The following is a 57,344-nucleotide window of genomic DNA, read 5'->3' on the forward strand; positions in this document are numbered from 1 at the left end:
CAAGGTCATCGACCCGATGACGTACATCGCCAAGGGCGCGGGTGCGGGCCTGTCGAAGATCGGCGACATCACGAAGGCGCTGAAGGGCGTCGGGAACATCGAGATCCCGAAGCTGCCGGACAACGCCATCACGCTCCCCGAGGGCACGGTCAAGCTTCCGGACGGGACGGTCCGGCTGCCGGAGGGCGCGGCGATCCCGGAGGGGGCGGCGAAGCTCCCGGACGGCAGTGTGAAGCTGCCCGACGACGCGCCGGTGCTGCCGGAGGGCAGCACGAAGCTGCCCACCGAGCCGGGCACTCCGGACCGCTACTGGGACCCGGAGGGCAACCTCCTCGACGAGCGGGGCAACGTCCTGCAGCAGGCCGCGGACGGTCCCGGCGACATCGTCGACCAGCCCGACCTCGGCAGCCCGCCGGCGGGCGCGGACCTGCCCCGGGTGGACTCCCCGGTGAAGGAACCGGCCCTGGTCGGCGCGGCCCCGAACACCGCCGACAACGCCGCCCAGCACATCAACCTCGGCAACAGCCTCGACGACCTCGGGGACGTCGGCCGGGTCGGGGAGGACGTGGGCACGACACCGGTGGTCCACGCGGGCGGCGACCTCCCGGCCGTCCACGCGGGCGGCGACCTGCCCGGCAGCGGCGCGGGCAGCCACCTCCCCGGCGGCACCGCCGAGCACCTCCCCGGCGGTTCGGCGCCCGACCACCTGCCCGCCGGTTCGGCCGGGGACAACCTGCCGACCAACAGCGTGGACACCCACACCGGCAGCACGGTCCCCGGCCCCCGGGCGGGAGACGGCCTGCCCGGCGGCGGTCACGCGGACGACGTCACCACTCCCGGCCGGGACCTGCCGGGAAGCGGCGGAACCGACCCGCTTCCCAGCCGTGTCCCCGAAACACCCATCAACGGTCTGGACGACCTCGGCGGTCTCGGCGACGACGCCCTCGACCACCCGGGCCTCGGCGACGAAGCCGCCGAAGCCGGGGACGGCGCCGCGCACACGCCGGCGGGCGATGCGCCGGCTCGGGACGCGGAAGCCGCCCGTCCCAGCTTCATGCGGGACGGTGACAACCCGTACGGGCCCGAGGGCTCCCTCACACCGGAGCAGATCCAGGAGATCCAGGTCTACCGCGCCAACCATGAGCCCGGTTACTTCGACGACTTCTACAAGTCCAATGGAAATCGCAAGAATCTCGAGTTTCTCGACGAGAGCGGGACGACTCCTCCCCAACTGACCCGGGAGTCGCCCCAGCACCCATGGGTCTCGGCCAAGGACGCGCCGGAGCCGCTGCCGCCGAACTACGTCGACGACACGCTCAAGCGCGGGCGGAATCACGCGAGCGACGAGGCGCTCAAGACGTTGGACGAGGCGGCGGCCAAGCGGCATCAGGCCATCGGATACGACCAGGCCGCCGGCCGCCACAAGGCCGAAGCCGTGGAGGCGCACAAGCAGGCCCCCACACCCGAGACGGAACTGACCCAGCTCGAACGCACCAATGAGTACAAGGCCGCGCACCGCGACATGCGGGACGAGTCGGAGGCCTACGGCGAGCTCATCGCCGAGCACCACGTCATCCCGGAGCACTACGCGGGGGCTACCCGAGAGACGCTGCACGGCCCCAAGAACGGCAACGACCAGTTCGACCAGGTGTGGAAACGCAAAGACGGCGGCTACGTCGTCATCGAAGCCAAGAGCAGCGTCAAAACGGAGCTGGGCGCCCGCAATCTGCCCAACGGAAAGCGCGTTTCCCAGGGGACCAGGGAGTATTTCGAGGACATCATCCGAGAAATGCAGAAGCGCGGAAAGAAAATCCCTTCCGAGCGTAAACTCGCAGCAAACCTGATGAAGGCCCTGGACGAAGGGAAGCTGGACTACATAGTCGTCAAGGGAGAGAAGAACGCCGGCACGTACGCTGGCTACCACATGAGGGAGTTCGACATCTCTGAGAGGACCACTCCGTGACGATCACCATCCCCCGGCACGGTGCGCCAGGCCCCGACGACGAAGCCTATGCGGAGGGGCTCGGCGAGGACCTGGCGGAGAGTCTGGAGAGGCTCGAACGGTCGCCCGGATCGATCGACTTCACCTTCGGCACCGCGCTCCTGCACCTTCAGGCCCGCTGCGCTCCGGACCCCGGCGCCGCGAAACTGGAGACCTGGGAAGCAGTCGTCACCGCGATGCAGCTGGGATCCGCGCTGTTCGCCGTGACGGGTGCCACCGAAGGTACGGTGCAGTGCCGTATCGCTCGCGAGATGCGTACGCTCCCGGCCATCGGTCCGCGCCCGTACGCCGACGCGGGCAACTGGCTCACCGCCTTCTGGCTGGCCATCGTCTGTCGCGACCAGAAGCGGATGACTCAGCTGTGTGAGACTCCCCTCGATCGGCTGCGCTCGCCCGACGGGTCGTACGACGAGTACGTCTACCACTGGGTGGAAACCCTGCAGGCATACTGGCTGCGGCGTCCGGAACTGGTGGAGAAACTGACGGCCACGCTGCAGACCTCGCACCCCGACATGGTGACGATCGCTCCTCGTGACCTGGTGCAGAACATTCTCTATCCGCCCATCAACCTCTTCTACCGCTTCGTGCGCAAGGACGAGGAGGGATTCAACCAGGCTCTGGCCGAATCCCTCGAACTCCACAAGGCGTACTGGACGGCCGACGAGGACCGCTCGGAGGATCCGTCGGGTGCTGTCGCTCTCGGCCCTCTTGCCATCACCTGCCTCGCCTACGACGGCGGGATCCCGATCGAGGTCGAATCCGACTACCTCCCCAAGCACCTTGTGCAACGAGGATGGTTGGGCGAGTTCGCCACGTGATTCCCGGAACGGCCGGACAGCCGTCGGGCTCCTGGCTCTCCGCCTTCCACCTGGTGGTCGTCTGACGGGAACGGGACCGGATCACAGCCCGGCCCTGTGCCGCGTCCTCATGGACCCGCTCCGCGAGAACGGCGAACGCTGTTCCACCGCTTCGACCGCAAGGATGGAGCGGTGGGAGCGGCGGGGCGCGGCCGTGCCGTCTCCGGCACCCGTGCCGCGCCGCCGCCCATGCCGTCTAGAACAGGCTCAGCAGCGCCTCCGCCGGATCCGTCAGGGTCGTCTCGCCGTCGGGCAGGGGGAGTTCGAACCACACCGTCTTGCCGTGCGGGGTGCGGCGTGAGCCCCAGGCCGCCGAGAGCAGGCCGACGAGTTGCAGGCCGCGGCCGCCCTCGTCCGTGTCGCGGGCCCGGCGGCGGCGCGGCTGGACCAGGCCCGCGTCCCAGACCTCGCAGACCAGGGTGCGGTCCAGCAGCAGGCGCAGCCGGATCTCGCCCTCGCCGTACCGCAGCGCGTTGGTCACCAGCTCGCTGACGAGCAGCTCGGTGGTGTCGACGAGGGGTTCCAGGTCCCAGCTGAGGAGCTGGCCGCGCGCGTACTCGCGGGCCCGGCCGACACTGCGCGGCTCGCGCGGCAGGGTCCAGTCGCCGACCGACTCGGTGGGCAGTCCCTGGACACGTGCCATCAGCAACGCGATGTCGTCCTCGCCGTGGTGCGTGTCGAGGGTGTTGAGGACGTGGTCGCAGACGTCCTCCAGGGGGCGTGACGGGTCCGTCAGCGCCCCTACGAAGGCCTGGAGGCCCTCGTCCAGGGGGTGGTCGCGGGACTCGACCAGGCCGTCCGTGTAGAGCGCCAGCAGCGCGCCCTCGGGGAGCTCGACCTCGACCTCCTCGAAGGGCTCCCCGCCCACGCCGAGCGGCATGCCCGGCGGCACGTCGAGCATCAGGGCCGGCTCGCCCGGCTCGACCAGCACCGGCGGCAGATGGCCGGCGTTGGCGAACGTACATCGCCGGGTGACGGAGTCGTAGACGGCGTAGACGCAGGTCGCGAGGTACACCTCGGACAGGTCGGCCTCGCGGGGGCGGCGGGCGGCGCGGGTGGCCTGCTGGACGCCGCCGGGGGTGCCGAGCCCGCGCGCGATCTCGTCCAGCGCGGAGAGGACCTCGGCGGGTTCGAGGTCGAGCAGGGCCAGGGTGCGGACGGCCGTGCGCAGTTCGCCCATGGCGACCGCGGCGCGCAGGCCCCGGCCCATCACGTCGCCGACCACCAGCGCCGTGCGGTGACCGGGGAGTTCGATGACGTCGAACCAGTCGCCGCCGACCTCGCTGGGGCGGCCGGTGGAGACGTTGCCGGGCAGGTAGCGGCAGGCGATGTCCAGACCGGAGGCGACCGGGTCGCCGGGCGGCAGCAGGGACCGTTGCAGTATCAACGCCCGTTCGTGCTCGCGGCGGTAGAGGCGGGCGTTGTCGATGCAGACGGCGGCCCGGGCGGCCAGCTCCACCGCCAGGTCCCGGTCCCGGTCCCCGAACGGCTCGCTGCCCTTGGTCCGGGAGAACTGCGCGAGGCCTACGACGGTGTCGTGGGCGACCATCGGAATGGCGAGCGTGGACTGCACGAGGCCGCCGTCCTCGCCGGGGATGCTCTGCGGGCGGGCGGTGCGCAGCGCGTCCGCGCAGGGCGAGTTGAACGGGTAGTGGTGCACCGCGCCGACCGCGACGGGTGCGCCGGTGCCGGCGAAGGGCGCGTCGGAGACGGCGGACGCGAAGGCGACGCGGCGCAGTTCGGCGCTGCCGTCGGCGAGCCCGGGCGGGGTCTCGTCGCCGGTCAGGAGGCCCTGGTAGAGGTCGACGGTGGCCAGGTCGCAGAAGCCGGGGACGACGACGTCGAGGAGTTCGCGGGCGGTCGTCTCCAGGTCGAGGGAGTTCCCTATGCGGGCGCCCGCCTCGTTCAGCAGGGCGAGATTGCGCCGGGCGGCGGCGGCCTCGCGGGCGGCGGCGCGGCGGGCGGTGATGTCGGTGCCGAGCCAGGCGATGCCGATCGGGCGGCCGGAGCCGCTCCTCACGCGGTAGAGGTTGATCGACCAGTGCCGGCGTTCGTCGGAGCCGGGGACGAATCCCGTGACGTGCATGTCCGTGATGGAGTCGCCGGTCTTCAGGACGCGGCGCAGGATGGCGGTGACCCGCTCGGCCTCGGGGCGGGGCAGGTAGTCGTACACGCCCTTGCCGCGGTGGTCGTCGGGGCTGCCGCCGAAGAGGGAGGCGAACCGATGGTTGGCGCGGCGGACCCGCAGCTCGGGGTCGATCAGCAGGAACCCGAAAGGAGATTGACCGAAAATCGCCTGCGAGGCGGCCAGGTCGGTCTCGATGCTGCGCAGGGTGCGGACGTCGACGACGATGCACACGGCGGCCTTCTCGCCTTCCCGGGTGCGCGTCGGCATGACGTACACCTCGGCGAGGCCGTCCTCGCCGGGCTTGCCGTTCGCCATGCCGGGCATCCGGAACGGGACCACGCCGGTCCACTCCCGCCCGTCGAGTATCTCGGCCATCTTGCGCTGGCCGCGTTCGCGCAGGTCCGGGTCGACGAACGCGTCGATCGGGTCCATGCCGACGGCCCGTTCGGCCGGGATGCCGAAGATTCGTTCGGCGCGCAGGCTCCACTGGTCGACCAGCCCGTCGGGGCCGATGGAGAAGGAGGCGACCCTGATGTAGTCGTAGATCGAGCCGGGCGGGCTGCTCTGCCACAGGGCGTCCCCGGCCGGCACCTCGCCGTCGCCGCGGGCGCCACCGCCGACAGCCGGGACGTGTCCCGTATTCGCTGCGAGCGCACCCGCGCCCTCAGCCCTCGCGCCGTCCGACGGGTCCTCCGACTCCGTGGCCTTCGCTGGTATCTCGCTCACGCGAACCGTCCCCTCCAGCTCACCGCGCCCGGCACCGGTCACCGGGGGCGGCTGCCCGCAGTATCCAGCACTACGGCGCCGCACGGCACGGTGTTCACGATCACAGCACGGTCCAGACGTATTCAGAACCGTTCCGTGACAACACTTCCAGTCTTCTAACCAGCGAACACGCCGCCGAACCCCACCTTCCGGGACGGGTCGCCGGGCGGGCGTGCCGGCGTACGCACACCCCGTCCCGTCCGCCCCCGGCTTCCCGGCCGGACTCAGCCGGGCACCACCAGTTCGAACCACACCGTCTTGCCGGTGTCTCCGGGCCGGGTGCCCCAGGAGCGTGCGGAGGATGCCACCAGTTGCAGTCCGCGCCCGCCCTCGTCGTCGGGCCGGGCGACCCGCTCGCGCGGCGGGTCCGGCAGCGGGTCGGAGACCTCCGCCCGCAGCACGCCGTCCAGACCGACGGGGCGGACCAGCCGGACGCCGATGGGGCCGGTGGCGTGCCGCAGCGCGTTCGTCACCAGTTCGCTGACCAGCAGGGCCGCGAGGTCGCCGACGCTGTCCAGCCCCCAGTGGCGCAACTGCCCCCGCACCGCGCCACGGGCGGTGCGCACCGCTCCGGGGTCCGCGGGGAACGTCCACTCGGCGCAGTCGCCTTCGGTGTCGATCACGCCGATCACTTCCCGGGCCAGCAGGGTGCGTCCCATATCCGTTGCAACTGGGTTAATTGGCACATACCCGATATGGGGCGTCCGGTACCGCGGCCGGGGGCACTGGTGGCGCACGGTGGCACCGACGGCGTACGGCGACGGCGACGGCGACGCCGACGGCGTACGAAGCGGGGGGGGGGCGGCTGCCGCGGGCGGCGGGACAGCCGGGGGGCTGCGGGGCGAGGTTCCCTCAGTGACGCGGCGCGCTGGGGCGAGGGCGGGGGCGGGGCGCCGTCGGCCCGAGCCGCCGGATCGCCTCCCGTACGGCGGGCACGTCCTGGTCGAGCCAGTCCACGTCCCAGATCTCGTCCGGGGTGAGCCAGCGCAGGGCGTCGTGGTCCTCCAGGGGGGCGGGGGCCGGGGAGCCGGGGCGCAGACGGGCGGTCCAGACGTGGAGGACGTAGGGGGGCTTCAGCGGCCACTCCCCCGGCACGCGCTCGACGGCTTCGGCGGCCACGCCGAGTTCCTCGCGCAGTTCTCGGACGAGCGCCTCCTGCGACCGCTCGCCGGGCTCGACCTTGCCGCCGGGCAACTCCCAGCGCCCGGCCAGCTCGGGGGGTGCGCTGCGGCGCGCGGCGAGCAGGCGGTCGCCGTCGAGCAGGGCGGCGCCGACCACCACGGTGCGATCCGTCATGCGCCGGAGCCTACGGGACCGCCGGGGCGGTCAGTTGCGGGAGGCGTCCCCGTTCTGGCCGATGCGTTCGACCCAGTAGAGCTGCTTGTGCCCGCGGACGTCGAGGCTGTCCGCGATCTTCTGGGCCTCGGCGCGCGTCGCGTACCGCCCCACACGGTAGCGATTGCCGTTGTCGTCCTGCCGTATGACGAGCCAGGGCAGAGAGATGGTGCTGTCGTTCATCACGCCCCGCGCCCCCTTCCCTCCCCGGCCCATCCCGGTCCCGTCCCGAGCGCGCCTCGCGCCCGGCCTTGCAAGGAAACCGCAATCCGCATATGCCCGAGCGTACGCCTAACCTTTACGCAGCGAATACGGCTTTTCACCAACAGGTACGCAACCAGCCACCGCGGAGGGGGCGCACGAGTCCAGATGCGCCGGGCGCGCGGCATGACGCCTCCGGTCGGCGGCACACCGGGCATCGGGCGGGCCACCTGCGGGAACGACGGGATTCGACCGGATTCCGACGGGCGCACGGGCCGTCTCGCGGAAGGCGGTTTCCGGGGGCATCTGCCAAAGGGGTGTGCGCTGTCTCACCGGACGCGCCGCCTCACCCACGACCGCCCGCGCCCCACCGGCGAGCCGGGACCCCAACCATTGGGCGGCCCGGCGAGGCCGCGGACGGACGGCCCGCCCTCACCCACCGGCGGCCGACGGGCGACCACGTCACCGACGGACGGCCACTTCACCGACGGCCGACTGCCACGTCACCGACGGACGGCTGCCACTTAATCGACGGCCGGCTGCCACTTAATCGACGACCGCTTCTCACCGGCGGCCGGCTGCCACTTCACCGACGACCGCTTCTCACCGGCGGCCGGCTATTTCACCGGCAGGTGGTAGGCGACCCGATAGCGGTCGGCCGGGATCACCACGTCCGCCGTCTCCACCGGGCGGCCCGACGCGTAGTACGTGCGGTGGACGACGAGGACGACATGGCCCGGGACACCGCCCAGGGTGAGCAGTTCCTCGGCGAGGCCGGGACGGGCGCCGACCTCCTCGGTGACGTTGTCGACGACGACGTCGATGGCGCGCATCCGCTCGACGACGCCCATGCCGCCCAGGGGCCCCTCCTCGGGCAGCATGACCGGGGAGCGGCCGGTGACGGCGAGGGGCTCCCAGGAGGTGGAGAGCATCATCGCCTCGCCCCCCTCCCGGAAGACGTACCTGGTGCACATCACGCGGTCACCGGGCTGGATCGCGAGCCGCTCGGCGACGGCCCGGCTCGCCTCGGCCTGCTCGCTGCTGGACTCCCAGGTCCCGCGCGCGCGGGCATCGGCCTGCTCCTGCCGGAACGGCGTCGCGCCGCCGGACGGCCGGTAGCCGGAGCGGGCGATCCGGCGCGGCACCGGCCGCTCCCGCACGTACGTCCCCGACCCGGAGCGGCCCTCGACCAGTCCCTCGGCCATCAGCACCTTGCGCGCCTCCAGGGCGACGGTGTCGGAGACGCCGTACTCCTCGCGGATCCTGGCCTGGGACGGGAGGCGGGTGTGCGGTGGCAGCGAGCCGTCGACGATCTTCTTGCGGAGATCCCCCGCGACCCGCAGATACGCCGGCTGCTCACCGAATGTCACTGGCCGCTCCCATCAGGTTGTACAGACAGCAACAGACTGGCAACCGTGGGTTGGGCCGTGCAAGTAAAGGCCAGAGAATCACTCGATGTGATGACTTATCGCCGGGAGAGGCTTTACGCAGGCACTTTCTCCCCGCTATGGACGTGATCACACATCGAGCCCGCCCTCGTCCCCGGAGCCGCTTCCGTCCTCGTAGTCCTCCCCGTAGCTCGGCGGGGTGGTGGCCAGCCCCAGAGCCTCGCGCGCGGTGACGGTGGTGTCGCCGTCCACGTAGGCGTAGGCGTTGTCGTAGTGCTCGTAGAAGGTGTCCACGTCGGTGGCGTCCGCCGCCTTCGCCCACTCCTCGGCGGCGTCCCGCATGTCCTTCACCAGGTCGGCGACGGGCTGCTGCGCCTCGGCGGACCAGGTGTGCCCGCCCAGCGCCTCGGCCTGCTCGCCGGTCGCGTCGCCGGCCTCGCCCGACCAGGTCCGGTTCACCTCGAGGTCGTCCTCGGCGTAGTCCTCCGGCTCCTCGTAGAGCACCTCGTCGACGGCGGCCATCGCCTCGAGGAAGAACAGCTGGTCGGCGTCGAGGGTCGTCCGGTCGGCGCGCAGCGAGCCGGTGAGGGTGCCCCGCTCGTCGGTGTTGGCGAAGACGCAGGTGATCTCGCGGTCGCCCCAGTCCCAGCTCTCCTGGGTGGGCGTGAGGTAGTACATGTCCACCTCCTCGGTCAGCAGCCAGGGGTCCATGGTGTAGCCGTCCTGGAGCGTCCAGCACTTGTCCTCGGCCGTGTCCGTGACGTAGTCGTCGCCCGGGTATCCGCTCCCGGTGAGGGTGACCGTGCCGAAGACCTCTCCGTCGTGCTCACCGGAGCAGGACACCTTGTCGACGTCGTAGACGTCCTCGCGGAAGGTGTCGCCGGGCACGTCGAAGCACTCGCCCTTGGCGAGCGAGAGGCTGCTGCTGCCGCTCGCGCCCTCCTTGAAGCCCTCCCAGACGGCGGAGGCGCCCCCGGTGGCCAGCATCGTCACCCACAGGGCGAGCCCGAGGGAGGACAGCACCGCACCGCCGATCGCCATCCCCTTGCCGCGCTCGCCGCGCCGGCGGATCTGCACCAGCGCGACGACGCCGAGGACCAGCCCCACGGCGGGCAGGAAGCACAGCACGCCGAGCACGAGCGCGGCGATGGCGACCCCGTTGACCGGCGCGGGCCGGTTGAAGGGCAGGTATCCCTGCCCCCAGACCGGGTACTGCGGCCCCCCGTAGGGGCTCTGCGGCATCCCGTGCGGCATTCCGTGCGGCGGCCCCTGGAACGGCCCGGGGAACGGCCCCTGGGGCGGCGAGGGCGGTGCTCCCTGCGGCGCCCCCGCGGACGGCCCCTGGGGGGCTCCCTGAGCCGGCCCCTGGGGGTGGGGAGCGTACGGGTCCTGCGGCTGCGGAGGCCGGTACGGGTCCTGGGGCGGCTGGGGCCCGGAGGGCGGGGGTATGGACACGAGCGACGGGCTCCTGACTGACGAACTGACGTACGACGACTGGGCGCATGGTAAGCACCGCGCGCGTGGGGGCGGTACGGGGGGCGCGAACGCGACGATCCGGGCGGCGAGCCGACGGACCCCCCGCCCGGGGCGCGCACCCCGGCCGCCTCCCGGGAGGCCGTAGATGGCGCCCCCTCAGGGGCTGCTCGGCGACGGGGAGTCGGCGGGCGGACGCGTCACCGCCGAGGAGCAGTTCTTGGGCCGAACGGCCGCAGTGGTGCGTGCCTTCGCGGGCGATCGGGGACCCATGTCGCGCCGGACACTCCGGACACTCGGGACCGCCTGTCAGATCCGATCGGGAGCCACGCATGGAACCAGTCGCCCCTCCGCGAACCTGTCCGTTCGACTATGCCGAAGCCCTCGAGTTCGATCCCGTGCTCCGGCACCTGATGACCGAAGAGCCCGTCTCCCGTATCCGGCTGCCCCACGGCGAGGGGGAAGCGTGGCTCGTCACCGGCTACGACGACGTGCGCACGGTCACCACGGACCGGCGTTTCAGCCGCCGCGCCGTCATCGGCCGGAACTTCCCGCGCATGACCCCTGAACCCATCGTCCAGGACGAGGCGATCAACGTCATGGACCCGCCGGCCAGCAGCCGCCTGCGCAGCCTGGTCTCCAAAGGATTCGCGCCTCGCCACATGGAACGCATGCGGGTCCGCACCCAGCACGTCGTGAACGAACTGCTCGACCGGATGGCGGAGCACGGTTCTCCCGCGGACCTCACCGAGCACCTGGCCGACCCGCTGCCCCTCGCCACCATCTGCGAGGTCCTCGACATCCCCGAGGCCGATCGGGCCCAACTGCGCGCCCACGCACGGACCATGATGGACACCGGCATCGACAACCGGGACGACGCCGTACGGGCCAAGGCCGATCTCCGCGCCTACTTCCAGACGTTGACGCAGCACCGGCGCGCGAACCCGGGCGACGACCTGATCAGCGCGCTGGCCACGGCTCGCGACGGGGACGAGATCCTCAACGACCAGGAACTGGCCGTCATGGCCATGGTCCTGCTCATCACCGGACAGGACACCACCACCTACCAGATCGGGAACATCGCCTACCTCCTGCTCACCCGCCCCGATGAACTCGCCATGCTGCGCGCCGATCCCGCTCTGCTCCCGCAGGCCATCGAGGAACTGCTCCGCTTCATCCCGTTCCGCAAGGGCGTCGGCATTCCCCGCGTCGCCCTGGAGGACGTGGAACTGAGCGGGGTGAAGATCAAGGCAGGGGACATCGTGCACGTCTCCTATCTGACGGCCAACCGTGACGGACGGAAGTTCGAACGGGCCGACGAGCTGGATCTGCGTCGCTCCGGTCCGTCCCACATGACCTTCGGCTGGGGTGGACATCACTGTCTCGGCGCTCCGCTCGCCACCACGGAACTCCAGGTCGCGCTCGGAACCCTGCTGGAGCGCTTCCCCGACCTGAAACTGGCGAAGCCGGCCGAGGAAGTGCGCTGGAACAAGACGTCGATCTGGCGCTATCCGCTCGCACTGCCCGTCACCTGGTGACGGCGGCGGCCGGCGGCCACGCATGAAGACCGTGCGCGGCCGCCGGCCACTCACACGCCTTCCGGCTTCGGCGTCGCGCGGCACGGCAGCCGGACGCACTGTCCGAGGGCGCTGTTACCTTCCGCCCATGACCGCATCAGACGCTCTGCTCCGACGCCTCGAGCAGGACCCGTCGCCGGCTGCCGCGCTGGCCTGGACGGGTGACTTCGACATAGGTCGCCGGGATCCCATCGAGGCTCTCGTACTGCCCTCCGGCAGGCCACTGCACGCGGTAGCCGGATGCGGCGCCGGCGGCACGTACTTCCTCTGCGGGGAAGCCGGGGCCGAGGAGCGGCCTGTCCTGTACGCCGATTCCGAGGGACAGGCCACGTTGATCGGCGCCGACCTCGTCGAGGCCATCACGCTCATCGCCGTACTGCCCTTCTGGCGCGACCTGGCGAAGGGGTTCACGATCAGCGAGCTCGGCTCGGACCTTCGGGCCGACCACCCGGACTTCGACGCCGAGCGCGACCGCCTCCTGCACGCCCTCGGACTTGCCCCCGTCTCCGAGGAGGAGGCCGCCGCGCGACTCCTGGCCGTGGCCGCACGCACGGCCCCCGACTACGTGCCGCGCGCACCGGACGACGATCACCTGCCGTACGAGCTGCTGTTCCCGCGTGGTCCTGCGTAGCGAAGCGCACCGAGCTCATCCAGCGCGCTGTGGACCCGCCCCCCGTGCGGACAGCGAAGGCCGCCCGACCCGCTCCTTCGCAAGTCGGACGGCCTTTCGCCGGACGTGTCAGACGTTGAAGCGAAACTCGACCACAAGACTTTGACCTGCGGAAATGTCGGCGCATCCCAGCACGGGATTCGCGACAGAGTACGAGAAGGCTCAAGATCGCCCACCTACACAACAGCGCCGGACAGGGACCGAGGCCTGTGGGACTTCTCCGCAGCGTCTGCGGCCCGATCGCCGTCACCGACTCCCGTGCATCGCCCGCCATCCGCCGCTCACAGCGGCCAAGCGGTCAGCAATTCGCCGGGGCCATATGCGGCATCGAGCCCTGGACAGTCGACTCCGCCGCGCGAGACCGCCACGACTGGAACAGGTCCGCCGGTGAGGGCGGCCCGGTGTCGATGGAGAACTGCCAGGTCGTGCCGGTCGAAGGGCGACCGCTCCAGCCATTTGATGGAGCCGACGAAAAACAGCTCCTTGGCAATGGGGGCGCGGTCCGCCCCTACGATGTCGATCTCGACGTCGTTGGTGCGGGTCCAGTAGCCGCCCACTGCGGGGGCTGCGGGGAGCCGGTCGTCGGGCAGTATCCGCGCCAGGGCCTCACGGACGAGGGGCTCGACAGCCCGGCCACGCCAGCTGGTCCAATTCTCCCGGATCCGCGCCAAGGTCAGATCGCCCCGCCCCCGCTCGATCTCCTCCATCGACGGGCCGAGCAGGTGCAGCCAGAACCGCAGGTAGGGGTCCGCCACCCGGTAGCGGCGATCCTTCGACGGACGCAGCGACACGGGCAACTCTGCGGCGACGATCCGCTTGTCTGTGAGCAACTCCAGCGCTCTTTGCAGCGGCGTGGCCCCGATTCCGCCAGCCGCGCGAGCGATGTTGGTGAACGTCCGCTCGCCAGCGCCGATAGCTGCCAGCACGCCACGGGCCTGAGCCTGCGGGGGAAATTCGGCCGCCAGCGAACGCTCGGCCGACACCAGCAGGGCCGAGACCGGATCACTCAGCGCCTCGCCGAGAAAGTCCCACAGCCCTGCACCGCGCGGCCACTCCGCACAGATCAGCGGCAGCCCGCCGGTGACCAGCGCGGCGTCGAAGGCATCCGCCGGATCCAGCCCAAGCATCTGCCCCACCTCGGCGGGGTTGAGCGGTCCCAGCACCATCTCCCGGCCACGCTGATGGAAGGGGCGTCCGTAGCTGTTCAGAGCCTCCATCATCGACAGATCAGAGCCGATGAGGACCAGCAGCACCGGCTTGGTCTCCAGCACCCGGTCCCAGGCCCGCTGCAGCATCCCTTCAAAGGCGCCATCGGCATCCATCAGGTACGGCACCTCGTCGATGACCAGTACACTCGCCCGGTCGGCGGGCAGTGCCGCGGCCAGCACATCGAACGCGGCGTCCCAGCTCTCCGGTCGTGCGGCAGCCACGAGCTGCGCCAGCGGTAGCGTCGATGACTGGGCGTCCCGGGCGAGCCGCGCCAGATCGTACTTAGGAGACGCACCGGTCGCCGCGTAGAACAAAAACGGAGCTCCGGAGCGCTCCGCGAACCGCTCGACCAGTCGCGACTTGCCCACCCGGCGCCGCCCACGCAACATCACGCAACGCCCGGGCCTCTCCCCGCCGGCCCCTGCCGCCACCTTCTGGAGCTCTCGCTCCAACGTCGCCAGCTCCTGCCGACGGCCTACGAAGTCCACCACGCCTGCCGACCTCCACGCATGACACTAACGACAAGGTTACTAACATAGATGTTAGTCGATACTCTCGCCAGATGTCGCCCGCGATCACGAGTCACGGACCTGTGTTTCGAGGACCGTGCGGCACCGTCCGGTCGCGCAAGAAGGGGCTCTACGGTCCGATCGACAGACCCTCATCGCCTGCCGTTCTCGATCACTTTGTCCCGATCCTGGTCGACTCCAGTCAAGGCAGGAACAGACGGAGAACAACGGAGAACCGAAGAGGCAACGGGCAACCCCGCCGAACTGACCGAGTTCTCCGTGGCGCTCAACCACGACAAGGGGCACCTCAGCGCGCGAGCCCGTCAAACTTCCCTCATGCCCCCTCGCGGGGACATGGCCCGCGATCCAGCACGGGGAACCTCACTGGCATCCCAGCACGGCCCTAGCACGGTAACAACGAACAGGGGTGACGACAGGTCAGATTGTTCGGCACCATCCCGGCACGGTAAAAACCAGGGGCCCGACCCCGAAGAGTCAGGCCCCTTTCGACCTGCACGTTTGCCAGGTCAGCGATGTGCCGGTAAGTCACCCGCTACACATTGAAGCGGAACTCCACCACGTCCCCGTCCTGCATCACGTAGTCCTTGCCCTCCATGCGGGCCTTGCCCTTGGCGCGGGCCTCGGCGACCGAGCCGGTTTCCACCAGGTCGCCGAAGGAGATGACCTCCGCCTTGATGAAGCCCTTCTGGAAGTCCGTGTGGATCACGCCGGCGGCCTCGGGGGCGGTGGCGCCCTTCTTGATGGTCCAGGCGCGGGACTCCTTGGGGCCGGCCGTGAGGTAGGTCTGGAGGCCGAGGGTGTCGAAGCCGACCCGGGCGAGGGTGGCGAGGCCGGGCTCCTCCGCGCCGACCGACTCCAGCAGCTCCAGGGCGTCCTCCTCGTCGAGCTCGGCGAGGTCCGCCTCCAGCTTGGCGTTGAGGAAGATCGCCTCGGCGGGGGCGACCAGGGCGCGCTGCTCGTCCTTGAAGGTCTCGTCGGTCAGCTCGTCCTCGTCGACGTTGAAGACGTAGAGGAAGGGCTTGGTGGTGAGCAGGTGCAGGTCGTGGAGGAGCTCCTCGTTCCCGGAGCCCTGGACGATGCCCGCCGAGAAGAGCGTGTCGCCCTTCTCCAGGATCTCCTTCGCCTCCTCGACGGCCTTGACCTTGGGCGCCACGTCCTTCTTGATGCGCGACTCCTTCTGGAGGCGCGGCAGGACCTTCTCGATGGTCTGGAGGTCGGCGAGGATCAGCTCGGTGTTGATCGTCTCGATGTCGTCCTTCGGGGAGACCTTGCCGTCGACGTGGACGACGTTCTCGTCCTTGAAGGCGCGGATGACCTGGCAGATCGCGTCGGACTCGCGGATGTTCGCCAGGAACTTGTTGCCCAGGCCCTCACCCTCGCTCGCACCGCGCACGATGCCCGCGATGTCGACGAAGTCGACGGTCGCCGGGAGGACGCGCTGCGAGGAGAAGATCTCCGCCAGCTTGGTCAGGCGGGCGTCGGGCACGCCGACCACGCCGACGTTGGGCTCGATCGTGGCGAACGGGTAGTTGGCCGCCAGCACGTCGTTCTTGGTCAGGGCGTTGAACAGGGTCGACTTGCCGACATTCGGCAGACCGACGATTCCGATCGTGAGCGACACGTTGCGACTTCCCGTAGTCAGAGGGCCAGGGGGCCAGACGGCCAGGGGCCAGAGGGCTGGCCGATCCCCCAGTTTACGGCGTGCCCGGGCCCGCTCCGGCGGACCTGTCGAACGCACGGTCAAGGTCCTGGCCCCGGCGTGTCCCGCGCCGGATTCGGCACATTAACCGACTTATGTTGGACCGATGGAGCAGCACAGGACTCGTCCACGGCGGAACGGGGCGCGACGCGGGACACCACCCCTGCCTCCGCAGGCGGGCCGCGGCGCACGTCCGGCGGCTCCCGCGCGGGGAGGGGCCGGCTCCGGCTCCCGATCCGGTGCGCCGGCCGAGTCCGGTCGCTCCCCGGGCCGCCTCCCCCGGCCGGCACGTGCCCCAGGAGTGGGCGCCGCGGCTCCGGCGGGCGTCGCGCGCCGTCTGCCCGGCCCCCGGCTCACCGGACTCGGCTGCGGGCTGTTCAGCATGGCGCTGATGCTGCTGGCCGGCTGGCTCGACCACGCGCTGCTCGGCGCCTCGCCGACGGTGTACGGGGTGCTGTTCCTGCCGGTGTGCCTGCTGACCGCGCTGTGGGTGCGCCGGGCCGAGCCGCTGTCCGCGCCCACCGTCGTACCGATCGCGTTCGCGGTGGGGCTCCTGCCCGTCGCCGACGGCGGCGACGGGTTCGGCTCCCGGCTGATGGGGGTGGTCACCGCGCTGGCCACGGAGGTCGGCTGGCTCTACTGCGGGACCTTCGTCGCGGGGCTGGTGGTGCTGATCCGCCGGATCGGCGCGGCGGGCCGAGCCGGCGGCGGCCGCGGTCACACCGGGGGCCGTCTGTAGCCGTGCTGGCCCGTCCGGCGACCTCCGGGGGCTGCCGCGACGCCGTCCGGCCACCACCAGGGTTGCCGCGCCGTCCGGCCACCTCCGGGGGTTGCCGCGCCGTCCGGCGGCCCCCTAGGAGGCCTGGTGGCCGTCCTTGGCCGCCCGCATCGCCGCCCCGACGATGCCCGCGTTGTTCTGCAGCTGCGCCGGGACGATCTCCGCCTTGATGCCCTCGATGAGGGGCAGGAACTTCTGCGCCTTGCGGCTGACGCCACCGCCGATGATGAACAGCTCCGGCGAGAACAGCATCTCCACGTGGGCGAGGTACTTCTGGACGCGGTGGGCCCACTGCTCCCAGCTGAGGTCGCCGTCCTCCTTGGCCTTGCTGGAGGCGCGCTTCTCCGCGTCGTGGCCGTGCAGCTCCAGATGGCCGAGTTCGGTGTTGGGGACGAGGACACCGTCGACGAAGAGGGCGCTGCCGATGCCCGTGCCGAACGTCAGCAGGATCACGGTGCCGCTGCGGTCCCGGCCGGCGCCGAACGCGACCTCGGCGACGCCCGCCGCGTCGGCGTCGTTGACGACCGTCACCGGGAGGCCGCCGAGCCGTTCGCTGAACAACGCGCGCGCGTCGACGTCGATCCAGCCCTTGTCGACGTTGGCCGCCGTGCGGATGGTGGATCCGCCGGTGACCACGCCCGGGAAGGTGAGCCCCACCGGTCCCGTCCACCCGAAGTGGTCGACGACCTGCTTCACGCCGTCGGCCACGCTCTCGGGCGTCGCCGGGTGCGGGGTGAGCACCTTGCACCGCTCCTGGGCCAGGTCGCCCTGGTCCAGGTCCACAGGGGCACCCTTGATCCCGGATCCACCGATGTCCACGCCGAAGATCTGCATGGCACCACGTTACGACGACCGACTGACGGTCACCGCCCGCGGTGCCCCGTCACGCGGACGCCGCCACCCCGCCGCGCGGTCACTGGGCCGACGCGGTCCCCGCGCCGGTCCCGCCGCGCTGGGCGACCAGGGCCGCGGCCTCTTCGCGCAGGTCGCGGCGGAGCTCCTTGGGCAGGGAGAAGGTGATGTGCTCGTCGGCGGCCTTGACGAGTTCGACGTCCCCGTACCCGCGCTCGGCGAGCCACTCCAGGACCTCCTCGACGAGGACCTCGGGCACGGAGGCGCCCGAGGTGACGCCGACCGTGGTCACGCCCTCCAGCCAGGCCTCGTCGATCTCGCTGGCGAAGTCCACCAGGTACGCCTGGCGCGAGCCGGCGAGCTTGGCGACCTCGACGAGCCGCTTGGAGTTGGAGGAGTTGCGCGAGCCGACCACGATGACGAGGTCCGCCTCGGCGCCCATCTGCTTCACCGCCAGCTGACGGTTCTGCGTGGCGTAGCAGATGTCGTCGCTGGGCGGGGAGATCAGCTGCGGGAACTTCTCCTTCAGGGCGTCGACGGTCTCCATGGTCTCGTCGACGGAGAGGGTGGTCTGCGACAGCCAGACGACCTTGGACGGGTCGCGGACCTCGACCTTGGCGACGTCGGCGGGGCCGTCGACGAGCTGGATGTGGTCGGGGGCCTCGCCGGAGGTGCCGATGACCTCCTCGTGGCCCTCGTGGCCGATCAGCAGGATGTCGTAGTCCTCGCCCGCGAAGCGGACGGCCTCCTTGTGGACCTTGGTGACCAGCGGGCAGGTCGCGTCGATGGTGGCGAGCCTGCCGCGCGCGGCCTCCTCGTGCACGACGGGGGCGACGCCGTGCGCCGAGAACATGACGATGTTGCCCGGCGGGACCTCCTCCGTCCGTTCGACGAAGACGGCGCCCTTCTTCTCCAGGGTCTGCACGACGTACTTGTTGTGGACGATCTCGTGGCGGACGTAGACGGGAGCGCCGTACTGCTCCAGGGCTTTCTCGACGGCGATCACGGCGCGGTCCACTCCCGCGCAGTAGCCCCGGGGGGCGGCGAGCAGGACACGGCGGCCAGGCGAAGCGGTCATGCGTCCCATCGTAAGGCCGCGTCCGGCGGGTCGAAGATCGCCTGTGGACGGTGCGGGCGGGGAGACTGGCGGGTGGGCGGGGACGGGCGGGGCAGGGCGCTCCCCGCGGAGGATCGGAGGCACGGATGTCCGGCACCGGTACGTCGGCGCACCCGCCCGCCGGGGCGCACGAGCTGCGGCGCAGTCTCGGCTTCCGGGACCTGGTGGTCTACGGGCTGCTGTTCATCGCGCCCATGGCGCCGGTCGGCGTGTTCGGCACACTGGACGCGAAGTCGCACGGGGCGGTCGCGCTCGTCTACGTCGTCGCGACGGTCGCCATGGCGTTCACCGCGTTCAGCTACGCGCAGATGGTGCGGGTCGTGCCGCAGGCGGGGTCGGTGTTCGCCTACGCGCGCGTGGGGCTCGGGAACGGGGCCGGGTTCGTCGCCGGCTGGATGGCGATGCTCGACTACGTCCTCATCCCGGCCGTGGCCTACCTCTTCTCCGGCATCGCGATGAACGCGCTGGTCCCGGAGGTGTCGCGGTGGGTGTGGACGGCTCTGGCGGTGGTCGTCACCACGCTGCTGAACCTGTGGGGGGTGCGGGCCGCGGCCCGGGTGGGCTTCCTGGTGCTGGCGATGGAGATCGTGGTGCTGGCCGTGTTCGTGGTGTCGGCGGTCGTCGTCCTCGCGCGGGACGGCGCGGAGCGGGGCTGGCTGTCGCCGTTCACCGGGGACGGGACGCAGGGGGCGTTCGCGCTGTCGGCGGTGCTGGGGGCGGTGTCGGTGGCGGTGCTGTCGTATCTGGGATTCGACGCGGTCGCCACGTTCGCGGAGGAGGTGACGGGCGGTTCGGCGAAGGTGGCGCGGGCGCTGCTGTTCTGCCTGGCGCTGGCGGGTGTGCTGTTCGTCGCGCAGACGTATCTGGTGGCGCTGCTGGAGCCGGTGACGTCGGCCGGGCTGGCCGCGGAGCCGGGGCGGCAGGGGTCGGCGTTCTACGACGCCGTCGACGTGTCCGTGGGGGCCTGGCTGCACGACCTGGTGGCCGTGAGCAAGGCGGTCGGGGCCGCGTTCGCCGCGCTGGCCGGGCAGGCGGCGGCCGGGCGGCTGCTGTTCGCGATGGGGCGGGACCGGCGGCTGCCGGGGGTGCTGGCGCGGACGGACTCCGGGGTGCCGCGGGTGGCGGTGGCGTGCTCGGCCGTGGTCACGCTGGTGGCGGCGGTGTGGGCGGCCCGGCGGGACGACGGGATGGATCACCTGGTGTCGGTGGTGGACGTCGGGGCGCTGACGGCGTTCACGCTGCTGCACGCGAGCGTGGTGGGGTGGTTCGCGGTGCGCCGGGCGGGCGGTCCGGTGGTGTGGTGGCGGCACGTGCTGGTGCCGGTGGCCGGGGCGGCCATCACCGTCGCGGTGATCGTGGAGGCGTCCCGCACGGCTCAGGTGGTGGGGGTGGTGTGGCTGGCGGTGGGACTGGTGGTGCTGGGGGTGGAGCGGGTGCGGCGGGGGCGGAGGGCACCGGGTGCCGCCCCCGGCTGACCGTCCACCGCCCGTCGGCCCCGTGGGCCCCGTGGGCCCCGTGAGCCCCGTGAGCCCCGTAGGCCCCGTAAGCCCCGGCTGGCCGTCCACCGCCCATCGGCCCCCTGAGCCCCGTGAGCCCCGCCGGCCCCGTCAGCCCGTGAGCCCCGCCGCCCCCTAAGCCTCGTCCGCCCAGCCCGCCCCCTCCGCCCTCGCCGCCCCGTCGGCCCCATCGGCCCCACCAGCCCCGTCCGCCCCGTCCGCCGTCGGACACCGCGGGCCCGCGGTGCCGGCGGCCGAGGCGGGCGCCCGGTTGTCAGTGGCTGCCACTACTCTCGCGGGCATGGCTGTCAACACGTCCGCCGAGACTCCGCTGCCCGTGGGCGAGGTGTCCCGGCTCATCGGGAGGTGGATCGACCGGCTCGGCGCGGTGTGGGTCGAGGGGCAGATCACCCAGTTGTCGCGGCGTCCGGGCGCGGGCGTCGTCTTCCTGACGCTGCGGGACCCGTCGCACGACGTCTCGGTGAGTGTGACGTGCTACCGGCAGGTGTTCGACGCGGTCGCGGACGTCGTCGGCGAGGGCGCGCGGGTCGTCGTGCACGCCAAGCCGGAGTGGTACGCGCCGCGGGGGCAGCTGTCGCTGCGGGCGGTCGAGATACGGCCGGTGGGGGTCGGGGAGCTGCTGGCCCGGCTGGAGCAGCTGAAGAGGTCGCTGGCCGCGGAGGGGCTGTTCGCGCCCGAGCGGAAGAAGCCGCTGCCCTTCCTCCCCCAGCTCGTCGGGCTGGTGTGCGGGCGGGCCTCCGCCGCCGAGCGGGACGTCCTGGAGAACGCCCGGCACCGCTGGCCCGCCGTCCGCTTCGAGGTGCGCAACGTCGCCGTGCAGGGCGTGCACGCCGTGCCGCAGGTGGTGCAGGCCGTCAAGGAGCTGGACGCGCTGGAGGAGGTGGACGTGATCGTCGTGGCGCGCGGGGGCGGGAGCGTGGAGGACCTGCTGCCGTTCTCCGACGAGGAGCTGGTGCGGACGGTCGCGGCCTGCCGTACGCCGGTGGTGTCGGCGATCGGCCACGAGCCGGACAACCCGCTGCTGGACCATGTGGCCGACCTGCGGGCCTCGACGCCCACCGACGCGGCGAAGAAGGTCGTGCCGGACGTCGGTGAGGAGCTGGAGCGGGTGCGGATGCTGCGCGGCCGGGCGCGCCGGTGCGCGGAGGCGTTCGTGGAGCGGGAGGAGCGGGGGCTGGCCCACGCGCTGGCGCGGCCGGTGATCCAGGATCCGCACCGGATGATCGACGAGCGGGCGGAGCACCTCGCCTCGCTGGTCGACCGCTCCCGCCGTACCCTCGGCCATCTCCTGGACCGCGCGGACTCCGAGCTGACGCACACCCACGCGCGCGTGGTGGCGCTCTCGCCGGCCGCCACGCTGAAGCGGGGGTACGCGGTGCTCCAGCGGGCCGACGGGCACGTGGTGCGGGATCCGGGCGAGGTGACGGCGGACGAGGCGCTGCGCGCGCGGGTCGCCGAGGGCGAGTTCACGGTACGAGTCGACGATCAGGGGCTGGGTGCATGACGGGCAGGACGGACGAGGCGCTCGGGTACGAGCAGGCGCGCGACGAGCTGATCGAGGTCGTACGCCGCCTGGAGGCGGGGGGTACGACGCTGGAGGAGTCCCTCGCCCTGTGGGAGCGCGGGGAGGAGCTGGCCAAGGTGTGCCGGCGCTGGCTGGAGGGCGCGCGGGCACGGCTGGACGCGGCGCTCGCGGAGGAGGGGGAGGCGGAGGAGGAGGGGTGACGCGGCGGACGGATGTGAGGGCGGTCACCCCGCCCCACCGCTAGTTGAAGCTTGAACTTCCATGGCGTACGGTCGATCACGTCAGCCGGTCCGGTGCACCCGGGTCCGGACGCGCACCCCAGGGAAGTCCACGCATGTCTCTCGTTCTTGACCCCGCCGCCCAGGACCTGCTGTTCCGCGAGGCCCGCACCGCGAACACCTTCACCGACGAGCCGGTGACCGACGAGCAGGTGCAGGCGATCTACGACCTGGTCAAGTACGGGCCGACCGCCTTCAACCAGACCCCGCTGCGCATCACCCTGGTCCGCTCCCCCGAGGCCCGCGAGCGCCTGGTCCAGCACCTGGCCGAGGGCAACCAGGCCAAGACCGCCGCCGCGCCGCTGGTCGCGATCCTCTCCGCGGACAACGAGTTCCACGAGGAGCTGCCGCAGCTCCTCCCGCACTTCCCGCAGGCCAAGGACCTCTTCTTCAGCGAGCGTCCGGCCCGTGAGAGCGCCGCCCTGCTGAACGCCGCCCTCCAGGCCGCCTACTTCATCGTCGGCGTCCGCGCCGCCGGCCTGGCCGCCGGCCCGATGACCGGCCTGGACTTCGAGGGCGTCCGCAAGGAGTTCCTGGACGACGACCACACCCCGCTGATGGTCGTCAACATCGGCAAGCCGGGCGAGAACGCCTGGTTCCCGCGCTCCCCGCGTCTGGCGTACGAGCAGGTCGTGACCACGGTCTGACCGCTCGCGCACGGCACGACCGAGGCCCCCGGCGATCCCGCCGGGGGCCTCGGTCGTCGCTCACCTCAGGCGGCGCGGCGCGACCACCGGGAGGGCGGTACGACCGTGAGGCGGCGCGGCGCACTCACGCCGTCTCCGACGCCGTCTGCGACGACGAGGTCTCCGACGTCTCCAGCGACTCCGCGAACCGCGCCAGCTCGGCCCACGACGCCGTGCCGGCCACCACCGTCGTCGATCCGTCGGCGCTCTCCACGACGAGGGCGTCGTAGCGGCCCTCGGTGTAGCGGGTCCAGGTGCGGCCGGCGAGCTGCTCCGTCCGCTCCGCCCGCCGGCCGCCCTGCGTCGCCTCGTCGATGAACGTGGACGGCTTCTGGGTGGACTGCTCGACCTGGACGTACTCCCCGTCGGGCGTGTGGAAGCCCAGGTGCCAGGTGTCGTACTGGGTGCCGTCGAAGCGCACCGAGGTCGCCTTCCAGGCGGACGGCAGGCCCTCCGGCGCGGCGACCGGGTAGGAGGCCGCGCGACGTGCCGTGAGCAGCTCCACGCGGTAGTCGACGCGCTGGACGTCGGGAGCGTGGTCGTCGTGCGGGATGAAGAGGTACATCACCAGGCCTGCGATCATGATCACTCCGAGGGAGAGGACCATGTCCCGGACCGTCTGCATCTTGCCTTTCGAACCTGCCACGCCCCCTATCGTCGCAGGTGCCCGGTGCGCTCATCCGTGGGGTCCCCTGCTCATTTTGTCGGACTGACGATAGAGTCGTGTTCGAACCCTCATCCGGCCGTCGTCGTATCAGAAAGGTGCGCTCCGATGACCGAGCACCATCACTTGCCGTCCGAACTCGATGTCCCCTCCGAGGCTCCGGACCGCAACCTCGCCCTGGAACTCGTCCGGGTGACCGAAGCGGCGGCGATGGCCGCGGGCCGCTGGGTCGGGCGCGGCGACAAGAACGGCGCAGACGGTGCCGCGGTGCGTGCGATGCGGACCCTGGTCTCCACCGTCTCGATGAACGGCGTGGTCGTCATCGGCGAGGGCGAGAAGGACGAGGCGCCGATGCTCTTCAACGGCGAGCGCGTCGGCGACGGCACCGGGCCGGAGGTGGACATCGCCGTCGACCCGATCGACGGCACCACGCTGACGGCCAAGGGCATGCCGAACGCGATCGCCGTCCTCGCCGCCACCGAGCGCGGCGCGATGTTCGACCCGTCCGCGGTGTTCTACATGGACAAGCTGGTCACCGGCCCGGAGGCCGCCGAGTTCGTCGACATCGACGCACCCGTCGAGGTCAACATCCGCCGGGTCGCCAAGGCCAAGCGGGCCACGCCGGAGGACGTCACCGTCGTCATCCTGGACCGGCCCCGGCACGAGGGGATCATCAAGGAGATCCGGGACACCGGCGCGCGCATCAAGCTGATCTCGGACGGTGACGTGGCCGGCTCGATCCTGGCGCTGCGCGAGGGCACCGGCATCGACCTGCTGCTCGGCATCGGCGGCACCCCCGAGGGCATCATCTCGGCGTGCGCCGTGAAGTGCCTGGGCGGCACCATCCAGGGCAAGCTGTGGCCCAAGGACGACGAGGAGCGGCAGCGGGCGATCGACGCGGGGCACGACCTGGACCGCGTGCTGACGACCGAGGACCTGGTGAAGGGCGAGAACGTCTTCTTCGTCGCCACCGGGATCACCGACGGCGAGCTGCTGCGCGGGGTGCGCTACCGCTCGGAGACCGCGACGACCGACTCGATCGTGATGCGGTCGAAGTCGGGAACGGTGCGGCGGATCGACTCCGAGCACCGGCTGAGCAAGCTGCGGGCCTACAGCGCGATCGACTTCGACCGCGCGAAGTAGGTGGCCTGCGGGAGGGCCTGAACGAGCGTGACGGCCCGTCCCGGACGAAAGGGGCGCCCCCGGTGCGGAGGGGGCGCCCCTTGTCGATGTGCGTCAGCCGGCCGCCGCTATGCGGTCGGTGGCCCGGGCCGCCTTCTTCAGCTCCATGTCGCGGCGCCGACGGCGCGCGAGGACCACGCGGCGCTCGGCGGCGGTGAGGCCGCCCCAGACGCCGTACGGCTCGGGCTGGAGCAGGGCGTGCTCGCGGCACTCGACCATCACGGGACAGCGGGCGCAGACCCGCTTGGCGGCCTCCTCGCGGGAGAGCCGGGCGGCGGTGGGCTCCTTGGAGGGGGCGAAGAACAGGCCTGCCTCGTCGCGCCGGCACACGGCCTCGGTGTGCCACGGAGCGTCTTGGTCCCTGTCCCGCGCCGGCACCCGCTGGGCCGGAACTGCGGCGACCTGCAGGGACGAATGCGGCGGTTGCAGCACGGTCTACTCCTGACGACGGCTTCGCGAGCGAGAGACGATGCAGCAAGGCCTACCCGCTGTGCGCGCGCCTATGCACTGAGTTCCGGACCGCCGGACCGGGCCCCGCGCCGGGGACCAGGCCTCCCGCGCGCTCCCGTCAGGGACCGGCGCCCACCCGGCCCGCCGGTCCGCCCCGCCGGCCGGCCCCGCCGATCCGGCCCTCGGCACGCCCCCTAGGGCCTGCCCACCGCCCCGCCCGCCGGTTCGCGACCGTCAACGGTCCAGATGCCTGCGCAAACTCCGGTCGACCGTGCGGTGCACCTTGTCGAGGATGTCCGCGACGACCCGCCCGCGCCTGGGCCGGCCCTCGATGTGGCCGAGGACGGCCCACCCCTCGACGTGGACGACCGGCGCGTCGGGATCGGCGGAGTCGAGCGTGTCGACCTCGAAGGTGCCGAGGACACCGCCGCCGGTGCCGAACAGCGAGACGTTCTCCGGGACGCGGACCTCGACGTTGCCGAAGACCGAGACCGCCCTGACGACGACGTGCCGGTACTCGAACAGCGCCTCGCTCAGGTCGATCTCGACGCTGCCGAAGACCGCGTACGCGTGGATGCGGCGGCCGACGCGCCAACGGCCCCTGCGCACGCTGCTGCTGAAAACGGCGACCAGGTTGTCGTCCGGGTCGGCGGGGAGCGCGCCGGGCGGCGGACGGTGCGCGGCGGGGGTGTACGGCGGGGCGTACCGGTGGTGGGCCGCGGGCAGGTCCCTGATGAACACGTCCAGTTCGGCGACCGTCCTGGCGGCCAGCACGCCCTCGACGCGCTCGGCGTGCTCGTCGGCGGTGAGGCGTCCCTCCGCGAGGGCCTCGCGCAGGATGTCGGCGATGCGGTCACGGTCGGCGTCCGAGGCGCGCAGCTCGGCCACGGAGGCGCGCGGGTCGGCGGCGGGGGCACGCGGGGCGGTCCGCTTCTGAAGGTCCACGACAGCAGCGTACCGAGACACGATAGATCGCGACAGTCCCCGTCGGTGCCGAACTGAGCCTTACCTCACAAGCTCACCGCCGACGGCAGGTTCTACGCTGGTGAGCGCTGCCAAAGGAGGCCAGCCGTCGTGCTCTGGAAACCGGCCGCACGCGTCAGTCGAGTGAGGAATGGGCGAGATGCCTGAGTTCGCGTACACCGATCTGCTCCCCATGGGAGAGGACACCACCCCGTACCGGCTGGTGACCTCCGAAGGTGTCTCCACCTTCGAGGCCGACGGGCGGACCTTCCTCAAGGTGGAGCCGGAGGCGCTGCGCAAGCTGGCCGAGGAGGCGATCCACGACATCCAGCACTACCTGCGCCCGGCCCACCTCGCGCAGCTGCGCCGGATCATCGACGACCCGGAGGCGTCGGGCAACGACAAGTTCGTCGCCCTCGACCTGCTGAAGAACGCCAACATCGCCGCGGCGGGCGTGCTGCCGATGTGCCAGGACACCGGCACGGCGATCGTCATGGGCAAACGCGGGCAGAACGTGCTCACCCAGGGGCGGGACGAGGAGGCGCTCTCCCGCGGCATCTACGACGCGTACACGAAGCTGAACCTCCGCTACTCCCAGATGGCTCCCGTCACCATGTGGGAGGAGAAGAACACCGGCTCCAACCTGCCGGCCCAGATCGAGCTGTACGCCACGGACGGCGGCGCCTACAAGTTCCTGTTCATGGCGAAGGGCGGCGGCTCCGCCAACAAGTCCTTCCTGTACCAGGAGACGAAGGCCGTCCTGAACGAGGCCTCCATGATGAAGTTCCTGGAGGAGAAGATCCGCTCGCTCGGTACGGCCGCCTGCCCGCCGTACCACCTGGCGATCGTGGTCGGCGGCACCAGCGCCGAGTACGCCCTGAAGACCGCGAAGTACGCCTCCGCGCACTACCTGGACGAGATCCCGGCCGAGGGCTCTCCCCTCGGGCACGGCTTCCGCGACAAGGAGCTGGAGGAGAAGGTCTTCGAGCTGACGCAGAAGATCGGCATCGGCGCGCAGTTCGGCGGCAAGTACTTCTGCCACGACGTGCGCGTGGTGCGGCTGCCGCGCCACGGGGCCTCCTGCCCGGTGGCCATCGCCGTCTCCTGCTCGGCCGACCGGCAGGCCGTCGCGAAGATCACCGCGGAGGGCGTCTTCCTGGAGCAGCTGGAGACGGACCCGGCGCGGTTCCTGCCCGACACCACCGACGAGCAGCTCGAACAGGACGGCGACGTCGTCCGGATCGACCTGAACCAGCCGATGGACGCCATCCTCGCCGAGCTGACCAAGTACCCGGTCAAGACCCGGCTGTCGCTGTCCGGTCCGCTGGTCGTGGCGCGTGACATCGCGCACGCCAAGATCAAGGAGCGGCTGGACGCGGGTGAGGAGATGCCGCAGTACCTGAAGGACCACCCGGTGTACTACGCGGGTCCGGCGAAGACCCCGGAGGGGTACGCCTCCGGTTCCTTCGGCCCGACGACGGCCGGCCGCATGGACTCCTACGTCGAGCAGTTCCAGGCGGCGGGCGGCTCCAAGGTGATGCTGGCCAAGGGCAACCGCTCGCAGCAGGTCACCGACGCGTGCGGCGCGCACGGCGGGTTCTACCTCGGCTCGATCGGCGGGCCGGCGGCGCGGCTGGCCCAGGACTGCATCAAGAAGGTCGAGGTCGTCGAGTACGAGGAGCTCGGCATGGAGGCGGTCTGGAAGATCGAGGTCGAGGACTTCCCGGCGTTCGTCGTCGTCGACGACAAGGGCAACGACTTCTTCAAGGACCCGGCGCCGGCGCCGACGTTCACGTCGATCCCGGTGCGGGGGCCGGGGCTGGCGTAGCGCCCTGTACGGCGGGGCGGCGGGGGCGGGGTTTTCCTCACCCCCGCCGCCCCTTCCCTCCCCCACTCTCGACTTCGCTCGAGCGGGGGGACCCCCATCGTTCCCGGGGGCTCCGCCCCCCGGACCCCCGTTTCGGCCCTGGACGGGCCTCGTCCTCAAACGCCGGACAGGCTTTTGGGGGACCCCGGTCGGACCACTCCCGGAACAACCGCGCCCGCCCGCACGCTGAACCCGGTATGAGCGACTACCGCATCGAGCACGACTCCATGGGCGAGGTCCGCGTTCCCGCGCACGCGAAGTGGCGGGCCCAGACGCAGCGGGCCGTGGAGAACTTCCCCGTCTCCGGGCAGCGCCTGGAGCGCGCGCACATCGAGGCCCTCGCCAGGATCAAGGGCGCCGCCGCCAAGGTCAACGCCGAACTGGGGGTGCTCGACAAGGAGATCGCCGAGGCGATCCAGGAGGCGGCCGCCGAGGTGGCCGAGGGCCGGTGGGACGAGCACTTCCCGGTGGACGTGTTCCAGACCGGGTCGGGGACCTCGTCCAACATGAACACCAACGAGGTCGTCGCGACGCTGGCGGCCGAGCGCCTGGGCCGGGACGTCCACCCCAACGACCACGTCAACGCCTCGCAGTCGTCCAACGACGTCTTCCCCTCCTCCCTCCACATCGCCGCCACCGCCGCCGTCACCCGCGACCTGATCCCGGCCCTGGAGCACCTGGCCGCCGCGCTGGAGCGGAAGGCCGGGGAGTTCGCCGACGTGGTGAAGTCCGGGCGGACCCACCTCATGGACGCCACCCCGGTGACGCTGGGCCAGGAGTTCGGCGGGTACGCCGCCCAGATGCGGTACGGCGTCGAGCGGCTGCGGGCCTCGCTGCCCCGGCTGGCCGAACTGCCGCTCGGCGGCACCGCCGTCGGCACCGGCATCAACACGCCCCCCGGCTTCTCCGCCGCCGTCATCCAGGAGGTCGCCCGGGTCACCGGGCTGCCGCTGACCGAGGCCCGCGACCACTTCGAGGCGCAGGGCGCGCGCGACGGCGTCGTCGAGACCAGCGGGCAGCTCAGGACCATCGCCGTGGGACTGACGAAGATCGCCAACGATCTGCGGTGGATGGCCTCGGGGCCGCGGACCGGACTGGCCGAGATCTCGCTGCCCGACCTCCAGCCCGGCTCCTCGATCATGCCCGGCAAGGTCAACCCGGTGATCCCGGAGGCCGTGCTGATGGTCGCCGCGCAGGTCACCGGGAACGACGCCACGGTCGCCGCGGCGGGCGCCGCCGGCAACTTCGAGCTCAACGTCATGCTGCCGGTCATCGCGAAGAACGTGCTGGAGTCGGTCCGGCTGCTCGCCAACGTCTCCCGGCTGCTCGCCGACCGGACGGTCGACGGCATCGTCGCCCACCGCGAACGGGCCCGCGAGTACGCCGAGTCGTCGCCGTCCGTCGTCACCCCGCTCAACCGGTACATCGGCTACGAGGAGGCCGCGAAGGTCGCCAAGAAGGCGCTGGCGGAGCGGCGGACCATCCGGGAGGCGGTCCTGGAGGGCGGGTACGTCGAGCGCGGCGACCTGACGCTCGAACAGCTCGACGAGGCGCTCGATGTCCTGCGGATGACACGCCCGTGACGTTTCACGCCCGGCGCGAGAACCGTGACGCGCGCCGCAGCGTCGTATGCCCATGGCACCTAATATCTGTGCATGGCAGACGGCGGAGCGGTGAGACACGTGGGAACGGGCGGTGCGGCGGCCTTCTGGGAGCCCGGTGACCAGATCCTGTGGCGCTACCGGGAGAACGGCGGCGAGCGATTGCACATCGTCCGGCCCGTGACCGTCGTCCGCGACGACGAGGACGTGCTCGCCGTGTGGCTCGCCCCCGGCACCCAGTGCGTCAAGCCCGTCCTCGCGGACGGCACCCCGCCGCACCAGGAACCGCTGCACAGCCGGTACGTCAAGCCGCGCAGCGTGGTGCGCGACCACTGGTTCGGCACGGGCGTGCTGAAGCTGGCCCGGCCCGGCGAGCCCTGGTCGGTGTGGCTGTTCTGGGAGCCGGGCTGGCAGTTCAAGAACTGGTACGTCAATCTCGAGGAACCGCTGGCCCGTTGGGACGGCGGCGTCGACTCCGAGGACCACTTCCTGGACCTCTGCGTCTATGAGGACCGGACCTGGGAGTGGCGCGACGAGGACGAGTTCGCGCAGGCCCAGCAGGACGGCCTGATGGACGCGGCGGCGGCCGGGCGGGTGCGGGAGGCGGGCCGGGCCGCCGTGGCGGCGATCCGCGCCTGGGGACCGCCGTTCGACGAGGGCTGGCAGCACTGGCGCCCGGATCCGTCCTGGGCCGTACCGTTGCTGCCGGAGGACTGGGACCGGGTACCCGCGCACCTGTCCACATGAGACCCTTGCTGCGCCCCCGGGCAACAAACGTAGGATCGTCCTCCGCAAGCGCAGCACAGAGCAACTCCCGGATCAGACGGTGCGTCTGACCCGACGTCACCGAGGGGCGGCAGGACGTGAGCGAGGGGTACGAGGGCAACACCGGCAGGGCCTTCGACGTGGGCCCTTGCGGCAGCGCCCGATCCACCGGTGACACAGGAACAGCCTCTGACCACGCGGGAATTCCGTTCCGGGGACATGTGTTCCGGGTATCGGGTTCTCTGCGGGACCGACTGCACGCACGGCGCGCAGCCCCGGACGGACGGATTCGACACGCGTGACGGAGCAGCCCACCTCCTACGAACGCCCCCAGGGCGTCGACCCCACGGACCCCCGCGGGGCGCTGTTGCGTGCCTCCGCGCCGGGCTCCACCGCCTTACCGTCCGCCGCCGCCCAGGGCCGCACCGAGGACGCCCCGGGCACCGCGCCGCGCGGCAAGGGGACGGAACCGGCCGCGTCCGGCTCCGAGCACTCCCAGTCCACGGCCGCCGAGCCGCTGGGCGTGCCGTCCGCGGGGTCGAAGCCGGGCGTCGGGGAGCACCGGCCGCGGCCCGCGCCCGAGTCCATCCCGGTCCAGCCGGGCGCCGAGACGCGGGCGGAGCACGGCCTCGACGGGCAGGAGCGCCGCACCGGCCAGGCGCCGGCTCCGGGCCGGCCCACGCCGATGCGGCGGGACGGGGACCGGCTGCGCTTCGTGGGCGCGGCCACCCGGCGGATCGCCCGGGGCCTGGACCTGGACGAGATCGTGATGGGGCTGTGCCGGGCCACCGTGCCGACGTTCTCCGACGCGATCCTCGTCTACCTGCGCGACCCCCTGCCGGTGGGCGACGAACGGCCCGTCGCGGACCGGGTCGTGCTGCGGCTGCGGCGCACCGACCGCATCCCCGAGGAGCGCGACACCGAGACGGGGTTCGCGGCGCTCGGCCTGCCGCCCCCGGAGGCACCGGAGCTGTCGGAGCTGTCGGCGGCGATCGCGGAGCTGTGCGAGGTGCGGCCCGGCGGCGCGCTGGCGGAGGTGCTGCGCGGGGTGCGCCCGGTCTTCGCCGACCATCCGGCCGCGCGCGCCGCGCTGCCGGAGCTGCTCGGCGAGGACAGCCAGTTGGAGGTGCCGGACGGCCAGCGGGCGATCCTGGCCCCGCTGCGCGGCCGGCGCCGGGTGATCGGGGCGGCGGTGTTCATCCGCCGCCCGGACCGCATCCCCTTCGAGAACGACGACCTGCTGGTCGCCGCCCAGCTCGCCACGCACAGCGCCCTCGGCATCGACAAGGCGGTGCTGTACGACCGTGAGGCGTACATCGCCGACGAGCTCCAGCGCACGATGCTGCCGGAGACCCTGCCGCGCCCCACGGGCGTCCGGCTGGCCTCCCGCTACCTGCCCGCCGCGGAGACCGCGCGGGTCGGCGGCGACTGGTACGACGCGATCCCGCTGCCGGGCAGCCGGGTGGCGCTGGTGGTGGGCGACGTCATGGGTCACTCCATGACGTCGGCCGCGATCATGGGCCAGCTGCGGACCACGGCGCAGACGCTCGCCGGGCTCGACCTGCCGCCGCAGGAGGTGCTGCACCACCTGGACGAGCAGGCGCAGCGCCTGGGCACCGACCGCATGGCGACCTGCCTGTACGCCGTGTACGACCCGGTCTCGCACCGCATCACCATCGCCAACGCCGGCCATCCGCCGCCCGTGCTGCTGCACCTGGGCGGGCGGGCCGAGGTGCTGCGGGTGCCGCCGGGCGCGCCGATCGGGGTGGGCGGCGTCGACTTCGAGGCCGTGGAGCTGGACGCGCCCGCCGGGGCGACGCTCCTGCTGTACACCGACGGCCTGGTCGAGTCCCGGCTGCGGGACGTGGCGACCGGCATAGAGCAGCTGCGCGAGAAGCTCGCGGTGACCGCGCAGCTCACCGGGCCGGACCATCCGCCGCCCCTGGAAGCGCTGTGCGACGAGGTGCTCGACATGCTCGGGCCGGGCGACCGGGACGACGACATCGCGCTGCTCGCCGCGCGTTTCGACGGGATCGCGCCGAACGACGTGGCGTACTGGTACCTGGAACCGGAGGACGCCGCGCCGGGCCGGGCGCGGCGGCTGGCCCGTCGGGCGCTGGCCCGCTGGGGGCTGGAGGAGCTGTCCGACTCCGTCGAGCTGCTGGTGAGCGAGGTGGTCACCAACGCGGTGCGGTACGCCACCCGGCCGGTGACGCTGCGGCTGCTCCGTACCGATGTGCTGCGGTGCGAGGTCGGGGACGACGTGCCGCAGTTGCCGCGGCTGCGGCAGGCCCGCGCCACGGACGAGGGCGGGCGGGGCCTGTTCCTCGTCAACCGGCTGGCCCGGCGCTGGGGAGCGACCCGGCTGAGCACCGGCAAGGTGGTCTGGTTCGAGCTCAACCACGGTTAGCCCGTGGGACGCGGCAGGGCGCCCGGTGATCACCGGGCGCCCTGCCGTCACCGGACCGTCCGTCACCGGACCGTCCGCTACTGGCCCATCTGCTCGAACGGGTTCTCGGACTCCTCCGTCTCGGACTCCTCCGCCGTCGGCGACTCCGACGGCTCCTCCGTCGTCGCCTCCTCCGAGGGTTCCTCCGTGGTCGGCTCCTCGGACGGGGTCGCGCTCTCGGCGGGCGCACTGGACGTCGGGGCCTCGGTGCTCGGCTCCTCCGTCGGCTCCGGGGACTCCGACGGGGACGGCTCGGCCGTCACGGTCGGCTGGACCGCGGCGCCCTGGTCGGTCTCCAGGTCGAACTTGGTGACCTTGGTGGAGACGCCGAAGGTGTACGCCGCCCAGATCTGCGCCGGGTAGCCACCACCGTTGATGCGGCCCTTGCCGGGGATCAGGCCGGTCGCGCCGGTCAGGCTGACCTGGGGGTGCGGGGACTTGGCGGACTCGCCGAACAGGCCGACGGAGGTGACCAGGTCGGGGGTGTAGGCGGTGAACCAGGCCGACAGGTTGTTGTCGGAGGTGCCCGTCTTGCCCGCGACCTTCTGGCCGTTGCGCTCGGGGTTGTCCCGTACGGACGTCTGGGCCGTACCGTCGTCGACCACGCCGGTCAGGACCGAGGTGACCGCGTCGGCGGCCTCGCGGCTGATGACCTGCTCGCCGATGGGGTCGGAGAGCTCCACCTCGTGGGCGCTGTTCTCCACCGACTTGATGACGGCCGGGGTGACCTTCTTGCCGTGGTTGTCGAGGGTCGCGTAGACGCCGGCCATCTGGAGGGGGCTCGCGCCCATGGTGCCCAGGGTCTGCGCGGGCACGGCCTTCAGACCCTCGGTGTCCATGCCGAGGTCGCTGGCGGTCTGGAGCACCTTGTCCATGCCGACGTCGACGCCCATCTGCGCGAAGGCGGAGTTGATGGACTTGTTCATCGCCGTCTGGACGGTGACGTCGCCGTAGTCGACGTCGTCCTCGTTCTCCGGGGCGAAGCCGATGTCGCTGCCGACGACGGGGCGCTTGCTGGTGCCGTCGTAGAGGGTGTCGGCGGTGATCTCCTCGCCGTCCTGGGTCTGGGCCCCCTGGTCCAGGGCCGCGGCGAGGATCACCGGCTTGAAGGTGGAGGCGGGCTGGTAGTCGGCGCGGGTGGCGTTGTTCGTGTAGTGCTTGACGTAGTCGACCCCGCCGTACATCGCCACGACCGCGCCCGTCTTCGGGTCCACGGACACCGCGCCGGCCTGGACGTCGCCGTCGACGGAGCGCTTCGTCGCGTCGAGTTTGCTGGTGAGCTGCTGCTTGACGGACTTCTCCAGCGCCTTCTGCTTCTTCTTGTCGATGTTCAGCGTGATGTTCCAGCCGCCGGCGTTGACCATCGCCTCGGCCTCCTTGCTGCTGTCCGCGACGCCCTGCTGGACGAGCTGCCGCTCCAGCTCGCTGTTGGCCGCGTTCACCAGGTAGCCGACCTGGCCCTCCTGGCCGGGGGCGGCCTTGGGCTCCTTGGGCACCGGGAACTTCAGGGAGTCCCGCTCGGACTTGTCGAGCCAGTCCTCCTCGACCATGTTGTCCAGGACGTAGTTCCAGCGCTGCTGGACCAGCTTCTTTCCGGTGTCGGAGGCGACGGCCCAGTCGTACTGGCTGGGGGCCTGGAGCAGTGCGGCGAGGTAGGCGCCCTGGGCGACGGTGAGCTGGTCGGCGTCGACGCGGTAGTAGGCCTGGGCGGCGGCCTGGATGCCGTAGGCGCCGCGGCCGTAGTAGCTGGTGTTGATGTAGCCGGCGAGGATGTAGTCCTTGGACTTCTCCCGGTCCAGCTTCAGCGAGATGACCAGTTCGTTCAGCTTGCGCGTGACGGTCTGTTCCTGCGTCAGGTAGTAGTTCTTGACGTACTGCTGGGTGATCGTCGAACCGCCCTGGGCGCCCTTGCCCATGACCGTGTTGAGCAGACCGCGGGCGGTGCCCTTCAGGTCGACGCCGGCGTCCTGGTAGAAGGACTTGTTCTCGGCGGCGACGAAGGTGCGCTGGACGGCCTTGGGGACCTCGGCGAGGTCGACGTTCTCCCGGTTGAGCTCGCCGTCACGGGTCAGCAGGGTGCCGTCGCTGTAGTTGTAGACGTTGCTCTGCAACTGGGCGGCCGCGTTGCCCTCGGGGATCGGCGTCGTCAGGTACAGCACGACGAACGCGCCGATGCCCAGCAGACAGACGCCGAGGAACGTACCGATCATCTTCTTCCAGGTGAAGAGCCGGCGTATGCGGCCCTTGTCGCCGCCCTTGGCGCCCTTCTTCGCGCTCCGGCGGGCCGCCGCGCGTCCGCCGGCCGCGACGCCGGTGGCCGCCTGCGCCGTCGGCACGGACTCCTCGCGCGGCTCCGGGCCCGCTCCCGGCGAACGGTCCCTGGGCGCTGCGCGGCGGCCACCGCGCTGTCGCGCTCGTCTCTCGTCCGCTCGTCCCATGAGTCCGCTCGCTCCGCTTCCTGTTCGGCAGTCGCACCCGTGCCCGGAGGCAGGTCAGCTCAGAAAGCTAACACCGCTCTCTGTGACGAAGGGGGCCCGATCCGGCCGGGCCCGGGCGTGAGAATCAGCACCCCGCGCAGTGGAACCGGCACACCGTTCCACCGGAATCGACGTACGACGGGGCCCCAGGGTTGCCATCCCGGAATAAAGTGCTATCACTTAGATAGACGACCGGAGCGAAGAAGGCCGGAGTGACGAGAGCCGGTTCGCGAGGCAGCGGCCGGCGAGAAACGGGGGATTCCCATGTCCACGCACAACCCGCAGATCCCGGCGCCCGCCGCGCCCGCCGCGGCCGAGATCGACGTGCCGGAGATGCCCGCCCCACGCGTGCGGGAGTTCCCCGCGCGGAGCGTGGGGGGCGGGCTCGCGCTGCTGACGGGGCTGGTCGGGCTGGCGGCCGGCGGCGGGCTGATCGCGGCCGCCGCGGCGGTGGCGGCGACCGCCGGCAAGGCCGTCCTGATCACCGTGGGCGTCCTCGTCGCCCTCGCCTCGCTCGCCTCCCTGTGCGGACTGAACATGGTGGCCCCGGGCGAGGCCCGCGTGGTGCAGCTCTTCGGGCGGTACCGCGGCACCATCCGCGAGGACGGCCTGCGCTGGGTGAACCCCTTCACCTCCCGCACGAAGATCTCCACCCGGGTCCGCAACCACGAGACCGCGGTCCTGAAGGTCAACGACGCCTACGGCAACCCGATCGAGCTGGCCGCGGTCGTGGTGTGGAGGGTCGAGGACACCGCCCGGGCGACCTTCGAGGTGGACGACTACGTCGAGTTCGTCTCCACCCAGACCGAGGCCGCCGTCCGGCACATCGCCATCGAGTACCCCTACGACGCCCACGACGTGGACGGGCTCTCGCTGCGCGGCAACGCCGAGGAGATCACCGAGAAGCTGGCCGCGGAGCTGCGCGTGCGCGTGGACGCCGCCGGTGTGCAGATCATCGAGTCCCGCTTCACCCACCTCGCCTACGCCCCGGAGATCGCCTCCGCGATGCTCCAGCGGCAGCAGGCGGGCGCGGTGGTCGCGGCGCGGCGGCAGATCGTGGACGGCGCGGTCGGCATGGTCGAGGACGCGCTCGGCCGGATCGCCGAGCGGGACATCGTGGAACTGGACGACGAACGGAAGGCGACGATGGTGTCGAATCTGCTGGTGGTGCTCTGCGGGGACCGGTCACCGCAGCCCGTGCTCAACACCGGGTCCCTGTACCAGTGACGGATCCCGCCGGGGGCGGTGCCCCGCAGCGTCGGCCGCGGCAGCGCAAGCAGGTGCTGCTGCGGCTCGACCCGTCGGTCCACGACGCGCTGGCCCGGTGGGCGTCGGACGAGCTGCGGTCGGCGAACGCCCAGATCGAGTTCCTGCTGCGCAAGGCGCTGAAGGAGGCGGGGAGGCTGCCGGGCGAGGCCGGCCCCCTCCCGCGTCGCGGACGACCGCCCAAGGACTCCGCGCCCCGGCCGCCGTCGCCCTGAGCACGGCGGCGGGCGTCCCGCGCCCCGGCTTCCGCCGCCCCGAGAACGACCGCCCAAGGACTCCGCGCCCCGGCCGCCGTCGCGCCCGGAACGGCCGCAGGCGCCCCGCCCCCCGGCCCCCGCCGCCCCGAGAACGACCGCCGGCTTCCCGGACAGCGGCCGCCGGCTCCCCGAGGAGCACCCGCCGGCACCCCGAACGCGCCCGCCGGCTCCCCCCGAGCGCGGCCACCGCGGCCCGGCCAGGGGCCCGCCGTCGCTGTAGCGGATCTGTGACAATCGGCCCCCACCTGCGCACTCACCCACCCCGTCCGCCGACTCCGCCCTCCATCTATACACACCGCGTATACACCGTGTGTACAGTCGCTGCCATGTCCATCGGTCACACCCTTCTGGGACTCCTGGAGTCCGGGCCCCGCCACGGCTACGACCTCAAGCGGGCCTTCGACGAGAAGTTCGGTCACGACCGGCCGCTGCACTACGGCCAGGTCTACTCGACGATGTCCCGGCTGCTGAAGAACGGGCTCGTCGAAGTCGACGGCATCGAGCCGGGCGGCGGCCCGGAACGCAAGCGGTACGCCGTCACCGACGCCGGCGTCACCGACCTCGCCCGCTGGCTCGCCACGCCCGAGAAGCCCGAGCCGTACCTCCAGTCGACGCTGTACACCAAGGTCGTCCTCGCCCTGCTCACCCACCGCGACGCGGCCGGGATCCTCGACACCCAGCGCGCCGAGCACCTGCGCGGCATGCGCATCCTGACCGACCGCAAGCGCCGGGGCGACCTCGCCGACCAGTTGATCTGCGACCACGCCCTGTTCCACCTCGAGGCCGACCTGCGCTGGCTGGAGCTGACCGCCGCGCGCCTCGACAGGCTGCGCCGGGCGGTGACGTCATGAGCGCCCCCGCCGGCTCCCTGCTCGCCGCCGAGGACCTGCGCAAGGCCTACGGCCCGACCCTCGCCCTGGACGGCGCCGACTTCTCCGTCCACCCCGGCGAGGTCGTCGCCGTCATGGGCCCGTCCGGCTCCGGCAAGTCCACGCTGCTGCACTGCCTCGCCGGGATCGTCACCCCCGACTCGGGCTCGATCACGTACGACGGGCAGGAGCTCACCGCCCTGGGCGACGCCCGGCGCAGCGCGCTGCGGCGCTCGGAGTTCGGGTTCGTGTTCCAGTTCGGGCAGCTGGTGCCGGAGCTGACCTGCGTGGAGAACGTGGCACTGCCGCTCCGGCTGAACGGCACCCCGCGCAAGCAGGCGGAGCGGACCGCGCTGACCTGGCTGGAACGGCTGGAGGTCGACGACCTGGCCGGCAAACGGCCCGGCGAGGTCTCCGGCGGGCAGGGGCAACGGGTCGCGGTGGCCCGCTCCCTGGTCACCGGCCCGCGGGTGGTGTTCGCCGACGAGCCGACCGGCGCGCTGGACTCCCTCAACGGCGAGCGCGTGATGGAACTGCTCACCGACGCCGCCCGGTCCGCGAACACGGCCGTCGTCCTGGTCACGCACGAGGCGCGGGTGGCCGCCTGGTCCGACCGCGAGATCGTCGTACGGGACGGGAAGTCCCGGGACATGGAGCGGATCGTATGAGCCTGCCGCGGTGGCCTCGTGACCTGGGGCTGGGGGTCCGGTTCGCCTTCGCCGGCGGGCGGGAGAGCTGGGTGCGGACCGTGCTGACGGCGGTGGGCGTCGGACTCGGCGTGGCGCTGCTGCTGCTGTCGACCGCGTTACCGAACGCGCTCGCGGAGCGGCACGCCCGTGAACAGGCCCGCATGGACTACACGTTCGACTCCCAGCCGCCGCCCGCGGCCGACGACACCGTGGTCGTCGCCGACGTCGACACGGCGTTCCGGGACCGGGACGTCCGCGGCCGGCTGGTGGAGCCGGAGGGGCCGCGCGCGCCGCTGCCGCCCGGCGTGGACGCGTACCCGGCCGAAGGCGACATGGTGGTCTCCCCCGCGCTGAGGAAGCTGCTCGCCTCGGACGGGGCGAAGCCGCTGCGCGAGCGGCTGCCGTACCGGATCGTCGGGACCATCGGGGAGAGCGGGCTCATCGGCTCGTGGGAACTCGCCTACTACGCGGGCGCCTCCGGGCTCGCCGCCCACATCGACGGCTCGACGGTGTCCCGGCTGGAGCGGTTCGGGGAGCGGAACCCGACGGAGGAGGAGGCCGACCCGGTCCTGGTCCTGCTGAACATCGTCGTGATCGTGGTGCTGCTGATGCCGGTCGCGGTGTTCGTCGCGGCGGCCGTCCGCTTCGGCGGCGAGCGGCGCGACCGCCGGCTCGCCGCGCTGCGGCTGGTCGGCGCCGACAGCCGGATGGCCCGGCGGATCGCGGCGGGCGAGGCGATGGCCGGCTCCGTCCTCGGCCTGGCCGTCGGCACGGTGTTCTTCCTGATCGGACGTCACCTGGCCGGCTCGGTGGAGGTGATGGGCATCAGCGTGTGGCCCAGCTACCTCGACCCCTCGCCCGTGCTGGCCGCGCTGGTCGCGGTGGCGGTCCCGGCCGCGGCCGTCCTGGTCACCCTGTTCGCGCTGCGCGCGGTGGTGATCGAGCCGCTCGGCGTGGTGCGGGCGGCGCGGCCCGCCCGGCGCCGGCTGTGGTGGCGGCTGCTGCTGCCGGTGACCGGCCTCGCCCTGCTCTACCCGATGATCGGCCAGGGCCGCACCGACGGCGGCTTCAACGAGTACCTGGTGACCGGCGGCGTCCTGCTGCTCCTCGGCGGGGTGACCGCACTGCTGCCCTGGCTGGTGGAGGCGGCAGTCGCCCGGCTCGGCCCGGGCGGTGTCTCCTGGCAGCTGGCCGTGCGGCGGTTGCAGTCGAACAGTGGCGCGGCGGCCCGGATGGTCAACGGCATCGCGGTGGCGGTGGCCGGGGCGATCGCGCTCCAGATGCTGTTCGCCGGCGTCGACGGCGACTACACCGAGCGCACCGCGCAGGACCTCGGCCGGGCCCAGATGCAGGTGAGCGTGCCGGACGGCACCCCGATGGCCCCGACCGCCGAGCAATTCGCCGGCACCGAGGGCGTACGGAAGGTCACGGCCCTGTGGGAGGGCTACCTCGGCGACTCCAGTTGGCGTGGCGAGAACGGCCCGGACCTCGCCACCGAGCTGACCGTCGGCGACTGCGCGGCCCTGCGCGAGGTGGCCGAGCTGCCGTCCTGCGCGGACGGCGACCTGTTCGTCCTCGACGGTGCCGACTACTCCGCCGACGGGCCGGAGCTGAACAAGCCCGGCACGGAGCTGTACCTGGAGTCGTCCCCCGCGAGCCGCACGGAGGTCGTCTGGACCGTCCCGGCGGGCGTCACCCGCGCCCACGCGGTCCGGGACCCGACCGGCACCCGGCGCGGCGGCTTCCTGATGACACCGGCCGCGCTGCCCGAGGGCCTCGGGACCGCGGTCGCCGGCCAGCTCTACCTCTCGGTCGACAGGTCGGTGCCCGACGCCGTCGAGCACGTCCGCAACACCGCCGCCGCGGTCGACCCGCTGGCCCGACCGGTGATCTGGTCGGCCACGACGACGTCCCCGAAGTACGACTCGATCCGCACCGGGCTGCTCGTCGGCGCGGTCTGTGTGCTGGCGCTGATCGGGGCGAGCCTGCTGGTGTCGCAGCTGGAGCAGTTGCGCGAGCGCCGCAAGCTGCTGTCGTCGCTGGTCGCCTTCGGCACCCGGCGGCGCACGCTGGGCCTGTCGGTGCTGTGGCAGACGGCGGTCCCGGTCGCGCTGGGCCTGCTGCTGGCCTCGGTGGTGGGGCTGACCCTGGGCGCGGTGCTGCTGCGGATGACGGACACGCCGGTGGGCGTGGACTGGGCGAGCGTCCTGGCCATGGCCGGCTGCGGCGCGGCGGTCGTCCTCCTGGTGACGCTGCTGAGCCTGCCCCCGCTGGTGCGGCTGATGCGGCCGGACGGGCTGCGCACGGAGTAGGCCACGCACGGCCGAGGGCTCCTCACCGAGGAAACGCGGTGGTGAGGAGCCCTCGGCACGCTCACAGCCGGTACTCCTTCACCACCCTCCGCACCTGCGCGAAGAGCATCCCCACGTTGACGGACCTGCGGCAGACGACCACCGTTCTTGAAGACGTCCTGCTGCTCGGTCATCCTCACGAACAGGTGGGTGAGGTCGTCGCTGTTGACGAGGATCTCCTGGAAGAAGTGGTCGTCACCGGTGATCCCGCGCCGCTCCTTGAAGACGTCCTCGATCAGGTAGCGCTGAGGAGGGAATGTGTATCAGCAGGGGCGGAGCGTCCTGTGGCGTGTTTCCGACCTGCCCCCAGGTGACGGAACTTGCCGCGCCACTGGGCTCGATTCGCTTGTCCGGGCCCGCATTCGACCGGTCGGCGGGTCTCAGTCGTCGGCGGCTCGGTCGTCGGTGTCGAGCACCCGTACCGGCAGCGGTCGCAGCGCCTCGCGCAGGGCGGCCGCCAGCTCCGTGTACTCCGCCCCGCGGGCGGCGCCGGCCCGCATGGCGAGGGCGATCCGGCGGGTGGGGGCGGGGTCGGCGAAGGAGCCCGTGAGGAGCCGGCTGGAGCGGCTGGTCTCGACGGTGACGGCGGTGCGCGGCAGCAGGGTGCAGCCGAGTCCGCCGGCGACGAGCTGGACGAGCGTGGAGAGGCCGGCGGCGGTCGTCGTCACCGGCGCGCCCTCCCGGCGCCCGCCGCCGCCCTCGGACGAGGTCCGCCCCGCCCCGCTCATGCCGCGCCCGGCCTCGCGGCAGATGTCGAGCGCCTGGTCGCGCAGGCAGTGCCCTTCGTCCAGGAGCAGCAGGTTCAGTTCCTTGAGCACCTCGCGCGGGATGCCGTCCCGGCCGCCGAGCCGGTGGCCCGGAGGGGTGACGAGCACGAAGTCCTCGTCGAACAGCGGGAGTTCCCGCATTCCGGGCACCCCGAGCGGCACGGCGAGCAGCAGCAGGTCGAGCCGGCCGCCGTGCAGGCCGTCGACGAGGTTGGCGGTCTGCTCCTCGTGGACCTGGAGGTCGAGGAGCGGGTAGCGCTCGTGGACCAGGCGCAGGACGGTGGGCAGGAGATAGGGCGCGACCGTGGGGATGACGCCGAGGCGCAGCGCGCCGGTGAAGGGCGCCCGGACCGCCTCGGCCTCCTCCAGCAGCGCCCCGACCTCCTCCAGCACCGCCTTCGCCCGTACGGCGAGCCGCTCGCCGGCCCCGGAGAGCAGCACCTTGCGGGTCGTACGTTCGAGGAGGGTCACGCCGAGCGTCTCCTCCAGCGCGGAGACGGCGCCGGACAGGGCGGGCTGGCTCATGCCGATGGCGGCGGCCGCGTCCCGGAAGTGCAGGTGCTCGGCGACGGCCGCGAAGGCCCTCAGCTGGGCCAGGGTGGGCTGCCGTCGCCTGGCCCCCGCACCGCCCGCGCTTTTGGCGCCGACATTACCGACGGTCACTGATAACCACCTCCGATCAACCCTATCGAGTGTAGCCATTTCCGTAATCAATGCACTATGTGCCACGATCACCTCCGTCCAACTCATGGGAAATGTCCGCGATCCGGACGTCTCCTCGCTGCAAGGAGGGCCTGTGCTCACCGTCGGTGACAAGTTCCCCGAATTCGAACTGACCGCCTGCGTCTCGCTGGAGAAGGGCAAGGAGTTCGAACAGATCCACCACAAGTCCTACGAGGGCAAGTGGCTCGTGGTCTTCGCGTGGCCGAAGGACTTCACCTTCGTGTGCCCGACGGAGATCGCCGCCTTCGGCCGCCTGAACGACGAGTTCGCCGACCGCGACGCGCAGATCCTCGGCTTCTCCGGCGACTCCGAGTTCGTCCACCACGCCTGGCGCAAGGACCACCCGGACCTGACGGACCTGCCGTTCCCGATGATGGCCGACTCCCGGCACGAGCTGATGCGCGAGCTCGGCATCGAGGGCGAGGACGGCTTCGCCCAGCGTGCCGTGTTCGTCGTGGACCCGAACCACGAGATCCAGTTCACGATGGTCACCGCCGGTTCCGTCGGCCGGAACCCCAAGGAGGTCCTGCGGGTCCTGGACGCCCTGCAGACCGACGAGCTGTGCCCCTGCAACTGGTCCAAGGGCGAGGACACCCTCGACCCGGTCAAGCTGCTGGCCGGGGAGTGACCTGACATGGCCCTCGACACCCTGAAGTCCCGCATACCGGACTACGCCAAGGACCTGAAGCTCAACCTCGGCTCGGTCATCGGCAACTCCGACCTTCCCGCGCAGCAGCTGTGGGGAACGGTGCTGGCGACCGCGATCGCCTCCCGCTCCCCGATCGTCCTGCGCGAGCTGGAGCCGGAGGCGAAGGCGAACCTCTCGCCGGAGGCGTACACGGCCGCCAAGTCGGCCGCCGCGATCATGGCGATGAACAACGTCTTCTACCGCACCCGTCACCTGCTGTCGGACCACGAGTACGGCACCCTGCGGGCGGGCCTGCGGATGAACGTCATCGGCAACCCCGGGGTCGACAAGACCGACTTCGAACTGTGGTCGTTCGCCGTCTCCGCCATCAACGGCTGCGGCATGTGCCTGGACTCGCACGAGCAGGTGCTGCGCAAGGCGGGCGTCGAGCGCGAGGTGATCCAGGAAGCGTTCAAGATCGCCTCGGTGGTCCAGGCGGTCGGCGTGACCCTGGAGACGGAGGCGGTGCTCTCCGAGTAGGGCCGGTCGTACGCGGGCCCCGTCCACCCGGGTGGTGGGCGGGGCTCCGTCGTTGCCGCGCGCCTCCGGGCGGCCCCCCCGTCCCGCCCTTGCGGGGCGCGCGTCGCCGCTTCCGCACGGGCGGCGTCGTTCCCCTTTCGGGCTCCCGGCCCTCCGGGGCTCTCACAGGCCTCCGGGCTCTCTCAGGCCTCCCGGCTCTTCGAGCCCTCCCGGCTCTTTCGGGCCTCCCGGCTCTTTCAGCCCTCGCGGCCCTTTCAGCCCTCCCCGGAGGGGGTGCCCTCCGTCGGGCTGCCGGAGTCGTCCCCGGCCTCGATGGGCGCCACCGGCGCCACCTCCAGCGCCGTGGCTCCCCGCGGCCGTGGCGCCTGCCGCAGCGCCGACTCCCGTGAGTAGGCGGCCAGATAGCCCACGACCGTGTTGGACACCGCCACCAGCGGTACGGCGACCACGGCGCCGCCGATGCCGGCGACCATGCCGCCGGCCGCGACCGTCAGCACCACCGCGAGCGGGTGGACGCGCACCGCGCGGCCGAGGATGAACGGCTGGAGGATGTGGCCCTCGATCTGCTGGACGGCCAGGACGACCGCCAGGGTCATCACCGCGGTGAACACGCCCTGCGTCACCAGCGCGACCACGACGGCCAGCGCGCCGGAGGCGACCGCGCCGACCAGCGGGATGAAGGAGAACAGGAAGATGAAGACGGCGAGCGGCACCGCCATGGGCACGTCGAGGAAGTAGATGCCCAGGCCGATGAAGATCGCGTCGATCAGCGCGACGATCACCGTGCCCCGCACGTACGCCGTGAGCGTCGCCCAGGCGCGCGGGCCCGCGCCCGCCACGCCGGCCCGGGCGGCGGCCGGGACCAGCTTGAGGGTCCACTGCCAGATGCGCCTGCCGTCGTAGAGCAGGAACAGCGTCGAGAAGAACGCGAGCAGGATGCCCGTGAGGGCCTCGACGACGACGGTGACGCCCTCCAGGCCGGCCGAGGTGATCTCGTCGGTGTTGGCGCCGACGGCGTCCCGCAGGTTCTCGGCGATGCCGTTGATCTGCTTGTCGGTAACGTGGAACGGGCTGGTGAGCAGCCAGCGCCGCAGGTCGTCGATGCCGTCCTGGACCTGGTCGGAGAGGTTGTCGATGTTCTCCATGACCTGCCAGGTCACGAACCAGCCCATCAGCCCGATGACGACGAACCCGAGGATGGCCGTCAGGGCGGTCGCGGGGCCCCGGGGCACGCCGAGGCGCTTGAGGCGGGCGACGGTGGGCTCCAGCAGGGCGGTCAGCAGCAGCGCCACCACGAAGGCGAGGACGACGAGTTGGACGGCGCTGATGACCTTCATCAGGACCCAGACGGTCCCCGCGAGCACCAGCAGCCGCCAGCCCGCCTCGGCGGCGACCCGGACCCCCCACGGCACGACCTGTGCGGGGTCGGGGCGGGGAGTGGGGGGCGGCAGTTCCTCGGGGGGCACCACCAGGGTGTCGGGTGCCACCGGTCCGGTTCCCCCGGCCTCCGCGCTCTCCCGGCGGGCCTCGGCACGGCGCTCGTCGAGCCGCTCCCCCATCCTGGTCAGACCGGCACCGATCCGGCCGAGCCACCGTGGCACTCGCGACATGATCCGACCTCTTCCCCCGTCTCTCCCCACCACTCCCCCTGGAGTCGCCGGAACCGACCGTACAGGGCGGAAGCCCCTCCCCCTAGGACGGGGAGGGGCTGCGCGGGGTTGAGCCGCCGGGCGCGGACCGTGGGCCCCGCTCGGCGTGGGGTACCGAGGGGCCGGTACCGGTGGTCGGCTAGTACCAGTGGTTGGCCTGCCAGAACGTCCAGGCCTCGCAGGGGCTGCCGTACCGCTCGTTCATGTAGTTGAGGCCCCACTTGATCTGGGTGGCCGGGTTCGTCTGCCAGTCGGAGCCGACGGACGACATCTTGGAGCCGGGCAGGGCCTGGAAGAGGCCGTAGGCGCCGGAGGAGGCGTTGACGGCCTGGTAGTTCCAGCTGGACTCGTGGTTCACGATGTTGCTGAAGCACTGGAACTGCCCGCTGGGAACCATCTGCGCCGCCATCGCCTGGATCTGCGCGACGGTGTAGGAGCTCTGGACCGGGAAGTCGGAGGAGCTGCGGCTGGCCGCGGCCGTCGCCTCGGCGCGCTCCTTGGCTTCCTTGGCCGCCTCGGCCGCCTTCTCGGCGGCCTCCTTCTTGGCGATCGCGGTCTTGGCGGCCGCCTTGCGGGCCGCCTCCTCGGCGTCCTTCTTGGCGCTCTCGTCCGCGGCGATCGCCTGGACGCTGGCCTGCTGCGTCAGGGACGCGGTCTGGACCTGGGCCTGCTGGCCGACAGGGATGTCCGCGAGGAGGGTCGCGTCGCTGGCCGTCGTTTCAGCGTCGATGGTCTGCGCGGTGCTGCCCGAGGCAACGCCGACGACGCTTCCGACAGCGGTGACCGCCGTGGCCGAGGCCACTGCGAATCCCCGGACCGAGATCCGGCTCACACGGTTTCCTTCCAGCATCGCCCGCTGAGGTGACCCTGGCGGACGCGATCGTGCCCCTGGCACTGGCCTCCCCACTGCGGGGTCACGGAGGCGCGGGCCCGGTGGGCAGCTCCCCGTGGGGAGCGCCGCGTGGTGCTCGGGCGGCATACGACGGTCGGTATGGAGTTGACTGTGAAGCGCTTGTGGTGCCGCACCGATGGGGGCGCAGGTGTGTCGTATGCGGGGCCTGACAGGAGTGAGACTCTGCCGTAATCCAGCGCCGCAAGGCAATTCCGTGTCGGGTGTGAAAGCTCACATGCTGTTCGCCCCTGGGGATTTCGCCGTTCGGCCACACACGAAGGCGCCGCCCGACTAGGCTCACAGCCTTTGCCGGACGGCGCCAACTACCCCGCGACCTGCGCGAATTCGAGCAGACGGGTCAGATCTGCCCGTCCTCCAGCATTTCGGTCACAAGGGCCGCGATCTGGGACCTCTCGGACCTGTTCAGGGTGACGTGCGCGAAGAGCGGATGGCCCTTCAGTTTCTCCACGACGGCGACCACGCCGTCGTAACGGCCGACGCGCAGATTGTCCCTCTGCGCCACGTCATGGGTGAGAACGACCCGCGAATTGGCGCCGATACGGGACAGAACGGTCAGCAGGACGTTCCGTTCGAGCGACTGGGCCTCGTCCACGATCACGAAGGCGTCGTGGAGCGAGCGGCCGCGGATATGGGTGAGCGGGAGGACCTCCAGCATGCCGCGGGCGGTGACCTCCTCGATGACCTCGCGGCTGGTGACCGCCGACAGGGTGTCGAAGACCGCCTGCGCCCACGGGCTCATCTTCTCGGCCTCGGTGCCGGGCAGGTAGCCCAGTTCCTGCCCGCCCACCGCGTACAGCGGACGGAAGACCATCACCTTCTGGTGCTGGCGGCGCTCCAGGACCGCCTCCAGGCCGGCGCACAGCGCGAGCGCCGACTTGCCGGTGCCGGCCCGGCCGCCCATGGACACGATCCCGATGTCCGGATCGAGCAGCAGGTCGAGCGCGATGCGCTGTTCGGCGCTGCGGCCCTTGATGCCGAACGCCTCCCGGTCGCCGCGCACCAGCCGGACGTTGCCCTCGGGCGTCACCCGGCCGAGCGCCTTGCCGCGCTCGGACTGGATGGTCAGGCCGGTGTGCACGGGGAGCTCGGCGGCCTCCGGGACGTACACGTGCCCCTCGTCGAAGAGGATGTCCACCTGTTCGCCCGACAGGAGCAGTTCGGACATCCCGGTCCAGCCGGAGGAGTCCGTGATGGCGAGCTCCGCCCGGTACTCCTCGGCGAGGAGCCCGACGGAGGACGCCTTGATCCTGAGCGGGAGGTCCTTCGACACGACGGTGACGTCGAACCCCTCGGCCTGGAGGTTGCGGGCGACCGCGAGGATGCGTGAGTCGTTGTCCCCCAGGCGGTAGCCGGTGGGCAGCACGCTGGGGTCCGAGTGGTTGAGCTCGACACGGATGGTCCCGCCCAGTTCCCCGATCGGGATGGGCGCGTCGAGGCGTCCGTACCGCACCCGGTAGTCGTCGAGCAGGCGCAGTGCCTGCCGGGCGAAGTAGCCGAGTTCGGGATGGTGCCGCTTGGCCTCCAGCTCCGTGACCACGACGATGGGGAGCACGACCTCGTGCTCGTCGAAGCGGGTCAGGGCGTTCGGGTCGGCCAGCAGGACGCTGGTGTCGAGAACGTAGGTGCGCCGGTCGGGCTTGTGGCGCTTTGTGCTGGTCACCACGGAAGGACGTACCCCCTCGGATGAGGTCGGGGAGCGACGGAGTGGAGCTGGACCGGAGTTCGGCGCCCCTGCACGGGCCGAAAACCGGCCCTCCGCTGCGTCCGTGCTGACCGCACGATCGGGCTGGTGCAAAGGGCCTCCCGGGCGGACGGCCCCGTGCCGCCCGCTGAGGATGCGACACCCGTGGTTCGGGCGTCGACCTGCTTGGACTATGCCCTCGAACACGCGACGCCATGCCACGGCCCAGAACGGCGCGCCGGTGAACACCTTGTTACTTCCGCACCTACCGGGGCACTCACGACACTTTCCTCGGTGGTGCGGGTGGGCTCCGGGGCGGCGTGGGATTCGGCCGAACGGGTGACCGGCGGGGGTGCGTCAGCCGCCGAAACGGCGGTGGCGGGCCGCGTAGTCGCGCAGGGCGCGCAGGAAGTCGACCTTGCGGAAGGCCGGCCAGAAGACGTCGCAGAAGTAGTACTCGGAGTGGGCCGTCTGCCAGAGCATGAATCCGGACAGCCGCTGCTCCCCGCTGGTGCGGATCACGAGGTCGGGGTCGGGCTGGGCGCCCGTGTAGAGGTGACGTCCGATCATGTCGATGTCGACGGACTCGGCGAGGTCCTCCATCGAGACGCCGTTGTCCTGGGCGTCGAGGATCATCGAGCGGACGGCGTCGGCGATCTCCTGGCGGCCGCCGTAGCCGATGGCCACGTTGACCAGTATTCCGTCGGTGTGGGCGGTGCTCTCCTCGGCCTCCTTCAGCGTGCGCTGCATGCCGGCCGGGAGGAGGTCGCGGGTGCCGACGTGGTGCACGCGCCAGCGGCCGTCGGCGGCGAGGGTGCGCACGACGTCCTCGATGATGCCGAGGAGGGGGACGAGCTCCTCCTCGGCGCGGTCGAAGTTGTCCGTGGACAGCAGCCAGAGGGTGACGACCTCGACGTCCGTCTCCGAGCACCAGCCGAGGAACTCCTCGATCTTCTCGGCGCCGGCCCGGTGACCGTGCACGGTGGTGGAGCCCGCGGCCTTCGCCCAGCGGCGGTTGCCGTCCATGATGACGCCGATGTGCTTGGGCACCTGAGCGTGGTCCAGGTGTCCTTCCACCCGGCGTGCGTACAGCCTCACCAGCAGGCCGCGCAGCTTGTCGCGCAGGTTCACGTGAATGTCAGCCCCTCCGTGCGGATGCGGTCCCTCCGGGCGGATGCGGTCCCCGCGAGCCGGAAGCCTACCCCTGCGGGGCCTGGCCCGTGGAGCTCGGGGGCCGCCGACGGCGCGGCACGGGGGCGGTGCGGCACGGGGCCGGAGCGGCACGGAGACCGGTGCGGCACCGGGCCCGTACGGCACGGAGACCGGTGCGGCAAACGCCGGACACACGCTCCGGGCCGGCCGCCGGGGGGCCGCGCACACGGGCAGAAAAAACGGGCCGGTCCGTGGGGGGGAGACGGACCGGCCCGAGGGGGGGGTTCCACCATAACCCTTCGTGAGGGATGGTGCGTGCATCAGCGCGCCACAATTACTCTCCGAAGCCGCGCGACGACGCGGCGCTGGCCCTGTACGCCCGGGTTTTCAGATGAAACATGACCGAAAGGCAGTAGATTCACAGGTCAATCAGCCATACAGCAACAGAAGTGGAGGTATCCACCCCACTTCGCCCTGCATCAGGCAGGCGTACGACCGTCCCCCCGACGGGCTACCCCGGGGATGCGCGCCGCCTTGACGCGGACGCCACCGCACAGCCCCCTCCACCGCGCGGTGACGCCCGCGCAGCTTTGCTGGCGCGAATTGCCTGGCCATGAACTTACGTGAGGCAGACGGGTGATGCGAGCCGACGGCGGTAACGATGTGGAAACCCTGTGGAGATGGTGGGTCGTTCTGTCGTGGAGTAAGACGGAATACACCGTTCCATTCCGCTGCCGCCGAGGACGGCATCCTTCCCCTTCGCACTCCACCGCCGACGACACGACCTTGACGCCCGGTCGGCCCGAGGCGAGCACGCGACGGCCCGGACGGCACTTCCCGGCCAATCCCGCGACGGGGCCCGGCGGCGCCCACGGAGGCGGTCGGCGTGATGCCGGGGCGCACGCGCGGGTGCCGTCGGCGGCGGAAATCCCGGACGCGGAGGAGTTTTCCGCCGCCCCGGTCCTCACCAGCCTTGCCGCTCCCTCACAGTGCGCTCGGAATCTCCGGGTCGTTGGCACAGGGCAGCTTCTTCGCGAGGTTACGGGCGAGCTGGGCGGTCATCTCGCCGAGGAGCTCGGCGTCGAAACCGGGGACGTTCCGGACTTCGGTCTCCACTTCGAGGGGGAGTGCGGCTTCCTGGTCCGCGTGGGATCCCTTGATCTTGCAGGGGAACAGTGCGGTGAGGTGCAGGCCGGAGTCCTCGCGCAGGACGTAGAGCCCGTCGCCCACAGGCTTCCAGCCCTCCTGGGACTCAATCTCCTTCTGCGAGAAGCGCGACCAGCTCACGTAGGAGTTGAACCGCTTGCCCGTGCCGTCGAGTCCCAGGTCACAGGGGTGACTCGCGGTATACGCGACATGCCCGGTCTCGCCCGGCTCCCACGACTGGACGACACTCGCCGAGCCGGACACGAACGTGTCCACCGGGAACGTCTGGTTCAGCACGGCCAGGGTCCCCTTCCCCATCTCGTCCTGCAACGCGTCGATCCGGTCAGCGCCGAAGAGCGCGTTGCACGTGCTCCAGCCGATCGGGGCATCGTTCCGGTCCTTCGCGTCTCCCTCTTCGGAACCGGAGCAGGCAGCCAGCACAGCCAGTGCCGCGATCACCGCCCCGATCGTGGGGAACGTCCTGCCGGCAAACCTCACGACGACACCTTTTCATTGTTCGAGATAGCCGTTTTCCCGGCCAGGTAGGACTGTTCGATCTCATTGACCAGGTCGGTGGCTTCCTTGTTGCTCATGCCGGTGGTCTGGGCGTAGGTCAGAACGGGCTGGGTGACCGCCCGCTCGCCGGCCCGCTCTATTCCCTGCACGGCCTGGAGTGCCTGGGGATCGTTCTTGTACTCGTTGTCCTGGAGGTACTGCATCGTGTGGTTGCCGTAGGCGGTGCTGACCGTCGAGGCACCCGACTCCAGCACGATCGGGACGACGGTGGTGGCGACGACGCCGGCGGCCGGACCCAGGATCACCGCTGTGCCGCCGGCGGCGACTGCGGTGACCACACCGGTCATGAGGGTCTTGCGCCATTCGCCCTGCTTCCCCAGCTCCAGGTTCTGGGCGGTCTCGTCGTCCTTGTACTCCTCACGGATCCCATGGGAGCGGGACTCGTCGAGGATGCCGTGCACCTTCGCGGCGTTCTGGGCGAAGGCGGTGCCGTGGTCCTGGTCGTTCTCGAAGGCCGCCAGACCACTCGCCATGTAGACCTGCTGGGCTGTGGTCAGGGTCTTGTACCCGTCCTCGTCACCAGCCACCAGCATCATGAAGTTCCGCACCTGGTGCTCGTCGAAGGACCTTCGTGTCGAACCGTCACTGCTGTCGCCGAATAGCGCGTCGCGGTCCAGCGCCTCGCCCGACCCGCCGAAGTTGTTGATCGAGTAGTTGATGTCATCGATGTACGCCGCGCCCATACGGGCCAGGCTGTCCTTCATGACCTCCGGCGGCTCCCCGGCCTCGGAGGCGACGTTGTAGCGGTCGATCACCTTCTCCATGATCTTCCACGTTTCCTCGTCCCGGTGCAGCACCGGCGGATCCGCGTCCCACGCCGAACCCGTCGTAGCGGCCTCCAGCGCGTGCCCCAGGGCGTCCGGGCCCATCTCACGGGCGTGTTCGGCCTCGTCGCTGGCGGGGTGGGCGAGGCTGTCCGGGGCCCATTCGAAGTCCGCCTTGTTCAACTCGTCGAAGTACGACGTGAAGTCGAGGGTGCCGTCCTTGTCGACCGTGCCGTCCTCGTTGTAGGCGGTGGGCGGGTCGGTGAAGAACCTCTTCGCGGCCTCGGGGCTGTGCCCGAGCCCCTCCAGGACGCTGGTCAGCGGGTCGTAGCCGGCGCCGTTCTTCCCCGAGGGGTTGAAGCCCCAGTCGAGGTCGGACCCGCCGATCATGGGCTTGTTCTCCATGAACCGGTACGGGTCCTCCTTGTGCAGCTGCACGACGTGCTCGGCGATCGGGTTGATGAACCGCGCGTCGTAGTTGCCGTAGCGCAGCATCCCGCCCAGGAGCTGGTAGCCGTACGGTGACATCCCGGCGCCGGGGTAGAGCTCGACCCGCTGGGTGCCCAGCTTGCGGAACTCCGCCCCCCAGCTCGCCGGCAGGTGCGACGTGTTGTCGGGGTCGGTCGCCGAGGCCAGGGCCAGCCCCATGTTCCGCTGGAGCTGCCGGGTGAGGGCGAGCCGCTCCTTGTCGTCGCCCATCGTGCCGTCCAGGGACATGCGGCCGTAGAACTCCAGCGCCTCCTTCGGGCCGCCGAGGGACGTGTAGAAGTCCGTGGAGAAGTCGGCGTCCCTGGCGTTGAACTTCATGATGGAGTTCAGCTCCATGAACTGCTTGTCGCTCAGCTCCGGCCCGAGCTTCGCCAGCTCGGCCGCCCGCTCGGCCTGGGCGTCGTCGAGGGACTCGTACGACGCGTGACCGGCGTTGTGCTTGTCATTGCCGTGGCTCTTGGCCAGCGCGCGGGTCAGGGACGTGTCGATCTCGGTGGCGTGGGCGACGAGCCGGTTGATGCGGTCCTCCAGCTCCTGCTTGGCGTCGAGCTGCTCCTGGGTGCGCTCGTCGCTGTCACCCCGGATGTGCGGGAAGAAGCAGCGGACCTTGCCCTCGCCGATGTCCTCGACGCGCACCCCGAGGTTCACCGCGTCCTGCTGGACCGCGGTCCGGATCTTCTTCTGGAGCGAGACCAGTTCCGTGTGGCCGTCGACGAGCACCTTGTGGATGCTGTCGGCCTCGGTGTGCAGGTCGTCGATCTCCTTCACCGTCTTGGTGACGAACTCCCGCGTCACCGTGGCGTTCACACCGGCCCATCGGGCCTTGTCCGACTTGGCCTGCATGCCCGTGCGGGCGTTTTCCGCCGCGGTCTTGAGCGCGTCCACGCTCCTGCCCCAGTCGGAGACCGCGGTGCCGAGTCTGCCGAGGTCGACCTCGACGAGGTCCGTGTAGGTGAGGGCCACCGAGACGCTCCTACTGGAAGTACTTGTCGATCTGGGACACGGGCAGGGCCCCACCGTCGGTGCCGAGGATCACGGCACCGATCTTGGCGTCCTCCTGGGCATGCAGCTTCTTGCTGAAGTCGAGGTGGTCCGAGATGTGGGCGCATGCCTGGAGCACCGTCTTGAGCTGCGACGTCCAGATGTCGACCGTCGTCTCCAGCGCGCCGCCGGTCGTGAAGCCGTGCGCCTTCAGCGCGCCGGCGGCCTGGTTCGAGGAGCCCACGCCGTCCTTGTTCGCGCCGGCGCCCGCGATGTCGGCGCCGGCCTGGAGGTCCTCGTACAGGAGGAACGCGTCGTGGCCGACGGCGCCGAGGTCGTCCTGGTTGACCACCAGGTCACCGGCCCCGCCGCCACCCCCCGGGTCCGCCGGGATCTGGTTGAGCCGCATCTGCGCCGCTCCGCGCCCGACCGCGTCGGCCTTCAGTTGCTCCCACTCGTCCCACGCCATGTCAGTGCCCCCGCTGCACTCCGCCGATCACGCATTTTGCGGGGACTTTACCGTACGTACGGTGCGCGTGGGCTGACTCTGCGCCCACAACTCAGAGGTTTATGTACGTACTTGAGTGCCCGGTGGGCGTGATGAGTGGAGGACCGTGTAGTGCAGCAGGGTCACTCCGGTGGGGAAGGTGCGGGATTCGGTGAGGTGGAGGGGGGTGGTGGTGCCGGTGGGCGGGAAGAGGGGTTTGCCGTGGCCGAGGAGCACGGGGTGGACGTAGAGACGGATCTCGTCCACCAGGCCGTGGCGGAGGAAGGCGGCGGCGAGGTCGGCGCCTCCGAGGCCGAGATCGCCCGTGCCCGGCTGGTTCTTCAGGGCGGTGACCTCCTCGGGTACGACCTCCCGGACGATCGTCGTGTTCCAGTCGGCCCGTTCCAGCGTCCTCGAGTACACGTACTTCGGGATGTCACGCCAGATGCCCGCGAACTCGGCCTCGGTCGCGCTCGTTCGGGGATCGGCGTCGGCCGTGGGCCAGAAGGCGGCCATGAGGTCGTAGGTGACCCTGCCGTGGATCAGGCCGCCCAGGTCTCCGACGATGTCGTTGAAGTGCTGGTGCAGTGCGTCGTCGACCCGGTGCCAGGAGATGTCGTGGTCCGGTCCCTCGAAGTACCCGTCGATGGAGACCGACGAGATCCACACGATGCTGCGCATACGACGGCCACCTCTTCGTGTCCCGGCTCGCTACCGTGCAGAGGGTAGCTACGCGGCCGAGGGGAGACGGGTATGGCGCGCTGGCGTGACGGGCGGGGGGAACTCGTCGTGGGCGGCGAGACGGGCCCGCGGGTCCCTCTGGAGATCGCCACCTCGTACCGGGCACGGACGCGGGGGCTGCTCGGCCGGGACCGCGTCGAGGGGGCGTTGCTGCTCTCCCCCGCCGGGAGCGTCCACACCTTCGGCATGCGCGTCCCCATCGACGTCGCCTATCTCGACCGCCACCTCACCGTGATCGCCGTCCGGACCATGCCGCCGGGGCGGCTGGGGCTGCCCCGGCCGCGTTCCCGGCATGTGGTGGAGGCTGCCGCGGGGGCCCTGGCGGGGTGGGGGGTCCGCGTGGGCGTGACGGTGCGGGTGGAGGCGGCCGGCGGGGACGGCGGGAGGCAGGGGGGATGGCGGGAGCGGTGAGTGACGGTGCGGGTCAGCTCGCGGTGCGGGGGAAGGTGACCTCCACTCGGCGGTTCTTCTTGCGGCCGGCCTCGGTGGAGTTGTCCGCGATGGGGAACTGCTCGCCGTAGCCGCGCACCTCGAAGGTGATGTCCGGGTCGTTCAGATCGCCCGCGAGAGCGGCCTGGACGGCGTCGGCGCGCTGTTTCGACAGGACGTCGCCGTGGGCCGAGGAGCCGAGGTTGTCCGTGAAGCCGAAGACGCGGACCTGGGTGGCCTTCTGCGCGTTGATCTCCTGGGCGATCGCGGCGATCCGCGCCTGCGCGGCAGCGCTGAGCTTCGCGCTGTTCTTGCCGAAGAGGACCTCCGCCTGGAGCGCGAAGGTCACGTCGGCGTTGGTGTCCTCCCGGCGCTCGTCGCCGCTCTGGTCCTCGACGACCTGCTTGATGTCCAGCACCTTGGGCTCGGCGAGGGTGGCGCCCTCGGGGAGCTTGAGGTCGGGGTCGTTCGGGTCGACCTCCACGGGCGCGGTGGCGGTGGGTTCGGTGCCCGGCGGCACGCTGGGGCCGTCGGCCCGGGCCGGGCTCGCGGGGGTGAGGAGGAACGCGGTGGTGACCATCGCCAGGGCGAGGGGGGCGGACGCCGTCCGGGTGCGGGTCATGGCCGGCCTCACCCGGAGATCTTGACGACCGCGCTGGGGAACAGCGGCAGTTGGAAGGAGACGTCGGTGGTGTCGGCGGGCGGCGACGGGAACTGGAGGAACACGTCGATCGATTCCCCGGCCTTGAGGGTCGAGAAGCCCGTGGTGGTCAGGGGGCGGCCTTCCGTGTCGCGCAGGACGTAGTAGCGCTTCTTGGTCTTGGAGTCGACGAGGGTGGCTCCGCCGAGGGACCTGCCGTTGTTCATGATTTCGGTTTCGTTCCCGCTCAACTCCAGCGGGATGACGGCCACTTCCGATCCGTCGTTCTTCAGAGCGCCGTTGACGGTGACGAATCCGCCGGAGTCACGGACCGCCGAGGTGATCTGGAGGAGGAGCCCGCTCGGGCCCTTGATCTCGGCCAGCGGCGCGTCGGACTGGCCCTCCTGAGCACTCGGCGCGGACCCACTGCTCTGCGAAGCGGACGCCGAATTGTTCGACTTCTTGTCGTCGTCCCCACCACCACTGCCGCAGGCGGTGGACCCCAGAGCCAGGCCGGCCACGACGGCCAGCGTGACCATCCCCCTGCGGGCCTCCGCAGTGAACCGCATGCTCATCACTCTGCTTCCTTCTCCACTCGTCGTTCGCTCGTCAGCCGACCAGGTGGACGTCGAAGAGGTCCTCGGGTCCCGGCAGATCGGTGAGGTCATCCGGGTCGAGTTCCCAGTCCTCGTCGTCACAGGTGAGCCCCGGCAGGACGTCGTCCTCCGCGTCCTCGGCCGGGAGCTCGAACGTGCACAGCGGCTCGATCACGGCGGTCGCGGAGGCATGCGCCCGCGTCGTGCTCGTGAGGGGGATGACGGAGTCTCCGGCGGACTGGTTCGCCTGCACGGTGACCTTGTATCCCAGCGGGCCGTCCGGGCCGCACTGCACGTTGCCGGCGTCGTTCAGCGCCGCGAGCTGCGCCGCCCGCCAGCAGGAGTCGGTGGCGCCGTTGCCGTCGAAGACGTCCTGCCATCGGGAGGGGTCCCGGACGACCAGCAGCCACTGGTCGGCCAGTTGGTCCCGGGTCTCCTGCGCCGCCGCCAGCGCCGCCGCGTCGGCGGCGGTCTGGGCGCCGTTCCGGTTCACCGCTGCCTGGCCGACCGCGAAGTACGCGAACGCGAGAAAGAGCAGGCCCCCCACCACCGTGATGTAGACGGGGAAGACCTGCCCTGCGTCGCCGTAGGAACGCGATCGGATCAGGGTGCCACCTTGGCGATCTGAGCCGTCAGTTTGTTGACGATGGTGGCGCCCAGGTTCGTATTGGCGATGAGCACCACGATCGCCACCACCACCGCGATGATGCCCAGGTACTCCACCGCGGTCTGTCCCCGGTCGCCACGGCGTCGTACGGCCTGTGCCGTCGTGTTCTTCCAGCCGCTCACCCGGACCCGGGCCGCGACGGTGGTCCTCAGCAGCAGGTCGCTCAGGTCGCTCATGGCGTTCCTCTCCGTTTGAGGCGTTCCCGGCTCTGGGAACGTAGGGCGGAGCGGACGGCCGGGGGAAGGGCCCGTGGGCCCAGATCCGGGCCCAGGCGGAGGGGTGGCGGGGCCTCATGGGGTCACCGCCGTTCCCAGCCACTTGGCGGCCGCCTCGGAGCGGCTGCTGCTGTGCAGTTTGGCGAAAATGCGGTTGATGTGGTTCTTGACCGTCTTCTCGCTGATGAAGCAGGTGGCGGCGATCTGCTGGTTGGTCATGCCGGACGCGATGAGGTCCATGATCTCCGCCTCCCTCACGCTGAGTCCGGAGCCCCGACGTGACTGTCCCACAGTTGATTGCAGTTGCGAAAGCCGTTTGGGGGAAGTCGCTGGAAATGGGGATGGTTGGGTTACGCCATTGTGTGCAGTCGCACTCGACTTCGCGCTCGGCGTCGACCTCAGCCGGGTCAGTACGGCGGTCGCCGCGGTCGGGGTGAAGTGGGCCCGGCCGTCCCTGACGTCCCGGACGGCGTTCACCAACTCCTCGACGGTGAACTCCCCGTGGACCAGGTAGCCGCCCGCGCCCCGGCGCAGTGCCTCCTCGACGACCTCCGACTCGCCGCTGTACGTGAGCATCACGACCGGGGCGATCCCCACCAGGTGGGGCAGCGCCGAGAGGCCGTCCACGCCGGGCATGCGGACGTCCAGCAGGACGATGTCGGGCCGGTGGCGGTGGGCGGCCTCGTAGGCCTCGCGGCCGTCGGTGGCCTCCGCGACGACCGTGATGTCCTCGCGGTCGGAGAGGAGTGCCGTGAGACCGGCGCGGACCACGGGGTTGTCGTCGGCGATCACGACGCGCAGGGGTGGGCGGGGGCCCGGGCGGGGCCGGGAGACGCTCCCGAAGGGGGTCGGTGGCAGTGGTGGCGGCTGCTGCGGCGGTCGGTCCGGCACGGGAGGCGGCCTCCTTTCGTCGTGGGGATGGCGGGCGGGGTGCCACGGGTCGGGGGCGGGCGAGGCGCCACGGGTCGGGGGCGGGCGGGGTGCCACGGGTCGGGGGCGGGCGGGGTGCCACGGTCATTCGAGGGCCGTGAGCGGGAGTTCGAGGAGCACGCTGGTGCCGCGGGCGTGCGGGCCGTCGCCGAGGTGGAGGCGGGCGCCGACGGAGGCGGCCCGTTCCGCCATG

50 protein-coding genes and 2 pseudogenes (1 of these 52 running past the window's edge) are annotated in these 57,344 nt (G+C 71.4%); 22 read left to right on the forward strand and 30 right to left on the reverse strand.

Annotated features, from left to right (window positions below):
* Positions 1–1,963: pseudogene (locus tag ACZ3KJ_RS08805) on the forward strand (hypothetical protein); the annotation flags it as partial.
* Positions 1,960–2,820 (forward strand): immunity 49 family protein, encoded by an 861-nt coding sequence (locus ACZ3KJ_RS08810; protein ID WP_467525797.1) that lies wholly within the window; start codon positions 1,960–1,962, stop codon positions 2,818–2,820. The pseudogene ACZ3KJ_RS08805 and the gene ACZ3KJ_RS08810, both read left to right, overlap by 4 nt.
* A gap of 235 nt (positions 2,821–3,055) precedes the next feature.
* On the opposite strand, the gene ACZ3KJ_RS08815 is transcribed toward ACZ3KJ_RS08810, so the two are convergent.
* The 6 genes from ACZ3KJ_RS08815 to ACZ3KJ_RS08840 all read right to left on the reverse strand — a co-directional run bounded on the left by ACZ3KJ_RS08815 (position 3,056) and on the right by ACZ3KJ_RS08840 (position 9,918).
* Positions 3,056–5,713, reverse strand: a complete 2,658-nt coding sequence (locus ACZ3KJ_RS08815) for a SpoIIE family protein phosphatase (RefSeq protein WP_467525798.1) — start codon at positions 5,711–5,713, stop codon at positions 3,056–3,058.
* A 263-nt stretch (positions 5,714–5,976) separates the two neighbouring features.
* Complete coding sequence (locus ACZ3KJ_RS08820) at positions 5,977–6,411, reverse strand: ATP-binding protein (RefSeq protein ID WP_467525800.1); 435 nt, start codon at positions 6,409–6,411, stop codon at positions 5,977–5,979.
* 193 nt (positions 6,412–6,604) lie between these two features.
* On the reverse strand, positions 6,605–7,048 hold the full coding sequence (locus ACZ3KJ_RS08825; protein ID WP_467525802.1) for a (deoxy)nucleoside triphosphate pyrophosphohydrolase: 444 nt from the start codon (positions 7,046–7,048) through the stop codon (positions 6,605–6,607).
* 30 nt (positions 7,049–7,078) lie between these two features.
* Positions 7,079–7,270: an SPOR domain-containing protein gene (locus ACZ3KJ_RS08830; protein ID WP_385067357.1), complete on the reverse strand. Its 192-nt coding sequence runs from the start codon at positions 7,268–7,270 to the stop codon at positions 7,079–7,081.
* Positions 7,271–7,905: 635 nt separating this feature from the next.
* Positions 7,906–8,658, reverse strand: a complete 753-nt coding sequence (locus tag ACZ3KJ_RS08835; protein ID WP_401699166.1) for a GntR family transcriptional regulator — start codon at positions 8,656–8,658, stop codon at positions 7,906–7,908.
* A 147-nt stretch (positions 8,659–8,805) separates the two neighbouring features.
* Complete coding sequence (locus ACZ3KJ_RS08840) at positions 8,806–9,918, reverse strand: DUF4190 domain-containing protein (RefSeq protein ID WP_467525804.1); 1,113 nt, start codon at positions 9,916–9,918, stop codon at positions 8,806–8,808.
* Between the two features lie 563 nt (positions 9,919–10,481).
* On the opposite strand from ACZ3KJ_RS08840, the gene ACZ3KJ_RS08845 reads away from it, so the two are divergent.
* On the forward strand, positions 10,482–11,687 hold the full coding sequence (locus ACZ3KJ_RS08845) for a cytochrome P450 (protein WP_467525806.1): 1,206 nt from the start codon (positions 10,482–10,484) through the stop codon (positions 11,685–11,687).
* Positions 11,688–11,814: 127 nt separating this feature from the next.
* Entirely contained in the window at positions 11,815–12,357 is a 543-nt protein-coding gene (locus tag ACZ3KJ_RS08850) for a hypothetical protein (RefSeq protein WP_467525808.1), read from the forward strand.
* 320 nt (positions 12,358–12,677) lie between these two features.
* Here the strand turns inward: ACZ3KJ_RS08850 and ACZ3KJ_RS08855 are convergent, their stop codons facing one another.
* Positions 12,678–14,096, reverse strand: coding sequence for an ATP-binding protein (locus ACZ3KJ_RS08855; protein ID WP_467525810.1), 1,419 nt, complete (start codon positions 14,094–14,096; stop codon positions 12,678–12,680).
* A 571-nt stretch (positions 14,097–14,667) separates the two neighbouring features.
* Positions 14,668–15,756: a redox-regulated ATPase YchF gene (gene ychF, locus ACZ3KJ_RS08860; protein WP_385067369.1), complete on the reverse strand. Its 1,089-nt coding sequence runs from the start codon at positions 15,754–15,756 to the stop codon at positions 14,668–14,670.
* Between the two features lie 379 nt (positions 15,757–16,135).
* Between ychF and ACZ3KJ_RS08865 the strand changes: the two genes are divergently transcribed.
* Positions 16,136–16,573, forward strand: coding sequence for a DUF6542 domain-containing protein (locus ACZ3KJ_RS08865; RefSeq protein ID WP_467525812.1), 438 nt, complete (start codon positions 16,136–16,138; stop codon positions 16,571–16,573).
* A 114-nt stretch (positions 16,574–16,687) separates the two neighbouring features.
* Here ACZ3KJ_RS08865 and ppgK read toward each other — a convergent pair whose 3' ends face one another.
* Together ppgK and ACZ3KJ_RS08875 are read right to left on the reverse strand one after the other, a co-directional pair.
* A complete protein-coding gene (ppgK, locus tag ACZ3KJ_RS08870; protein WP_467525814.1) occupies positions 16,688–17,446 on the reverse strand; it encodes a polyphosphate--glucose phosphotransferase in 759 nt (252 codons plus the stop codon).
* A gap of 79 nt (positions 17,447–17,525) precedes the next feature.
* Positions 17,526–18,542 carry a 4-hydroxy-3-methylbut-2-enyl diphosphate reductase gene (locus ACZ3KJ_RS08875; RefSeq protein WP_389513833.1) on the reverse strand — a complete coding sequence of 339 codons (1,017 nt, stop codon included), beginning with the start codon at positions 18,540–18,542 and terminating at the stop codon, positions 17,526–17,528.
* Positions 18,543–18,667: 125 nt separating this feature from the next.
* Between ACZ3KJ_RS08875 and ACZ3KJ_RS08880 the strand changes: the two genes are divergently transcribed.
* The 4 genes from ACZ3KJ_RS08880 to ACZ3KJ_RS08895 all read left to right on the forward strand — a co-directional run bounded on the left by ACZ3KJ_RS08880 (position 18,668) and on the right by ACZ3KJ_RS08895 (position 22,548).
* Positions 18,668–20,056: an APC family permease gene (locus tag ACZ3KJ_RS08880; RefSeq protein WP_467525815.1), complete on the forward strand. Its 1,389-nt coding sequence runs from the start codon at positions 18,668–18,670 to the stop codon at positions 20,054–20,056.
* 322 nt (positions 20,057–20,378) lie between these two features.
* Entirely contained in the window at positions 20,379–21,602 is a 1,224-nt protein-coding gene (gene xseA, locus ACZ3KJ_RS08885) for an exodeoxyribonuclease VII large subunit (RefSeq protein WP_467525817.1), read from the forward strand.
* On the forward strand, positions 21,599–21,823 hold the full coding sequence (locus ACZ3KJ_RS08890) for an exodeoxyribonuclease VII small subunit (protein WP_389513828.1): 225 nt from the start codon (positions 21,599–21,601) through the stop codon (positions 21,821–21,823). Before xseA ends, ACZ3KJ_RS08890 begins: the two co-directional genes overlap by 4 nt.
* A gap of 134 nt (positions 21,824–21,957) precedes the next feature.
* Positions 21,958–22,548: a malonic semialdehyde reductase gene (locus ACZ3KJ_RS08895; protein WP_467525820.1), complete on the forward strand. Its 591-nt coding sequence runs from the start codon at positions 21,958–21,960 to the stop codon at positions 22,546–22,548.
* Positions 22,549–22,672: 124 nt separating this feature from the next.
* Here ACZ3KJ_RS08895 and ACZ3KJ_RS08900 read toward each other — a convergent pair whose 3' ends face one another.
* Positions 22,673–23,233, reverse strand: a complete 561-nt coding sequence (locus ACZ3KJ_RS08900; protein ID WP_467525821.1) for a DUF4245 domain-containing protein — start codon at positions 23,231–23,233, stop codon at positions 22,673–22,675.
* Positions 23,234–23,359: 126 nt separating this feature from the next.
* Here ACZ3KJ_RS08900 and glpX point away from each other — a divergent pair, with 126 nt between their 5' ends.
* Positions 23,360–24,394, forward strand: coding sequence for a class II fructose-bisphosphatase (glpX, locus tag ACZ3KJ_RS08905; protein WP_401699192.1), 1,035 nt, complete (start codon positions 23,360–23,362; stop codon positions 24,392–24,394).
* Between the two features lie 93 nt (positions 24,395–24,487).
* Here glpX and ACZ3KJ_RS08910 read toward each other — a convergent pair whose 3' ends face one another.
* On the reverse strand, positions 24,488–24,865 hold the full coding sequence (locus ACZ3KJ_RS08910; RefSeq protein WP_389513821.1) for a WhiB family transcriptional regulator: 378 nt from the start codon (positions 24,863–24,865) through the stop codon (positions 24,488–24,490).
* 252 nt (positions 24,866–25,117) lie between these two features.
* Positions 25,118–25,828 (reverse strand): DUF1707 SHOCT-like domain-containing protein, encoded by a 711-nt coding sequence (locus tag ACZ3KJ_RS08915; RefSeq protein ID WP_467525824.1) that lies wholly within the window; start codon positions 25,826–25,828, stop codon positions 25,118–25,120.
* A 169-nt stretch (positions 25,829–25,997) separates the two neighbouring features.
* On the opposite strand from ACZ3KJ_RS08915, the gene ACZ3KJ_RS08920 reads away from it, so the two are divergent.
* From ACZ3KJ_RS08920 to ACZ3KJ_RS08935, 4 genes are all read left to right on the forward strand, one after another.
* Positions 25,998–27,674 carry a fumarate hydratase gene (locus ACZ3KJ_RS08920; RefSeq protein ID WP_467525826.1) on the forward strand — a complete coding sequence of 559 codons (1,677 nt, stop codon included), beginning with the start codon at positions 25,998–26,000 and terminating at the stop codon, positions 27,672–27,674.
* A 236-nt stretch (positions 27,675–27,910) separates the two neighbouring features.
* Complete coding sequence (locus tag ACZ3KJ_RS08925) at positions 27,911–29,296, forward strand: class II fumarate hydratase (protein ID WP_467525827.1); 1,386 nt, start codon at positions 27,911–27,913, stop codon at positions 29,294–29,296.
* A 72-nt stretch (positions 29,297–29,368) separates the two neighbouring features.
* Positions 29,369–30,061 (forward strand): cytidylyl-2-hydroxypropylphosphonate hydrolase, encoded by a 693-nt coding sequence (gene fomD / locus ACZ3KJ_RS08930; protein WP_467525829.1) that lies wholly within the window; start codon positions 29,369–29,371, stop codon positions 30,059–30,061.
* A 316-nt stretch (positions 30,062–30,377) separates the two neighbouring features.
* Positions 30,378–32,489, forward strand: a complete 2,112-nt coding sequence (locus tag ACZ3KJ_RS08935) for a SpoIIE family protein phosphatase (protein WP_467525830.1) — start codon at positions 30,378–30,380, stop codon at positions 32,487–32,489.
* 77 nt (positions 32,490–32,566) lie between these two features.
* Here the strand turns inward: ACZ3KJ_RS08935 and ACZ3KJ_RS08940 are convergent, their stop codons facing one another.
* Positions 32,567–34,966 (reverse strand): transglycosylase domain-containing protein, encoded by a 2,400-nt coding sequence (locus ACZ3KJ_RS08940; protein WP_467525831.1) that lies wholly within the window; start codon positions 34,964–34,966, stop codon positions 32,567–32,569.
* A gap of 303 nt (positions 34,967–35,269) precedes the next feature.
* Between ACZ3KJ_RS08940 and ACZ3KJ_RS08945 the strand changes: the two genes are divergently transcribed.
* From ACZ3KJ_RS08945 to ACZ3KJ_RS08965, 5 genes are all read left to right on the forward strand, one after another.
* Positions 35,270–36,232 carry an SPFH domain-containing protein gene (locus ACZ3KJ_RS08945; protein WP_467525833.1) on the forward strand — a complete coding sequence of 321 codons (963 nt, stop codon included), beginning with the start codon at positions 35,270–35,272 and terminating at the stop codon, positions 36,230–36,232.
* On the forward strand, positions 36,229–36,486 hold the full coding sequence (locus tag ACZ3KJ_RS08950) for a type II toxin-antitoxin system antitoxin (RefSeq protein ID WP_389513810.1): 258 nt from the start codon (positions 36,229–36,231) through the stop codon (positions 36,484–36,486). Before ACZ3KJ_RS08945 ends, ACZ3KJ_RS08950 begins: the two co-directional genes overlap by 4 nt.
* A gap of 368 nt (positions 36,487–36,854) precedes the next feature.
* Entirely contained in the window at positions 36,855–37,379 is a 525-nt protein-coding gene (locus ACZ3KJ_RS08955) for a PadR family transcriptional regulator (protein ID WP_467525834.1), read from the forward strand.
* Positions 37,376–38,065, forward strand: coding sequence for an ABC transporter ATP-binding protein (locus tag ACZ3KJ_RS08960; RefSeq protein ID WP_467525836.1), 690 nt, complete (start codon positions 37,376–37,378; stop codon positions 38,063–38,065). Before ACZ3KJ_RS08955 ends, ACZ3KJ_RS08960 begins: the two co-directional genes overlap by 4 nt.
* A complete protein-coding gene (locus ACZ3KJ_RS08965) occupies positions 38,062–40,398 on the forward strand; it encodes an ABC transporter permease (protein WP_467525837.1) in 2,337 nt (778 codons plus the stop codon). Before ACZ3KJ_RS08960 ends, ACZ3KJ_RS08965 begins: the two co-directional genes overlap by 4 nt.
* A gap of 61 nt (positions 40,399–40,459) precedes the next feature.
* Here the strand turns inward: ACZ3KJ_RS08965 and ACZ3KJ_RS08970 are convergent.
* Positions 40,460–40,676, reverse strand: a pseudogene (locus ACZ3KJ_RS08970) (hypothetical protein); the annotation flags it as partial.
* A gap of 141 nt (positions 40,677–40,817) precedes the next feature.
* The gene (locus ACZ3KJ_RS08975; RefSeq protein WP_467525839.1) at positions 40,818–41,867 is read right to left on the reverse strand and encodes a LysR substrate-binding domain-containing protein; all 1,050 of its coding nucleotides are present in this window, start codon (positions 41,865–41,867) and stop codon (positions 40,818–40,820) included.
* A gap of 133 nt (positions 41,868–42,000) precedes the next feature.
* On the opposite strand from ACZ3KJ_RS08975, the gene ACZ3KJ_RS08980 reads away from it, so the two are divergent.
* Both ACZ3KJ_RS08980 and ACZ3KJ_RS08985 read left to right on the forward strand, forming a co-directional pair.
* On the forward strand, positions 42,001–42,555 hold the full coding sequence (locus ACZ3KJ_RS08980) for a peroxiredoxin (protein ID WP_467525841.1): 555 nt from the start codon (positions 42,001–42,003) through the stop codon (positions 42,553–42,555).
* Between the two features lie 6 nt (positions 42,556–42,561).
* Positions 42,562–43,095, forward strand: a complete 534-nt coding sequence (locus tag ACZ3KJ_RS08985) for an alkyl hydroperoxide reductase (protein ID WP_467525842.1) — start codon at positions 42,562–42,564, stop codon at positions 43,093–43,095.
* A 254-nt stretch (positions 43,096–43,349) separates the two neighbouring features.
* Here the strand turns inward: ACZ3KJ_RS08985 and ACZ3KJ_RS08990 are convergent, their stop codons facing one another.
* The 8 genes from ACZ3KJ_RS08990 to ACZ3KJ_RS09025 all read right to left on the reverse strand — a co-directional run bounded on the left by ACZ3KJ_RS08990 (position 43,350) and on the right by ACZ3KJ_RS09025 (position 53,614).
* A complete protein-coding gene (locus ACZ3KJ_RS08990) occupies positions 43,350–44,705 on the reverse strand; it encodes an AI-2E family transporter (protein WP_467525844.1) in 1,356 nt (451 codons plus the stop codon).
* Between the two features lie 178 nt (positions 44,706–44,883).
* Positions 44,884–45,576: an aggregation-promoting factor C-terminal-like domain-containing protein gene (locus ACZ3KJ_RS08995; protein ID WP_467525845.1), complete on the reverse strand. Its 693-nt coding sequence runs from the start codon at positions 45,574–45,576 to the stop codon at positions 44,884–44,886.
* Positions 45,577–45,994: 418 nt separating this feature from the next.
* A complete protein-coding gene (locus ACZ3KJ_RS09000; protein ID WP_467525846.1) occupies positions 45,995–47,320 on the reverse strand; it encodes a PhoH family protein in 1,326 nt (441 codons plus the stop codon).
* A 375-nt stretch (positions 47,321–47,695) separates the two neighbouring features.
* Entirely contained in the window at positions 47,696–48,469 is a 774-nt protein-coding gene (locus ACZ3KJ_RS09005; RefSeq protein ID WP_467525847.1) for an isoprenyl transferase, read from the reverse strand.
* 1,005 nt (positions 48,470–49,474) lie between these two features.
* Entirely contained in the window at positions 49,475–50,095 is a 621-nt protein-coding gene (locus ACZ3KJ_RS09010) for a hypothetical protein (RefSeq protein WP_467525849.1), read from the reverse strand.
* 35 nt (positions 50,096–50,130) lie between these two features.
* Positions 50,131–52,428, reverse strand: coding sequence for a hypothetical protein (locus ACZ3KJ_RS09015; protein WP_467525851.1), 2,298 nt, complete (start codon positions 52,426–52,428; stop codon positions 50,131–50,133).
* A 10-nt stretch (positions 52,429–52,438) separates the two neighbouring features.
* A complete protein-coding gene (locus ACZ3KJ_RS09020; protein ID WP_467525852.1) occupies positions 52,439–52,915 on the reverse strand; it encodes a hypothetical protein in 477 nt (158 codons plus the stop codon).
* Positions 52,916–53,014: 99 nt separating this feature from the next.
* Positions 53,015–53,614: a dihydrofolate reductase family protein gene (locus ACZ3KJ_RS09025; RefSeq protein ID WP_467525854.1), complete on the reverse strand. Its 600-nt coding sequence runs from the start codon at positions 53,612–53,614 to the stop codon at positions 53,015–53,017.
* Between the two features lie 72 nt (positions 53,615–53,686).
* Here ACZ3KJ_RS09025 and ACZ3KJ_RS09030 point away from each other — a divergent pair, with 72 nt between their 5' ends.
* Positions 53,687–54,085: a DUF192 domain-containing protein gene (locus ACZ3KJ_RS09030; protein WP_467525855.1), complete on the forward strand. Its 399-nt coding sequence runs from the start codon at positions 53,687–53,689 to the stop codon at positions 54,083–54,085.
* Between the two features lie 13 nt (positions 54,086–54,098).
* On the opposite strand, the gene ACZ3KJ_RS09035 is transcribed toward ACZ3KJ_RS09030, so the two are convergent.
* From ACZ3KJ_RS09035 to ACZ3KJ_RS09060, 6 genes are all read right to left on the reverse strand, one after another.
* On the reverse strand, positions 54,099–54,725 hold the full coding sequence (locus ACZ3KJ_RS09035) for an OmpA family protein (RefSeq protein ID WP_467525857.1): 627 nt from the start codon (positions 54,723–54,725) through the stop codon (positions 54,099–54,101).
* An 8-nt stretch (positions 54,726–54,733) separates the two neighbouring features.
* The gene (locus tag ACZ3KJ_RS09040) at positions 54,734–55,318 is read right to left on the reverse strand and encodes a hypothetical protein (protein WP_467525859.1); all 585 of its coding nucleotides are present in this window, start codon (positions 55,316–55,318) and stop codon (positions 54,734–54,736) included.
* 34 nt (positions 55,319–55,352) lie between these two features.
* Positions 55,353–55,946 (reverse strand): pilus assembly protein TadG-related protein, encoded by a 594-nt coding sequence (locus ACZ3KJ_RS09045; RefSeq protein WP_467526342.1) that lies wholly within the window; start codon positions 55,944–55,946, stop codon positions 55,353–55,355.
* Complete coding sequence (locus ACZ3KJ_RS09050; protein ID WP_389514404.1) at positions 55,943–56,173, reverse strand: Flp family type IVb pilin; 231 nt, start codon at positions 56,171–56,173, stop codon at positions 55,943–55,945. Before ACZ3KJ_RS09050 ends, ACZ3KJ_RS09045 begins: the two co-directional genes overlap by 4 nt.
* 123 nt (positions 56,174–56,296) lie before the next feature.
* A complete protein-coding gene (locus ACZ3KJ_RS09055; RefSeq protein ID WP_467525860.1) occupies positions 56,297–57,112 on the reverse strand; it encodes a response regulator in 816 nt (271 codons plus the stop codon).
* A 123-nt stretch (positions 57,113–57,235) separates the two neighbouring features.
* Positions 57,236–57,344 carry the final stretch of a sensor histidine kinase gene (locus ACZ3KJ_RS09060; RefSeq protein ID WP_467525861.1) on the reverse strand. The gene runs 1,229 nt beyond the window's last position, so the window shows 109 of its 1,338 coding nt (coding positions 1,230–1,338); its start codon lies beyond the right edge, outside the window — the gene reads right to left on this strand; it ends in the stop codon at positions 57,236–57,238.

It is taken from the genome of Streptomyces sp. NPDC003248, assembly GCF_055563235.1.

Bases quoted from the DNA above. Each gene is read 5' to 3' on its own strand.
- ACZ3KJ_RS08820 (WP_467525800.1), bottom strand. From the start codon at position 6,411: ATGGGACGCACCCTGCTGGCCCGGGAAGTGATCGGCGTGATCGACACC.
- ACZ3KJ_RS08825 (WP_467525802.1), bottom strand. From the start codon at position 7,048: ATGACGGATCGCACCGTGGTGGTCGGCGCCGCCCTGCTCGACGGCGAC.
- ACZ3KJ_RS08830 (WP_385067357.1), bottom strand. From the start codon at position 7,270: ATGAACGACAGCACCATCTCTCTGCCCTGGCTCGTCATACGGCAGGAC.
- ACZ3KJ_RS08840 (WP_467525804.1), bottom strand. From the start codon at position 9,918: ATGCCGCAGAGCCCCTACGGGGGGCCGCAGTACCCGGTCTGGGGGCAG.
- ACZ3KJ_RS08845 (WP_467525806.1), top strand. From the start codon at position 10,482: ATGGAACCAGTCGCCCCTCCGCGAACCTGTCCGTTCGACTATGCCGAA.
- ACZ3KJ_RS08850 (WP_467525808.1), top strand. From the start codon at position 11,815: ATGACCGCATCAGACGCTCTGCTCCGACGCCTCGAGCAGGACCCGTCG.
- ppgK (WP_467525814.1), bottom strand. From the start codon at position 17,446: ATGCAGATCTTCGGCGTGGACATCGGTGGATCCGGGATCAAGGGTGCC.
- ACZ3KJ_RS08875 (WP_389513833.1), bottom strand. From the start codon at position 18,542: ATGACCGCTTCGCCTGGCCGCCGTGTCCTGCTCGCCGCCCCCCGGGGC.
- ACZ3KJ_RS08880 (WP_467525815.1), top strand. From the start codon at position 18,668: ATGTCCGGCACCGGTACGTCGGCGCACCCGCCCGCCGGGGCGCACGAG.
- xseA (WP_467525817.1), top strand. From the start codon at position 20,379: ATGGCTGTCAACACGTCCGCCGAGACTCCGCTGCCCGTGGGCGAGGTG.
- ACZ3KJ_RS08890 (WP_389513828.1), top strand. From the start codon at position 21,599: ATGACGGGCAGGACGGACGAGGCGCTCGGGTACGAGCAGGCGCGCGAC.
- ACZ3KJ_RS08895 (WP_467525820.1), top strand. From the start codon at position 21,958: ATGTCTCTCGTTCTTGACCCCGCCGCCCAGGACCTGCTGTTCCGCGAG.
- glpX (WP_401699192.1), top strand. From the start codon at position 23,360: ATGACCGAGCACCATCACTTGCCGTCCGAACTCGATGTCCCCTCCGAG.
- ACZ3KJ_RS08920 (WP_467525826.1), top strand. From the start codon at position 25,998: ATGGGCGAGATGCCTGAGTTCGCGTACACCGATCTGCTCCCCATGGGA.
- ACZ3KJ_RS08925 (WP_467525827.1), top strand. From the start codon at position 27,911: ATGAGCGACTACCGCATCGAGCACGACTCCATGGGCGAGGTCCGCGTT.
- fomD (WP_467525829.1), top strand. From the start codon at position 29,369: ATGGCAGACGGCGGAGCGGTGAGACACGTGGGAACGGGCGGTGCGGCG.
- ACZ3KJ_RS08940 (WP_467525831.1), bottom strand. From the start codon at position 34,966: ATGGGACGAGCGGACGAGAGACGAGCGCGACAGCGCGGTGGCCGCCGC.
- ACZ3KJ_RS08945 (WP_467525833.1), top strand. From the start codon at position 35,270: ATGTCCACGCACAACCCGCAGATCCCGGCGCCCGCCGCGCCCGCCGCG.
- ACZ3KJ_RS08955 (WP_467525834.1), top strand. From the start codon at position 36,855: ATGTCCATCGGTCACACCCTTCTGGGACTCCTGGAGTCCGGGCCCCGC.
- ACZ3KJ_RS08960 (WP_467525836.1), top strand. From the start codon at position 37,376: ATGAGCGCCCCCGCCGGCTCCCTGCTCGCCGCCGAGGACCTGCGCAAG.
- ACZ3KJ_RS08965 (WP_467525837.1), top strand. From the start codon at position 38,062: ATGAGCCTGCCGCGGTGGCCTCGTGACCTGGGGCTGGGGGTCCGGTTC.
- ACZ3KJ_RS08985 (WP_467525842.1), top strand. From the start codon at position 42,562: ATGGCCCTCGACACCCTGAAGTCCCGCATACCGGACTACGCCAAGGAC.
- ACZ3KJ_RS08990 (WP_467525844.1), bottom strand. From the start codon at position 44,705: ATGTCGCGAGTGCCACGGTGGCTCGGCCGGATCGGTGCCGGTCTGACC.
- ACZ3KJ_RS09020 (WP_467525852.1), bottom strand. From the start codon at position 52,915: ATGGCGTGGGACGAGTGGGAGCAACTGAAGGCCGACGCGGTCGGGCGC.
- ACZ3KJ_RS09025 (WP_467525854.1), bottom strand. From the start codon at position 53,614: ATGCGCAGCATCGTGTGGATCTCGTCGGTCTCCATCGACGGGTACTTC.
- ACZ3KJ_RS09030 (WP_467525855.1), top strand. From the start codon at position 53,687: ATGGCGCGCTGGCGTGACGGGCGGGGGGAACTCGTCGTGGGCGGCGAG.
- ACZ3KJ_RS09035 (WP_467525857.1), bottom strand. From the start codon at position 54,725: ATGACCCGCACCCGGACGGCGTCCGCCCCCCTCGCCCTGGCGATGGTC.
- ACZ3KJ_RS09040 (WP_467525859.1), bottom strand. From the start codon at position 55,318: ATGAGCATGCGGTTCACTGCGGAGGCCCGCAGGGGGATGGTCACGCTG.